The 57671-nt window shown below is 38.9% G+C and carries 43 protein-coding genes, 1 tRNA gene and 1 riboswitch (1 of these 45 running past the window's edge); of the genes, 8 read left to right on the forward strand and 36 right to left on the reverse strand.

Going from position 1 to position 57671, the window contains the following annotated elements; all coding sequences use genetic code 11:
* The 9 genes from JWP71_RS07380 to JWP71_RS07420 form a co-directional block, all read right to left on the reverse strand.
* A partial coding sequence (locus JWP71_RS07380) for an MFS transporter (protein WP_366143525.1) occupies positions 1–359 on the reverse strand: 359 nt, incomplete at its 3' end.
* A gap of 455 nt (positions 360–814) precedes the next feature.
* Entirely contained in the window at positions 815–3592 is a 2778-nt protein-coding gene (locus tag JWP71_RS07385) for a M14 metallopeptidase family protein (protein WP_299498262.1), read from the reverse strand.
* A 305-nt stretch (positions 3593–3897) separates the two neighbouring features.
* Positions 3898–5232, reverse strand: a complete 1335-nt coding sequence (locus JWP71_RS07390) for a M20/M25/M40 family metallo-hydrolase (protein ID WP_299498264.1) — start codon at positions 5230–5232, stop codon at positions 3898–3900.
* Between the two features lie 11 nt (positions 5233–5243).
* The gene (locus tag JWP71_RS07395) at positions 5244–5870 is read right to left on the reverse strand and encodes a hypothetical protein (protein ID WP_299498265.1); all 627 of its coding nucleotides are present in this window, start codon (positions 5868–5870) and stop codon (positions 5244–5246) included.
* A 63-nt stretch (positions 5871–5933) separates the two neighbouring features.
* Positions 5934–7526 (reverse strand): SusD/RagB family nutrient-binding outer membrane lipoprotein, encoded by a 1593-nt coding sequence (locus JWP71_RS07400; RefSeq protein ID WP_299498266.1) that lies wholly within the window; start codon positions 7524–7526, stop codon positions 5934–5936.
* Positions 7527–7563: 37 nt separating this feature from the next.
* Complete coding sequence (locus JWP71_RS07405) at positions 7564–11088, reverse strand: SusC/RagA family TonB-linked outer membrane protein (protein ID WP_299498267.1); 3525 nt, start codon at positions 11086–11088, stop codon at positions 7564–7566.
* 241 nt (positions 11089–11329) lie between these two features.
* Entirely contained in the window at positions 11330–12301 is a 972-nt protein-coding gene (locus JWP71_RS07410; RefSeq protein ID WP_299498268.1) for a FecR domain-containing protein, read from the reverse strand.
* A gap of 169 nt (positions 12302–12470) precedes the next feature.
* Positions 12471–13037: an RNA polymerase sigma-70 factor gene (locus JWP71_RS07415; RefSeq protein WP_366143526.1), complete on the reverse strand. Its 567-nt coding sequence runs from the start codon at positions 13035–13037 to the stop codon at positions 12471–12473.
* A 484-nt stretch (positions 13038–13521) separates the two neighbouring features.
* The gene (locus tag JWP71_RS07420; protein WP_299498269.1) at positions 13522–14094 is read right to left on the reverse strand and encodes a fasciclin domain-containing protein; all 573 of its coding nucleotides are present in this window, start codon (positions 14092–14094) and stop codon (positions 13522–13524) included.
* Positions 14095–14296: 202 nt separating this feature from the next.
* On the opposite strand from JWP71_RS07420, the gene JWP71_RS07425 reads away from it, so the two are divergent.
* A complete protein-coding gene (locus tag JWP71_RS07425; protein WP_299498271.1) occupies positions 14297–15436 on the forward strand; it encodes a hypothetical protein in 1140 nt (379 codons plus the stop codon).
* Positions 15437–15458: 22 nt separating this feature from the next.
* Here the strand turns inward: JWP71_RS07425 and JWP71_RS07430 are convergent, their stop codons facing one another.
* The 20 genes from JWP71_RS07430 to JWP71_RS07525 form a co-directional block, all read right to left on the reverse strand.
* Entirely contained in the window at positions 15459–18050 is a 2592-nt protein-coding gene (locus tag JWP71_RS07430; protein ID WP_299498273.1) for a BamA/TamA family outer membrane protein, read from the reverse strand.
* A 114-nt stretch (positions 18051–18164) separates the two neighbouring features.
* Positions 18165–20513, reverse strand: coding sequence for a GAF domain-containing protein (locus JWP71_RS07435; protein WP_299498274.1), 2349 nt, complete (start codon positions 20511–20513; stop codon positions 18165–18167).
* A gap of 2 nt (positions 20514–20515) precedes the next feature.
* A complete protein-coding gene (locus JWP71_RS07440; RefSeq protein WP_299498275.1) occupies positions 20516–24121 on the reverse strand; it encodes a BamA/TamA family outer membrane protein in 3606 nt (1201 codons plus the stop codon).
* Between the two features lie 8 nt (positions 24122–24129).
* Entirely contained in the window at positions 24130–24987 is an 858-nt protein-coding gene (locus JWP71_RS07445; RefSeq protein ID WP_299498277.1) for an SdiA-regulated domain-containing protein, read from the reverse strand.
* 71 nt (positions 24988–25058) lie between these two features.
* Positions 25059–26279 carry a Pycsar system effector family protein gene (locus tag JWP71_RS07450; protein WP_299498279.1) on the reverse strand — a complete coding sequence of 407 codons (1221 nt, stop codon included), beginning with the start codon at positions 26277–26279 and terminating at the stop codon, positions 25059–25061.
* Positions 26280–26500: 221 nt separating this feature from the next.
* Positions 26501–28285 (reverse strand): RICIN domain-containing protein, encoded by a 1785-nt coding sequence (locus JWP71_RS07455; protein WP_299498280.1) that lies wholly within the window; start codon positions 28283–28285, stop codon positions 26501–26503.
* 439 nt (positions 28286–28724) lie between these two features.
* Positions 28725–30491, reverse strand: coding sequence for an RICIN domain-containing protein (locus JWP71_RS07460; RefSeq protein WP_299498281.1), 1767 nt, complete (start codon positions 30489–30491; stop codon positions 28725–28727).
* Positions 30492–30633: 142 nt separating this feature from the next.
* Positions 30634–31980 (reverse strand): nucleotide pyrophosphatase/phosphodiesterase family protein, encoded by a 1347-nt coding sequence (locus JWP71_RS07465; protein WP_299498282.1) that lies wholly within the window; start codon positions 31978–31980, stop codon positions 30634–30636.
* Positions 31981–31989: 9 nt separating this feature from the next.
* Positions 31990–33195 (reverse strand): metabolite traffic protein EboE, encoded by a 1206-nt coding sequence (eboE, locus tag JWP71_RS07470; RefSeq protein WP_299498283.1) that lies wholly within the window; start codon positions 33193–33195, stop codon positions 31990–31992.
* A 53-nt stretch (positions 33196–33248) separates the two neighbouring features.
* Positions 33249–34415: a 3-dehydroquinate synthase gene (locus JWP71_RS07475; protein WP_299498284.1), complete on the reverse strand. Its 1167-nt coding sequence runs from the start codon at positions 34413–34415 to the stop codon at positions 33249–33251.
* Positions 34416–34811: 396 nt separating this feature from the next.
* Positions 34812–35702 carry a UbiA-like protein EboC gene (eboC, locus tag JWP71_RS07480; protein ID WP_299498286.1) on the reverse strand — a complete coding sequence of 297 codons (891 nt, stop codon included), beginning with the start codon at positions 35700–35702 and terminating at the stop codon, positions 34812–34814.
* Between the two features lies 1 nt (position 35703).
* The gene (locus JWP71_RS07485) at positions 35704–36690 is read right to left on the reverse strand and encodes a TatD family hydrolase (protein ID WP_299498287.1); all 987 of its coding nucleotides are present in this window, start codon (positions 36688–36690) and stop codon (positions 35704–35706) included.
* 13 nt (positions 36691–36703) lie between these two features.
* A complete protein-coding gene (locus JWP71_RS07490; protein WP_299498288.1) occupies positions 36704–37552 on the reverse strand; it encodes an EboA domain-containing protein in 849 nt (282 codons plus the stop codon).
* Positions 37545–37919, reverse strand: a complete 375-nt coding sequence (locus JWP71_RS07495) for a transmembrane 220 family protein (protein WP_299498290.1) — start codon at positions 37917–37919, stop codon at positions 37545–37547. Before JWP71_RS07495 ends, JWP71_RS07490 begins: the two co-directional genes overlap by 8 nt.
* Before the next feature lie 279 nt (positions 37920–38198).
* On the reverse strand, positions 38199–39314 hold the full coding sequence (gene cfa, locus JWP71_RS07500) for a cyclopropane fatty acyl phospholipid synthase (RefSeq protein WP_299498291.1): 1116 nt from the start codon (positions 39312–39314) through the stop codon (positions 38199–38201).
* Positions 39315–39386: 72 nt separating this feature from the next.
* Positions 39387–40760, reverse strand: a complete 1374-nt coding sequence (locus tag JWP71_RS07505) for a voltage-gated chloride channel family protein (protein WP_299498292.1) — start codon at positions 40758–40760, stop codon at positions 39387–39389.
* A 46-nt stretch (positions 40761–40806) separates the two neighbouring features.
* Positions 40807–40872, reverse strand: a riboswitch (Fluoride riboswitch).
* 56 nt (positions 40873–40928) lie between these two features.
* A complete protein-coding gene (locus tag JWP71_RS07510) occupies positions 40929–41129 on the reverse strand; it encodes a hypothetical protein (protein ID WP_299498293.1) in 201 nt (66 codons plus the stop codon).
* Positions 41130–41244: 115 nt separating this feature from the next.
* Positions 41245–42072 carry an N-acetylmuramoyl-L-alanine amidase gene (locus JWP71_RS07515; protein WP_299498294.1) on the reverse strand — a complete coding sequence of 276 codons (828 nt, stop codon included), beginning with the start codon at positions 42070–42072 and terminating at the stop codon, positions 41245–41247.
* Between the two features lie 19 nt (positions 42073–42091).
* On the reverse strand, positions 42092–42526 hold the full coding sequence (locus tag JWP71_RS07520) for a transcriptional repressor (RefSeq protein ID WP_299498295.1): 435 nt from the start codon (positions 42524–42526) through the stop codon (positions 42092–42094).
* 168 nt (positions 42527–42694) lie between these two features.
* Complete coding sequence (locus tag JWP71_RS07525) at positions 42695–43123, reverse strand: MerC domain-containing protein (RefSeq protein WP_299498296.1); 429 nt, start codon at positions 43121–43123, stop codon at positions 42695–42697.
* A gap of 233 nt (positions 43124–43356) precedes the next feature.
* Here JWP71_RS07525 and JWP71_RS07530 point away from each other — a divergent pair, with 233 nt between their 5' ends.
* Complete coding sequence (locus tag JWP71_RS07530) at positions 43357–43767, forward strand: response regulator (protein ID WP_299498297.1); 411 nt, start codon at positions 43357–43359, stop codon at positions 43765–43767.
* Positions 43768–43807: 40 nt separating this feature from the next.
* Here the strand turns inward: JWP71_RS07530 and JWP71_RS07535 are convergent, their stop codons facing one another.
* A complete protein-coding gene (locus JWP71_RS07535; RefSeq protein ID WP_299498298.1) occupies positions 43808–44386 on the reverse strand; it encodes a DUF4142 domain-containing protein in 579 nt (192 codons plus the stop codon).
* 101 nt (positions 44387–44487) lie between these two features.
* Here JWP71_RS07535 and gcvH point away from each other — a divergent pair, with 101 nt between their 5' ends.
* Together gcvH and JWP71_RS07545 are read left to right on the forward strand one after the other, a co-directional pair.
* Positions 44488–44868, forward strand: a complete 381-nt coding sequence (gene gcvH / locus JWP71_RS07540) for a glycine cleavage system protein GcvH (protein ID WP_299498299.1) — start codon at positions 44488–44490, stop codon at positions 44866–44868.
* A gap of 5 nt (positions 44869–44873) precedes the next feature.
* Positions 44874–45269, forward strand: a complete 396-nt coding sequence (locus tag JWP71_RS07545) for a VanZ family protein (RefSeq protein ID WP_299498300.1) — start codon at positions 44874–44876, stop codon at positions 45267–45269.
* A 253-nt stretch (positions 45270–45522) separates the two neighbouring features.
* Here JWP71_RS07545 and JWP71_RS07550 read toward each other — a convergent pair whose 3' ends face one another.
* From JWP71_RS07550 to JWP71_RS07570, 5 genes are read right to left on the reverse strand one after another with little or no spacing between them, the layout of a single operon-like run.
* The gene (locus JWP71_RS07550) at positions 45523–46515 is read right to left on the reverse strand and encodes an L-histidine N(alpha)-methyltransferase (protein ID WP_299498301.1); all 993 of its coding nucleotides are present in this window, start codon (positions 46513–46515) and stop codon (positions 45523–45525) included.
* 19 nt (positions 46516–46534) lie between these two features.
* A complete protein-coding gene (egtB, locus tag JWP71_RS07555) occupies positions 46535–47683 on the reverse strand; it encodes an ergothioneine biosynthesis protein EgtB (RefSeq protein WP_299498302.1) in 1149 nt (382 codons plus the stop codon).
* A gap of 5 nt (positions 47684–47688) precedes the next feature.
* Positions 47689–49257 carry an ABC transporter permease/substrate-binding protein gene (locus tag JWP71_RS07560; RefSeq protein WP_299498303.1) on the reverse strand — a complete coding sequence of 523 codons (1569 nt, stop codon included), beginning with the start codon at positions 49255–49257 and terminating at the stop codon, positions 47689–47691.
* Entirely contained in the window at positions 49250–50215 is a 966-nt protein-coding gene (locus JWP71_RS07565; protein ID WP_299498304.1) for an ATP-binding cassette domain-containing protein, read from the reverse strand. Before JWP71_RS07565 ends, JWP71_RS07560 begins: the two co-directional genes overlap by 8 nt.
* Positions 50216–50221: 6 nt before the next feature.
* On the reverse strand, positions 50222–51613 hold the full coding sequence (locus tag JWP71_RS07570) for a mercuric reductase (protein WP_299498305.1): 1392 nt from the start codon (positions 51611–51613) through the stop codon (positions 50222–50224).
* Between the two features lie 199 nt (positions 51614–51812).
* Here JWP71_RS07570 and JWP71_RS07575 point away from each other — a divergent pair.
* The 3 genes from JWP71_RS07575 (at position 51813) to JWP71_RS07585 (ending at position 55698) form a co-directional block, all read left to right on the forward strand.
* A tRNA-Glu gene (locus JWP71_RS07575) sits at positions 51813–51884 on the forward strand.
* A gap of 1590 nt (positions 51885–53474) precedes the next feature.
* Positions 53475–54302 (forward strand): WecB/TagA/CpsF family glycosyltransferase, encoded by an 828-nt coding sequence (locus tag JWP71_RS07580; protein WP_299498306.1) that lies wholly within the window; start codon positions 53475–53477, stop codon positions 54300–54302.
* A 7-nt stretch (positions 54303–54309) separates the two neighbouring features.
* Positions 54310–55698: an exopolysaccharide biosynthesis polyprenyl glycosylphosphotransferase gene (locus tag JWP71_RS07585; protein WP_299498307.1), complete on the forward strand. Its 1389-nt coding sequence runs from the start codon at positions 54310–54312 to the stop codon at positions 55696–55698.
* Between the two features lie 62 nt (positions 55699–55760).
* Here the strand turns inward: JWP71_RS07585 and JWP71_RS07590 are convergent, their stop codons facing one another.
* Entirely contained in the window at positions 55761–56111 is a 351-nt protein-coding gene (locus JWP71_RS07590) for a helix-turn-helix transcriptional regulator (RefSeq protein WP_299498308.1), read from the reverse strand.
* Between the two features lie 918 nt (positions 56112–57029).
* Here JWP71_RS07590 and JWP71_RS07595 point away from each other — a divergent pair.
* On the forward strand, positions 57030–57671 hold the 5' portion of the coding sequence (locus JWP71_RS07595; RefSeq protein ID WP_299498309.1) for a right-handed parallel beta-helix repeat-containing protein. Its footprint extends 453 nt past the window's final position; the window shows 642 of its 1095 coding nt (coding positions 1–642); its start codon is at positions 57030–57032; its stop codon lies beyond the right edge, outside the window.

A 57671-nucleotide genomic window follows, 5' to 3' on the forward strand; every position in this document is an offset into this window, starting at 1 on the left:
GAGATCGGTACGATGTATGACAATCCAAGCCCGGTTCCGCCAATAACGCCGTAGGTCATGTAAAGCCACCACAGCCCATGGTACGAATAGCTGGCTAAAAAAACCCCGCCGCCATACAGCAAGCCTCCGGTTAGCGCTACTACGCGGGGACCAACTTTTTTCAACCAGAGTCCCCCGAAGAATGACGCAAAGCCTAACGACATGATAGCAATAGTGAAAGTGAGCGTGACCTCGGAGATTGACCAGTGAAACTGCTTTGCAAGCGGAACGCGAAATACACTCCAGGCATATACAGCTCCCAATGCCATCTGTAACAGGACACCAGCAACGGCAATCCCCCAACGGTTAGACTTTTTCATTGTATTTTTTTAAATATTCTAAATAATTATTGGTGCCCCAGAGTGATTGGGTTATTCTTCACAAAACGCCGACATGGAAAACTCTTTCCGTTTTGATTCAACCCGAAATCGTTCTAAGCCAATACCTCCAACAAACCACACAGAGTCTCCATTAAAACGCATCTCAATGATTTTTGTGTTATATCGTATCCGTTTTTTTTCTCTTTCTGCTTAATTCAGGTAATCTTTCCTTTTGATAATTATTTTACTGACTTTCTCTTTGAACCAGCACAATTTGGAGTTTGCCCGATTCTTTTTATTACGGCCCTACAATTAGGGATTAGTTTTTAGCGGTTCTTGTTTTATTTGTTCTATTAGTTTGATGCTGTCAAAATTAAATTGACAGTTAACACAACATACAAAAAAGCCCCTTAAGCTAATGGCTTAAGGGGCTTTACTTTTTATTAAATTATTTATTAGTGAGCATACAGCTGATTAAAAAGCAACTTAAATGTGCCATGTGATTGACCCCTAAAAGTTATCTCTGGCCCGAAAGCATACAGTTTTCCTGAACCTACGGGTGCAGTAAATGCAGCAACGCCATCTTTTAAGTAAGCTTGTCCCCATGCCCAACCACTTCGTAATGGTTTATCATTTGGAAACCATGCGATAGGTACAACGCCCTTAGCTGCAGCATCGGCATCTAACTTAAATACCGGGCTATTTTCAAAGTTAATGTCGGCTTGTTTGTTCATACCCCAGGCAGCCGGTTGATCCGGATCAATATCCACACTCAGTATACTTCCAGGAATATAATATTTTGTTCCCGGCAATGGCACTTCTTCGTTTTTGTCATTTTTTTCAACCAGCGCATTATGAACAGGAAGCCCTAGTTGATAAGCCAAATTAGTACTTGTACCGATAGTAACTACAGATCCTCCTGCTTCTAAAAACGCTTTGATCTGCGGAACAGATTTATTGGCTGTAACTCTTCCAACCCATGGACGGAATTTTTCTGGTATAGAATCCAGCGACGTTGACTGGCGGCTAGCACTTGTGCCTCCTCTGCGGCCAGCACCTGAGGCTTTAGGAGGAATAGCTCCAGTAACAAAGATCAATACATCATATTTTTGCTTCAGATTGCCGGCATCAATATCCTGCGGATAAATTACACTACAGTCATAATGATATTGTTCCATTAACCAGCGTATCCAGCCCGAAGGAATTGATCCTCCATAAGTATCCCAAAGCCCAATACGCATTGATGAAATTTTTATCGCATCAGAAGGAAGCTGATCAGCAGCGGTTGCCTTAACACCAAAGGTTGCAGCATCTTTTTCTAATATTGATTTTGCTTTTTCTCCGGCCGAAACAAAAAAGGTACCGTTTTCTAATTTGCCTTTTGGCAAACGATAAACTTCAACCCCTGCCTTAAGCAAATCATTAACAATTATAAATGAGTTATTTACTTCTGAACTTAACAAATAGCCATTTTTAGCATTTGCAGCAATACCCTGCTTTGCAGGAGACTGAATTTCTCCATAAGGAATACGTTGAAATGGTCCGGTAAATGCATCCAGTATCCTATCAAATTGTACACCCATTTGATAAGCTAAGGTCCAGCCTGCCGAATCATAAGGTTTAATAGGGGGGCCACCCGGATAAAGAAAATCATTCGGGTAATCCTGCGGCTCAAACATATCTAACACATGGGGGCGAAATGCCTGATCTGTTTTAACAATATAAGAGCCCGCCGGATATTGTTTTCCTTCAACTGTAAAATCAGCAGTCGCTTTTTGTACTTGAATGCCTGATTTAATAAGCGCGTTCATAAATTTAACCGCAGTAGGAAAATCTGGTTGGCTTGCAGAAAGAATATAGCCTCTCGGATCGCGTAATTCAGGATTTTTTAATACCGCGTCAAAATATTTCACTGGGATATTAGGGATTCTTTCTCTGCCACCACCAGCGGCCTCGTCTGATACATCATCGCCCGCAGCGATGGTTTTTCCTTCGCCTTTTTGATAAGCTTGTGTAATCGCTTCAGAACGTTTAGGCGACAGTGTCCATGTATCTTTACTGCCACGTTGGATAGAGTTTTTACCCATGCGGTAAATATTGAAAAGAACCTCATCATGCTGACGGGCGGCGTAATCAAGCACCGAATAGTTAAGCGATACCGAATAATCTATAGATTGACGGAAATGCCATACGCCTTGTGGTAAAATTGGATTTGGTGTTGCACCATTCGGAATAAGACGCTGCGGAACAACCGGAATGCTTTGAGGTGTAGGCCCGCCAATAATTTCGGTTAATAAACCTATCATGTTGTGAAATTGGGTGGTGGTACGTAAACCGCCATTATACCAGGTAGAAAAAGTAGAACCGGTAAATCGAGTAAATCCCGGCTTATTTTCTAAATTAAGGCGGCTATACATGGCAGCACCAAGTGCATCAATTCCGGTAATCATTAACGGATCAAATACATAATTAAAAGGATCACGATATGGTGGCCCGGCAAGCACAGAACCGGCAGGACCCGCCTGGTGATGGTTATACATAATTTGCGGAAACCATTCCAGGAACAGTTGTTTGCTCATATTAGTACTTTCCTTAGTATTCGTCATATAAAAATCCCGGTTGTTATCATGCCCGATATATTTCTCATATAACCTAGGGATATTAAGGTTCCGTTTTTTAGGATCAGTTTCTCCCATGTACCAATTAGAAACAAGGTCCATTCCATCCGGATTGGCATAGGTCATTAAAATAACTACGTTATTTAATATGCGCATCGTTTCCGGATCGGTACGGCTTATCAGCTGATACATTGTTTCTGTTAATTGCTGTGCTCCAACAACCTCTGTTGCATGTAAACCACCGTCAATCCAAACAATGGCCTTACCTTTAGCAGCTAAAGCCAACGCTTGCTGATCTGTAAGACCCTCTGCATGTGCCAATTTTTGCGAAATAGTCTTATACTCCTCCAGGTTTTTAATATTCTCCGGAGAAGAAACGACAAGCGTATATTGATGCCGGCCCTCTTCAGTAAGGCCGATATCAATCAATTTAGCTCTATTTGATGTAGCAAGCTTTTTTTCGTATGCCAGGGCTTGAGTATAATTTGCAAGCTTATAATCATCACCTATATTAAAGCCAAAGAAACTTTTTGGCGAAGGCACTGTTTGTGCCACCGAAACAGAAACATATAGCCATAACACTATACTTAATGCGTAACAATTTTTAATTTTCATAAAATAAATTTTTTATAATAGTTTTCATAAAATATGTTTAATAATACAACTATGGTATTTTCACTTAATTACCTAGAGTATTTTGATAATTAACACCGTAAAACCTCCTTAATTACGGGCGAATTATGTATGTTCCGTTTCATAGTTTAATTTATTGGTTTATAGCTATTTATTTAGTAGTATATAACTGGTTAAACTCACTTTGCAGCAGTTGTCTATATCAAACCAGGCAAGGCTTTTCAGCTTAACTATTAATTTATCTAATATTTAAAGCAGAGCTATACCTAATTTATCTGTAGAAAAAATCAATTTGACATTCCTGCTTCTGTTACTAACAGCAATAACGCACGTTGGGTAGCCAGGTAGCCTTTATCATCTAACCACCATTCGCTTAAAGCATGAACACCACCCGATTTTCCTCCACTACCAAGCGTAACTGCCGGAACGCCTTTTGAAATTGGAATGTTTGAATTTGATGAACCTACACCTAACTGCGGTTCTGCATGTACAAAACTTGTAGCAGCAATTGCCCGCTGTACAAATGGCAAATTCGGATCTTCTAAACCGGATGGGCGATCTCCGATCAATTTTATATCAACCGTAAGAGGTGGGCCCAGGTGTTTCATTCGGTTCTCTTCCTGTAATCCTTTTTGAACGGCATCCTGAAGTAACTTGTCAATTCCGGCTAAGCGTTCGGGGCTTTCTGATCTCATGTCTACTTCCATCCATGATTCAAATGGAATTGAATTTACAGATGTACCACCGCCTACAACGCCTACGTTATAAGTAACACGCACACCTTTTTCAAACGCAAATTTATCAGCATCTAAAACCCAATAATGTATGGCACGAGCCATAGCATTATGTGGATTGGCCAAACCAAATGCGCCCCAAGAATGACCTCCCAGACCTTTAAAAGTAATCCGGTAGCGATGCGAACCCAAGCCACGGTGTGTAATCCGGTTTATATCAGTACCGTCAATAGCTATATAAGAATCAATTTTTCCCGGGCCTTTATCACTAAAAAGGTTTTTAACACCCCGCAAATCCCCCTGCCCTTCTTCGCCTACCGCCCCTACAAATAATATATCGGCATCAGTTTCTATGCCGCTTTTTTTAACCGCTTTAAGTACAGTAAGTACCATTGCCAGTCCCCGGGTATCGTCAGAGATTCCGGGTGCATATAAAGTGTCGCCTTTGCTTTTTACCGTAACATCTGTCCCTTCGGGAAAAACGGTATCCATGTGGCCCTCAAGTACAACTGTTCTTTTACCTAAACGGCCCTTTCGCTTAGCAATCACATTCCCTACATTATCAATCCATACAGAATCAGCGCCGGCAGCTTTCAACAATTCAGCATATTTTGTTGCACGAACCATTTCTTTATAAGGCGGAGCAGGTATTTGGGTAAGCAACAGATGATCCTGTAACGTTTGCGGCTGCAATTCAATAATGGCTTGAAATGCATTTTTTATACTTTCTTTATTCCCAATAATGCTAACCTCGCGGCTATATTTTTTATCTGCGATAACCAGTTTTTTCGTTTCCGGAGTATCTTCCTGGGCATATAGTTCCTGTTGCAAGCCTAGCATTAATAAAATCAAGACTAACTTTATCCACTTTTTTTCAAAAAATTTCATATCTATCATTTTTATTGACTCTTAAATCTTGCTCCTACCCTGCAATCACCCGGTTCGCCACGCGCTTCGTCACAAACATTATTATAATAGGAAACTATTCGCCTGCCGTCTGTTAAATTCAGTATAAACTTAAATTCAAAATAATCATTTACTGAAACTGAACCTAAAGCAATTCCGTTTATAGTTGCTAACTGTGCTGCTGTAAAGGTGTAAGTTTTAGGAAATTGAGTAACCGTATCATAAAGTTTATCTGCCGCCCCCACCAGACATGGAAGTGGAAACTGTGCGATATTTGGATACTGGTTTCCGGGGTAAGATATTACTATAGGGTAAGCCGGAACGCTTGATTCTGCTTTATTAAAGCTGGCGTAAACCTCTATTGATTTTACCGGCGCCGATAAGCCATTAAAATCAGTCCAGTTTAAAGTATAAGAAAACTGTTGATTAGCGACGGCGGGATCTTTTAAATTAAAGAAAACGACTTTACCTGATTGCCTTGTTGGCAATGCTGATTTTGTGGTGTCAATAGTAACAAGTGGAACAGCTGTATAAGTATAGTTCTCCCATTCGTAATGAACCTTTTTACAGCCCATCATCCCTAGTAAAGCAAATGATAAGACCAATATGTATTTTTTCATAACTAATTTTTTATGTTATAATATTTCATTTATAGCTAAATTATGTTGGTGTTAGTCATCCGGCTATTTATCCCAAAACACAGGAGTAGTCTGCTGTGCAGTTTGAAGCTGACTTCCATTTGTGGCAAAAAAGGTATTTGCAGACAACTCTGTTTGAGAATAAAAAAGCCGAAGCGGGAATACGTTAAGCGGTGATAAAAGTGCACGTAAAACCGGTAAACCTGTTCGTCTGTAATCATTGTATTGTTCCATACCATTGCCAAAACAAGCAATATACTTTTGTGTCATTACCAGGTTTAATTTGCCGGCAGCATCTGTCGCATCATATTGTGCAAGTAACCTGTTCACATAACCAGTTATTGTTGCGGCAGGCATTACAATACCTCCGTTTGCCGCTGCATAAACACTTATACTGCTTAAGTTGGCGGTAACTGCATCACTAAGGCTTTGCCTGGCATCATCTCCTGTATTTAATGCTAAAGCGGCTTCGGCTCTAATAAACTTAACCATGGCATAGGTAATTAATGGTGTAATGCCCGCACCTGTGCCATCTGTAATTGTCACTACCTTTGTTGAACCTGTAGCGCCGGTATTTGTAAGGTAAAGATTGGTTGGCGGTAAGTTATTTATCGGAGCATTGTCATACAAACCACCTGCCGGATAAATACCAAAAGTTGACCGAACGGCCTGATCAGCAGGTCCCCCTGTACCATCGCCAGGATTACGTCCATAATAACCATTACTATTGGTTGTATTATTTAAGCCTGATGTAGTATTTTGCCTGAAGATAAAATATCGCAAACGAGGATCATCAAGACCAAACATTAAATCCATGAACGACTGGCTTTGATAGAAATTTTTACCAGACGTGTACTCTGACACGTGCCATGGATGACGATTGACTGGATTTGTACCTGACCCATATTTAAAAGTAAAATCAGTTGAATTGCTATTAATTAACGGGCCTGCAATTAAAGTTTTAATGGCCGCCGTTGATCTTGCGGGGTCAACCAAACGGATCTGGTTATACATTTTTAACTTTAATGAATTAGCCATAGCAATCCATGAAGCTTTAGTACCTGCATAGAATACATCCGAGCTGCCTGGAACCAAAGTGGTTGCAGTAATTTTGTTTGCATCCGTAATACCATCATCTAATAAGGTAAGCAGCTTTTCATAAACTGCCGCGCCGCCTTCTAAAGCTGGGGCGTTATTCTGCTGCCCTAATTCAGCTTGCGAATAAGGTATATCCCCCCACATATCAACCATTAAACTATATATATAAACCTTCTCAAACTTAGCAATAGCTACATAGCCCCATTGCTGCTGCGCGGTTCCGGTGGTTATAATGGCTTCTATGTCATTCAAAGTTTGGCTATAAAGCCCATCCCACGAACTGCTAAAATCAGTTCCCGATTCTTGATAACGGGTTAAAGTAGTTGAAGCAATGGTGTGTTGCATAATGGTAGATGTACCATTTATTATTCCGGTAAGATTACCAGCCATTGATATTTCAGTGGAAGGTAATAATAATGCTAACTGTGCCGATGTGGGGTTGTTAGGATCTTTGTTTATGTCTACAAATTTATTGCATGAGCTGCCCGTCAACAATATAATTGTCAGCAGCAAAATGTAGTTTTTATATCTTAATTTCATAAGTATATCTGATTTAAATGCCATTGATTTCATATGTTTAAAAGCTTGCTCTTAAGTTAAACCCAAATCTTCTGGTTGTTGGAACAACAAGGTTATCATAACCTTGAGAATTGCCTACACCATTTGAACTCACCTCGGGATCAAAATTTGTGTATTTAGGAAAGTTTGGTGCATAATACCATAGATTTCTGCCGCTTATTGAAATAGAAACCGCTCCGAATGGAGTCTTTGTCAAAACGCTCTTTGGTACCTGGTAAGCAAGGGATACCTCACGCAAACGAAATACTGTAGCATCAAAAACAGAACCCTCAGCTACACCACCCGGGCCTAATCCACCTTGGTAGAAATAATCCTCATAAGACATGCCTACGTTATTAGGTATTTCTTTACCGTTTGCATCAAGCAATGGTTTTAAAGTATTCACATTACCTAATACACCAGGAGAAACTATTTGGTATTCTCTGTTTTGTGTGTCTTTAGTTACACCACGGGCCAGCATATTGCCAACAGTGCTGGAATATAGGGCTCCGCCCTTTTTCCAATCAAATAACACGCTTAATGAAAAACTCTTAAAGCTAAAATTATTTGTAATGCCCAATATAAAATCAGGATTAGGATTACCTATTGCTTTTTGAGCAGGTGAAGTAAGTGGTTTTCCGGTACTAGGATCTATCAATATATTACCGGCATCATCCCGCGCATAACCAGTGCCATATATTTGGCCGTAAGGTTGGCCAACAATGTGTACAGAACCCCCATAAACAAATTGCTGGTAACCCCCTAAATTATTAATGATGTTTCTGTTACGGGTAAAATTGGTTGATATATCCCAGTTAAAACCGCCGTTAGTACGTATAGGCACCAAATTAAGCCCTACCTCGATACCACTATTTGTAGATTTACCTAAATTAAGTATTTGCGAGGTATAGCCTGTTGAAGGAGCCGCAGTTACTTCAAATATTTGAGAAGTACTCTTTTTATTATAATAAGTAAAGTCTAAACCAATACGATTATCAAAAAATTGCATTTCTGTACCTAACTCCATTTCTGTAATAAATTCAGGCTTTAAATTATTGTTGGTAAGCAAATCGGTTTGAGTAACCGTGTTAAAAGTTTTACCGTTAGCTGTAAAAGGTGTGCCTATACCGCCTGTGGGTGAATTAATAAGATAAAATTCTGCTGTTTGGTAAGGTGTTGCTTCATTACCAACCCGGGTATACCCAGCCCTTATTTTACCAAAATTAAGTACGTTATCGGGTATTTTTAAGGCTTTAGAAAACACGAATGAACCATTTGCACCACCATAATAATAGGTCCTGTTGTTTACAGGCAATGTTGAAGATATATCATTACGGCCTACTAAGTTTATAGAAAGATAATTCTTGTAGTCAAAGGTCATATCTGTAAAAAACGCATAAAATCGTTGTTCAATAAAGTTTCTATTATTTGTTAATTGTATAGGTGTAATAGAGCTTGTATTGGTTATGGTATTTAAGTCGGCAACAATTATTCCGTCACCATAAAAAGCTGTCCGGCTTGTTAAACGCTGATTAATATTATTACCTAATATCCATTTTAAAGACCAATTTTGTGAGAGCGCTTTGGTGGCAGTAACCAACAAAGTATTGTCAAGTTCCTGGCGATAAATATTATCTACAGTGATACTTCCTGGAGCATAAGAAGCTGCACCTTTTCCTCTAACGTCTATCCGTCTGTCAGTATATCCATTAAAACCGGCACTGTTTTGAATATTTAACCATGGTAATGGGTCAAATCCTATCACTAAGTTTCCATAGTAACGATCTACATTACTTGTTGAAACACTATGCTTAACAGACCAGTATGGGTTATTAACACCGGTATAATCATACACGTTACTACCATCTATTGGATTTTCATAAGGATTGTGTGTAAGGTCATAACTTGTAGGGGTATACATTAAGGCCGACATGATAGAGCCGCTACCACCAATGGGAGGTGTTGTTTGATCTGTCTGAACATAATTGATAGAGCCGCTTACATAAAATTTATTTTCAAGCTTGGCGTTGCCACCCAAATTTATTGAGGTACGGCTAATATTATTATTTGGAACTACACCGGTATTGCTACTTCTGGATATACCAGCCGTAAAGTTGCCTTTTTCGCTACCTGAAGAAATGGAAAGGGCATTTTCAAATAAATTTCCTGTTTGAAAGAAGTCTTTTACGTTACTCTGAGCATAAGATTTATAGGGTATCTGGATAGGTGTTGTACCATCCGCCTGATAAAACTGCGGAAATACCGCCGAACTAAACGTACGGGTTAACTGTTGCGGAATAGTTGCACGTGTTGGAAGCATACTTGAAACACCCGGAAAAGGCTGTCCCCATGATGCATAAACACCCTGCCTGTAATCGTTATTAGTTCCTTGTCCGTAACTGGTTTGATAATCAGGCAAACCAGAAACGTTTTCAACAGCATAAGATGTGCTGTAAGTTATTTCTGTTCCTTTCCTGCTCTGCTTCTTTCCAGATTTTGTTGTAATTATAATAGCTCCGTTAGCGGCCCTTGAACCATATAGCGCCGCTGCTGCTGCACCTTTAAGAACAGTCATGCTTAAGATGTTGTTTGGGTCAATATCATAAGCGCGGTTAGTAACGGCAGCAGCGCCAACGCTGGTTGTACCAACATTTGCAAAGCTTGAGTTATCAAATGGTATACCGTCTACAACAAATAAGGGTTGGTTGTTTCCGTTAAGGGAAGAATTACCCCTGATAGTAATATTTGTAGCACCACCTGCGGTACCACCAGATGAAGCAACGTTAACGCCGGCAACTTTTCCTTCTAACGCCCTTAATGGATCAGCTTCAGATTTTTGAGCTAACTTATCGGCATTAACTGTTGTTACAGAATATCCTAATGAGCTTTTTTCCCGTTTTATACCGGCGGCAGTTACCACTACTTCACTAAGCGATTTTGAATCATCCACAAGTTGAGCATTAACCACAGAGGTATTACCTACTGCTATTTCCTGCGTTTTATAACCTATATATGTAAAAACTAAAACACTTCCATCACCCGGAACAATTAGTGAATATTTTCCATCTATATCTGTAGCTGTACCTTTATTGGTGCCTTTAATTAATACGTTAACTCCCGGCAAAGTAGATCCGTCTGTCTTTGATGTTACTTTTCCTGTAATCGCACGTTCTACAACATTTATTGATGTGATGGGTATTGCTTTATCTGAAGTTGGCTTTTCATCCTTTTTTAGAATAATATAGCCGCTATTATCATTTACGGTATATTTTATATTTAATTTTATAAACAATGCATTTAAGATAACACCCAGTTTCTCCTGGTTGGCACTAAGAGTAACTTTAGTATTAAGTGGTATCATACTAGAGCTGTAAACAAATTTTACATCCGCCTTATTCTTTATATTACTTAACGCCTCGTTTAGCGTAACATCTTTTACATTAATTGATAATCTTTTATCTAAAATCTGTGCATAATCAGGATTTGCGAAAGCTATACCCGATAGCATGGTCAGCGCAATAATTTGTAAAACTGATATTTGCATAAGCTTTATAAAAAAGTCCTTTTTCCTTTTCCTACATTTTTGCATATATTTGTTAAATTTTGTTGATTTTATGATTGAATGAGACAAAAAAATCCCTTACCCAACAATGGGTTATTCGTAAGAGAATTAAGGGGGCATTATACTGCAGAGATGGATTCAGCATCTCTGCTTTTTAATTTAGTGAGTTCTTGTTTAAATCATAGGCAATTATCTTAGTTAATTATTTTAGTTAGTTAGTTAGTTAGTTAGTTAGTATACTTTTATCCTTTAATAATATAACGCTTCCGTTTATTTCGCAATCAATATTAAGCGCCTCGCTTATCATTTTCATTGTATTTTTCAATGATTGATCTGTAAAATCAGCAGTAATTAGATTATTGTATATTTTAGAATCTTTTACAGTAATGGATATACCAAACTTCTTTTCAATTCGCTTTAAAACATTTCCTATCCTTACATCATTAAACAACATATCGTATTCTGTCCCTTTTGTAAGTGCCGTAACATCAAAAACAGGTTTTACTACTTTAGTAATAACATTTTTTAATGGTGAGTATACTGCCTTTTGATAAGGATGCAAAGTAATTGTAGTGTTTTTTGAACTTAAAAAAACGCGCCCTGTTAAAACATTCACCTCTATTTTATTATTTGCATGCCTGATATTAAAGCTTGTACCTAAAACGCGGGTAGTTAAGCTGCCGCAATGAATAATAAAGGGATGTGCTGCATCTTTAGCTACCTCAAAAAGCGCTTCACCTTCCAGGCTAACAGTTCTTACAGCCCCTTTAAACTTTACTGGGTAATCTAATTTACTATCCCCCTTTAACCAAATAATAGTTCCATCTGAAAGTATTTTTTTGGTAATATGGCCCGATGAATTTTTAATTGAAGCATATTGTTCAATATTGAACACATCCTTAAGCTTGGCCCGAAAAACAACTACAAAAACACCAAATAAAATAATACAGGAAGCAACCTTTAAAAAAGGATACATACGTATTATCAATGCAGGGCTTTTTTTTACAGGCTTTATATGTTCGATTAATCGCTTGTATGTTTCTCTTTTAGAGTTGTTCCGTTCTGACTTCGGAAGATTATCAAATGCTGTAGAATCAGTCAGATGGTCAAGCATCATCTCAACTTTGCTTTTTTCCTCAAAATCTAGTTGATCTTTTAGATACTGATCAATTAATTTATCAAACTTTTCCTGCATTTATTACAACAATATATATGGTTATATATGTAAGTCAATTAACAAGGTCGATACACCTAGTCATTTATCTGATTTTTTTAAAAAAAACTCATTAAATGATCTATAATTGCAAATAAAGCACCAATAAAATATTAGTATAGCACTAAAACAGCGAAAATAGTGTGACTAACTACAAAAAAAAACCACTTAAAGTTGACCTTAGTTGCTTTAATGCCTTGGTAAGATGATTTTCTACCGTTTTATGAGAGATATTTAACAGATCGGCTATGTTTTTTATAGATTGGTGCTCATTTCTGCTCAATCTATAAACTTGCTGGCATTTATCAGATAATTTTGAAACTTCACTTTCAATCAAATCTTCTAAATCTACCAGGTGCATATTTTCTTCGTTTGAATTATCATATAATGATCTTTCAAATAAAATATAACTCGCAGCATATTTTCTTTTTACTCCTTCGGACCGGATATAATTTAAAACTTGAAATTTAACAGCTGAAAGCAAATAAGCTTTTAGTGAATTTGTGATAGACAAGTCCTCACGTTTGTTCCATAATGAAAGAAATGTTTCCTGAACTATTTCTTCACAAATCATTTTATTTCTTAAAATATTGTAGGCATAACTATAAAGAATTGACCAATTGAGTTGATATATTTGCTCAAAAGCAGATATATCTCCCTCTTTTAAACAAGCGAGAACACTTTCTTCGTTATATTTAGAATATTTTTTAATATTAATATAATTTTAAGATCACCTAATCGTAAAATTAAAACTTTTATTTATAAAAAACGTATTATTATCTTAATAATAATGAAATATATTCACCAAAATGGCGTTTTTAGCATCAAAAAAATTAAATTAATTGCCTATATTGAAATTTAACCTAAAAAATTAAATAAAATCAGACCTTTTTTTCCAAAAAATCAATTAGTTTTTGAAAATAAAGCAATTTACTGCCTTTTGCTTTTTTTTCTGTAGAATTAATGTGCGGGTTGCTCCCACCATGGGGCTTAACAAAGAAAACAACGCTGATCCAACAAATACAGAGCTTCTAGATACGATAGTGCAGCATCAATTTAATTAGATTCTATTATAAAGAAACTAAACAAGAATGCAAGGTCAAATAAATAATTATCTGGCCTTGCATTCTTGTTAAAACCATCCAAAAAACATCAAAATGGCATCAGGAATTCGAATCGTATTCCTCTCTTTTCCGTTGGATCTATTTGCCCGTCATCAAAATGCTATTGATACCATTTATAATACCATTTGTGCCAACCAGATCATACAAAATCACTTCGGCAGTATTTCCGGCAGCATTGGTAACCTGTAACGTACTTTTAGGGCTTACGGCCAACGTTAATGTTTGGCCATTCAGCGTAGTTAGGGTTGCCTTCCCTTTACCTGCTGTGAGTGCTTTAATTATATCAGCTTTAGCATAACGCCCGGTAACTATATGGCTTTTTAACAACATAGTAAGCTTTGCTGTATCCTTGGTTAAACTATCTAAACGCCCAACCGGAAGGTTGCTGAATGCAATATTATTTGGTGCAAATATGGTATAAGGCCCACCTGCTTTTAAAACAGGTTCAAGATTGGCTGCCTTTATAAGCTGTGCTGCTGTTGAATAATTGGCATTACTTGATAAAGCATTAATTACATCGCCGGTAGGCTGTACAGGGGGAGTTATAGCAGGTGTTACTTTTTTTGAAGTGTCTGGTATTTGAGCAAATACATGATTTGCAGTTACACTTATCAGAGCTGATAAGCCTATCATTACAATTAACTTTTTCATGTTATTCATTATTTAGTTTAACTTATTATTTAGTAGCACTTTCCCTATATCGCTTACTTTTAAATGAATATCCATGAATATATATTTAAATAACTTAAACAAGTTTCAATTGTTTTTACATATTGGTTTTTACGTAACTATTTATAGTAAGCAACTTTAATTCATGCATTTACGTAAAAAAAATACATAACATTTTTGTTACATGAAGGCATATTTATTATTCTTTTTATTAGTAACATTAACGTACCGGGGTTATTCACAATCATGTGCGACCCCTATTGTTATTGATTTTTCAAAAACTGCTGACACCGCAGTAACTATCTCCGGGAACCGAAACGGAAATTGCTGTTCAGGATCAAACTGTATAAGTTTTACTGTTAAAGTTAATCCATCCACAAGCCTGATCAATTTTAATAGTAACCAACTAGCCGCGTCCGGCAATTATACCGTTAATTGCGGGCCATTAACTCCTATCGGAACGCCGGTTTGTATAAGCGGGTTAAGTACCATTCAAATATCATTTTGTAAACCCGGCAATAATTATATAGATTATACAATTACTGCTATAAAGGGGGCTTCAACATCGGGTAATATTAAATTAAGGCAGGGGTGTACCGGTACAATGAGCGTTGCGGGTTTATTGCCGCTTGCTGTTACATGGACATCCATCTATCCGGGTACAACCGGCACCTATAACTCCTATTTAAGCCAAACATCCGGGACCAGTGTCAATGTTACTCCCGCGGTAGGGGCTCCCGCGTATATAGATTATAAAGTGACCGGAAGTGTAAGTGCAAATTGCCCCGGAATGGAAAATGATACCGTCAGGGTTTATACTTTTTCGCCGCTTGCTATTAATATAATGCCATCTAACCCGCTAATTTGCCCGGGAACCGCGACCACATTAACGGCAACACCAAACGGCGGAAATTCACCCTATACTTATTCCTGGAGTACCGGTGAAACCACCCCATCAATAAATGTTAGTATAGCAGGCAACCACACCGTCTCTGTGAATGACCAAATAACCAATTGTGGGCCGGTTATTACACAAACGACGGTAAGTATAATTATGACGGTAGCGCCAACTGCATCTACGGCAGCCATTTGTTCAGGCAATACAACAACACTTACTGCAACAGCTCCCGGTGGCCCGTACCAGTGGTATAATGCCACTGCCGGTGGCATTATATTGTCTGCAAATTCAACTTATTTAACTCCTGTATTATCTACTACTACTACTTATTATTTACAAACAACCAATAGCGGTTGCATCAGCTCAAGAACACCCATAACAGTAACTGTTAATCCGAACCCATCAAAACCTAATATTACTCCTTAATAATCTTATTACTTAAGTAAGATTAAAATCTAAACCCGGCCGCTAAATAAAGCAAGTTACCATCGGGTGATGGGGCGTGGCCCAAAACCGCAGACAATATAAATTTACTATAAGGCGTAATAAACAAACCGCCACCATAAGCATCATGTATGGTACTTGATGTTTCGCCGGGAAGCCAGACACGGCCGGCATCATTATAACCAATCAGTCCCAGCGTTCCCGGGAACAAGTAAGCATTAAATTTAAATAGTTTTAACCTAAACTCAAGGTCATTAAATACCATTTGCCTGCCAATAAAACGGCTTGTATGGTATCCTTGTAAACTAAACGGACCACCCAGGTTCATCATTTGAAAAAATTCGCCATTGCCAGTAAACGCACCGGCACCCATACGATCAGCAATTACAAATACAGAATCTTTGCCGGGATTTAAATAAAAACTAAATGTAGAAAGTATCTGTTCGTTGGTGTGCCCACTTAAATTAATACCGGTTAAACCGGTAATTTTGGTATTCCAATACACACCCTTTGTGGGATATGTTTTGCTGTCGCGGGTATCATATTCAGCGCCAAAAACCATACCGCCATATGTTTTAGTTGCAAATAAATTATCGCCGGGGTGAAGCTGGTTGTACTCATTAAAAAAATGATCGGTATTATTATCAGCTTTACTGGTGTAATACTGACCAATTAATCCTTCACTTATGCGCCATTTTTCGCTTTGCTGGTAAAGCCGTACATCTGCTATAATATAATCATACCTGTTACGGTAATAATTAAATGTTTTTGCTCCCTGGTTTACAAAAACAGATTCATTACCAAAACCAAAAAAGCTATTAACATTACGTGGCCCCCGGGATAGTATATTTATAGCCAGACCATTTTTATTGATAATGTTTTTAAAATCGCCTAAATAAGTAAATATGAATGATTTTTTAGATAAAGTATATCCTACAGAAAAATCCTGCTTGTAAATGTAAGGATCATCTCGAAAACTATGTTTTTCAATAACATAGCCCACTTGTAGCCTTACCCCGTCTTCTGTATTATAACCTAAGCCGGCTTTGGGCGATGACCGGTTGTATTTAAAACTCTCTTTATCATATTTATTAACGTTGGTATCTTTGGATGTAGCTATCCTGGCATATTTATCAGAAGGCAAAGTGTTTTTCTCATCAGACCGGTCATAGATGAATAGTTTATTTCGATCATTCAGCGAACTATCCACTACAAATTTATCCTCATCATTACCACCAATCATTCTTACGGTTATTGGCGATGCTATATTACCTGTTACCTGAAATACATCTTTCCCGCCCATCCCATACAGCCTTATTTCTTTAGTAACCTCCGGATCAAATGTACGCTGATAAAAGACCTTTCCTAAGCTATCATCCTTTTTGATTTTATAAATGGTTACATTAATCTTTCCATCCTTTTGTTGATCAACCGCAAACTGTTCTCTTTTATCAGAACCAGGAACGTCAACATTTTTGGCTAAGAACCGATAATATTCCAAGGCGTTCTCTTTAATATTATTGCGCCGTGCTATAAGTTTTTCTGTGGTTTTTTTACCTACAAGCGTATATATGCCTGCAGGCATTAATTTTACAGCGCTCGCAAGCAATTCATCAGTCAATTTACTTTGCACATATGCGATTTGCTCTTCCCAATCCTGCTCATTTAACTCATTCAGAAAGTACAAATCGAAAAAACGCGCATTGTGATTCCATTTACCAATATGTTTAATTTTATCGCCAAAGGGTTGCAGCTGCGGATTACTGCCGGCTGCAAACCAGGGCAAAATTCCTGATGTGGTATAAAAAACCTTATCCCTGTCCTGCGGAATTGGTTTGTACAAATTCCCCTTAACGGTATCATCTTCTTTTTCCCAGCGCCATTGTTCGCCGTGCCTGTCCCAATCGCCAATTATCATATCCAGCAACCGGGCGCGCAGCAATAGTTTTTGGTCGGTTTTGTTATCATTATCCTCCAGTAATTTATCCTGTATCTTATCAGTTTTAGATGCTTTTTTACCATCCATTGGCTCCATATCTTCAAACAGGTAAACCTGGTTGGCAAATCCTTTACGGTATTCTCCTAACGCCGGATCATCGGGTACATAAACTATTTGCGGGTTGGCATGCGGTATTCCCAAAGCTTCGGCCAATGGCGGTACAATTAATGCCGAATATGGATTTGACGTAGAAACTTCATCCTGTACAACGTCTTTTTTTATGGTATGTCTTTCGTCTTTAGGTAACGCTTTTTCAGGATATTTTTGAACAGAGCGCAAAGCATATTTATGACCCGAAGTATCTTGTAAATGCAAAGAGCGCGTTTGGTTACCCCCGCCTAACTCAGTTATAGTTAAGCCGCCCTTTTCTTTTCCCAGGTAAAACACTTTCATGTTAACCGGCAATGCCCAAAGCTTACGGTAATTTTCGCCAAAAAATAACCTGCGCTGCGGGGTTACATGATCATATTTGGCATGGGGGGCCGCTTTAATGCTGTCGTTACTATTTTGTTGTGCTAAAACAGTTGTGAAGGTTACAGTTAAAAATCCTGAAAGAATAAAAGGAATACAGTTTTTATAAGGTATGTTTAAAAGCATGGGCTATGTATAAAGGCTATGTATAAGTATCTTAAACATAACACCATTGTACATAAATTGTTAGCAATGCTATATTAATAAAGGGTTTAGCAATTGAAATTCTTAACCGGAAAGCTAATCGCTAAATACATTAGTTAAGTTAATGCTTACTCTTAACGCTTTTAAGCCGGTAACGCCCTGCAGATTCTCAAGCTCAATAAATTCAATATCCTTTTTAAGGCTTTTATCTTTTTGGAATTGTTTTATTAAAGCAATGTATTCATCGGCTTCGACATTATTAAAATACACCAAGGCAATTTTGCCGGGCTGGGTTAATCTTTCTTTGGTGTTTTTTATGTGTACTTTATCAATGCGCTTTTTTATAACCTCATACCTAATGTTATAATAGCCTTCTACATCAAAACGCCTTTCATCATTTCTAAAACAAATATCTATCTGGTTGGAGTGTACAAATATCAGCGACGCGGTTTGTAATGGCACCGGCATCTTCTCCATTAACGCGTTGGTAAGCCGGGCAACATCAATCATGGCTTTTAATTGCCAATACCTAAAATCTTTTAAATGTTTATCACCAAAAGGTATTTCGGGTGTTATATCCTGGCCGGTATAAATATCGTACTCTATGCCATCCGATCTGAACTTTTCGAAATAACATGGATATATTTTTTGAAGCTTCCCTTGTGCCTGGTCAAAATAGTTGCTTAACGTTTTATTAATATGCTTAATTGAGGTTTCAAGCTCGCGCCGATTCTTAAAGGTTTCGCCGGTTTCATCAATTGATTTGGTATAAGTATTTATCAGCTTTTCACCTGATGGATATTTCTCTATCAAATTAAACAGATAAGGAGTTACAACACACTGAAGAAAATCTTTAAGCATGGTCTCATCATTTGCCTTTTCAAACTCCTTTATCTTTTTAATCCATAATGTTTGCTTGCTTAATAAAGCGGAAACTATACGTTTATTACTGATTTGAATTTTCAGCTCCTTAACCAGTGTATTTAATACATTTATTAATGTACCGATATCATTTTTTAATGCCCTGTTATGATATATTGTCGAGTCTCTTATATCAATGGCACCATACAAAGGATACAAATTACGAAAAGAAACAATCTCTATTTCAGGCCTTTCGTTTTTCTGTCCCTCAAAAAGATAGTGCCATGCAGCCTCATTAAATTTCCATTGTACCGATGGTTGAAGCGTGGTGAATTTGGTTTTTATCACCTCTTCCAGCTTTTCATTTAATTGCTCGGCAGTATTATGTAATAGTTGTGATACTAAGGGTATAGCAGCTTGTATTTGCGATAGCAGTTTTTCATAAAACAAAACCCGTTGTGCAGCATATATTTCTAAGATGCCTGCCAGGTGCTTATTATAAAAAACCGGCAGTATAGCATACGAAGTAATACCTGCTTCTTTGAGCGCTTTTAAAAAAGGATATTTTGAAATTTTTTGAGCCGATAATGTATTAAAAAACATAGCTTCCGGTTTTTTAATATAGCTACTGATAAAATTATTAAAAGCGTCTCCCTCGTCCTGCTGATTTTTCCTGGTTTGTATTAATATGCTGTTACAGCATTCCTGAGTATCAAAAATCAGCCGACCGTTTATCCTTAAAAAGGGCAGCAACCCAAAATTGATAACAGCATTACCTGCAAGTGTTTGTAATGAATTGATAACTTCTTTATACAAATCATTCTGACCCGTATTATTTATTAATGCAAGGCGGATAGTTTCAATAGAATGTTCTGCGGTAATATCTTCTATCGTAATTACCGAAAAGCCTTCCATGCTAAACATATTTAACGGGATGATATTTTTTAACAGCATAGTATCGGCCCCCTCATAAATGAAAGGTTCTATTACTTCGGGATTTAACTCGGGCAATGGTTTGTTGTGGGTAACATCAATAAACCTGGTATCAATATGTACACGATAGTATTTGGTAAGGTTTGTTTTAACATCCGGCAATGCATAAACACTATCATTAATCAAATCATCAGGAAAGTTATAAAGACGTTGTAATATCAGCCTGTAAATAAAATTTAACTGATTTTGCTTAAACTCCTTATCACTTAAGCGCGCTTTTTTATCCTGCTTATTTTGTTCTTTAACCAGCCCGGAAAAAGCGTCTGTACTAAAAACTATTTTAGCCCCTGCCGGTGTGCCCAGTGCCCAAAAAAGCGTTTTTTCATCATCAATAGTGGGTGAAAGTATAGTGTATACCAGCTCTAATATTTCGACATACTTTGCTGCATCCTGCGGCTCAATAAAATCTGTTTTTAAATTGGGGTAATTTTTAAATTTATTTAAAACCAACTGGTAAAATTGAGATTTAATAGTTTTTTCAACCCCGATACGATTTTTCAGGTATTTGATAAAGGGCTTAAAAGACAAATGCTCTTCGACAAAGTTTTTAATATGCAATTGCTCCCTAATATTTATTACCCTGGTATGCATGATTAAAAAGTTAAACTAAAATTAATATACGGATAAAATCCTTCTTTAGAATAGCCTCCTTTAAACTGAAAGAGCGCCATATCCGATGGCGAAAAATACATCCCGCCGCCAAAACCGTTATGCCATTCGTTAGAGGGTTCGTTCTTTACCCATACGCGCCCAATATCATAAGCTGCAGTAAAACCAAATTGGCCGGGTGTAATGTATGGAAAAAAGTCGCTGAGCTTTATCCTTGCTTCTAAGTTATTATACATCATTTGCTGTCCTGCAAACCTGTTTTGCTTAAAACCGACAAGGTTATTATCCCCTCCTAAAAACATCGATTGGTAGAAAGTTGTTTGCCCAAATGTTATGCCACCACCAAGCCTTTCAGAAATCACAAAGTTTGATTTGGTATCTACACTTTTATACAAAATTGCCTCGGGTATGGCCTGGAAAAAAGTATGGGTAGAATTACCCAAGCCGGCATAAGCCTGCATCCTTACATTAACATATACGCCCCAATCAGTAAGTACCTTGTTGTTGCGTTTATCATTTGTATAAGTTACTACCAAACCCACATGCATTTTATTTTTATTAATGCTGGTGCTATCATAGCTATGAACCAATGAGGTATTATCAGTAAGATGCGGGTCATTGTTTGTAATAGAATGATAGTATTGTATTGATGGACCAATTCTTAAACTGGTAGTACCTGCCAGGTTTTGAAACCGCAATGTTGCATCGGCTGTATAAAAACCAAAACGGGCACGGTAGTAATCCTGGTATTCGCCGGCTTTATTAAATGCCGTTTGATTACCCAAACCAAAAAAATTAATAACCTCCGGAAATGCCGCTTTAACAGCTATTTCAGCATCGGCTTTACCAATAGCATTCACCCAATCGCCGGTGTAGCTAAAGTGTGTTGATCTTGTACCAAACGTACGGCCCAGCATTACCTTTTGCGAGCTGCCGGGATCTTTTCGAAATCCCTGGTGAATATATTTAAAGCCCGCGTTGACATACAAACCCTCATCAAAATTATATCCTAAATTAAATAATGGCAATAAGGTATTATATAAATTGGTAGGAACGTAAGCTATATTAGAAGTATCGTTTGATATATGTTTATCAACCATACCTTGCGCAGCGCCAATAAAAGTGGCAGTATTTACTTTTTCATAAATATTCACTTTGGGGCTGGCGTTTACAATATTATACTGTTTATGGCCATTACCCCCAATTATCCTCACTTTTATTGGTGATGTTTTTTTGTCGATAAAAACACTATCGTCGCCTTTGGATATATATAGCCTCACTTCTTTAGTGATCTTTGGATCAAATACCCTTGAGAATAAAATGTTTTTTCTGCTTTTTTCTGCGGATACAGTGGTTTGTACAATCAGGCTACCATTAAGCGTATCCCGGATAGAGAATTTTTCGCTCAGGTCCGTTGCCTTAATATCTACCCGCTTGTTAAAAAAACGATAGTATATTTCGGCGGCATTAATTAAGCTATTACGCCTTTTTTTCATTTGCGCTAAAAGCTCTTTATGTCTTATACGATAAATAGCCAGCGGCATTTTTCGTAAGGCATTTTCTAAAACGTCATCGGTAAGTGCCGCTGCAAAGCTGCGGGTTACCTGCATCCATTGCTCATGGCCTATCTGGGTCATGAAACGGGTGTTCAGCGTATGATCATTATAATAAAAATCATTTATAGATTTAGACCCTGCATTATACCCCTTTAAATACCGGGCAACCCATTCTCTCGATGCAATTTTAGGTACTATACCCTGATTGGTAAAAAACACTTCAGACCGATCATGCGGAACGGCGGTAAAATATCTTACACCATTACGTATTTTAGCCTGCCAGCGCCACTGATCCTCGTGCTCATCCCAATCGCCCAGGAACCAATCAAGCAACCGTGCCTTAAAAAACTCGACGCTGTCAATACGGTTATTAAAGTTAGCATTTAAAAGCTTTATCATATTACCTGTATTTATCGAGGTGTCGCTTCCTGGTTCACGCTCATCTATCAGGCAAATTTTGCCGGCAAATTCTTTTTCATAATAACCCAGGTGTGTATCAGGAGCTACCCAGCCTATGGTGGGGTTGGTATGGCTCACTTTAACCGCAGCAGCCAGCTCGGCAGCTATAACGGCGCCAAAAGGATATTGTGCCGACATGGCATCTTGTAACCATGCTTTGGCAAAGGTTTGCCTTAAAGCCTGAGGAAGTAAAATAAGCGGATACTTCTCAATACTGCTCATGATATAACTTTTACCGGCGGCATTTTTTAACAATAATGATTTAGTTTGGTGCGTACCACCAAATCCTACCGGTTTAAGGCCACCCTGGTATTCGTCTATTTTTATAATGGGTAAAGTTGCCTTTACAGACCATTCTTTACGGTAATTCTCGCCATATATGATTCTGTGCAGTTTACCCACTTTATCAAACGATGGGTGAGCCGCAATGGTAATGCTATCTTCTTTTATTTTTTGGTCGCTTTTCTCAACCGGGATATGCACCTTAATAAATGGCCGGTTGTGGGTAAATACTTTTTTAAATACGCTATCCTTAGCTGTGTTGGCATAATAAGTAAACTTCATGCTTTTATCTATCATCAGGTCAACCGTTACATAACCGGCTTCTTTTAAAGCGAATAAAGAATGTTTGCCTTTTTTTACAACCGCCCGCTTTGCACCGGCCCCGCTTACAACCTGCATTACTCCACCATCATTTATAAATTGCAACCCATGCTCATGGCCCGAAACGCGTACAACGTTCGAGTCCACATTAAAAACACGGTTAATTTCTTTGATCATGATCTTATATAGTGGGTGACCGTTATCTTCGGGGTTATCAAAAGTGCCGCGCAAAAGAGGGTAAAGTGCGCCCAGCCCAGGTAACGGTATGTACAAGCTTTCTTTAACAGATGTTAGCGGGAACAAATAATCCTGCCATATATAGCTGCCGCCATGGTGCCCATAAGATTCAAAGGGATGATGATCTGCCAGGATAATGATCTTGTTGCGGTTTTTATAAAGCAACTCTCTAAACCGATCTATAACTTCCTCATTGGTTTTACACTCGCAGTCGGCATCAGGATTATCTTTATTATAAATGTACAGCCACCATTCCGAATCAAACGCAATAATTACCATGTCATCATTAATATTTATCTCTGTAGGGTCGGGACAACCCTTGGCAGGAACCATTTTTAACAATGAATCTTTTTGCTCCAATAAATATTCGCCCTCGCGTTTTATTTTTGATAAACCTTTGGGGCCCATCCTATCCCAATCATGATTGCCGGGTAAAAAATATACAGGAGCCCCTGCCGCACGCATGGGCTGGTATTGCATCTGCAGTATTTTTTTTGTACTCTCTTCTTCTCTACTTCCCGGCAGACCCATACCTATGGGATAAATATTATCGCCCAGGTATAATACAGAAGTTTTATTTTTTAAAATATTACTTACAGCACTTTGAAGCACCCCGTTTTGCTGTTTACCCATCTCGCCTGCATCACCTATTAAAATAATACGATAACGAACGGAATCCTGGGCATATGTTATAAATGCGGCTAATAATAAGGGTAATAATAAAAGTCTCTTCATCAAAAAAATCATTGCTTTTTATACAGAAATTTCAAAATATTTCCCGGTTGGGGCACATGGCCCTCATTAGATATATACAGGTTGTTTTGATCATCAAAAGTTATACCCTCGGGCTGTGTAAACAGGTTTTGATCTAATTTATATACGTGCCTTATTTTCCATTTAGCATCAGCCACAACCAGTATTTTATTTACTGATGAAAGTATATACCAATCATTACTAAGCGGGTTCCTGGTTAATGCCGATGGATGAAAACTTATCTTATCTACTCCAAGCAATTCTTCAATATGTTTTACATTCACACTGAAGTCTCCGGTTTTTTTCACTGTTCCATCCGCTGCCAGCTGAAATATGAAGCCACTGCTTTTCTTGCTTGTTTTATCCATAGTACAATGTTTACATAATACATATACTTCGCCGGCATCATTAGCATACATACTTTCATATTCGCCTTCGGGCAATATATCTTTATTTTTTTGCAGGTTTGTAGTTTGTGGTTTACCAATCTCTGCTAAAGGGATAGTAAACAGTACGCCCTTGCTTTGCAGCATAATTACCTGGCTGCCACTTATCGCAATATCTTCAAAGTCGCCATTCTCTTTAAATTCGGTGTATTTAACTGTTTTATCACCCGGGCTGAAATAAAAAACCTTGCCAATTCCGTCACTCTCGGCATATATCCTATCGCTTTTACCCTTATTGAATGTGATACCTGAAATTTCATTCAGTTCTGCAGGCATATTATATTTTACAGGCTTAGTAAAATCATAGCCGATAGGGCTGCTGTAGGTTGTTTTTTGTATGCACGATAATAAAATGGATCCGCCAATTATTATTACTATACTGTTTATGATTATTGCTTTCATATTGATAGGGGGTTAATTTTTAATATTTACCTAAATGATAAAATGTTAAATGGGCAGGCGCCGTTGCCCTGTCATTTAATTAATGAAGAAATAACAAATGCTATAACCGAAACTACCAGCCCATACATAAATACATTATAAGACACTCTTAGCAACCGGTATTTACGCCCTAATACTATCCCCTGGGCATATACATCTTTTATTAAACTACCGTACAAAAATTCATTATCATTAATCAGGGTTACCATACCTTGTTTATAAACGTCAAAATCCATTTTATAAAAGTTGCCAAAAAAAAGAAGGTTTACACTTCTATCATCAATATCCTTTTCTGTAAAAGTACCCCGCGAGATGTTGGGACGGGTAGCTAATATTGAAAACACTATAGTTACAAGGTTTACTGTAAGCAACATAATAGCCGGAATAATCTGGTTATGGTGTGTAGTTATGTTTCTTAACAACAGGCTTAACAATAGTGAAATAATAATGGCATTAACAGATATCATAATATGAGCCTTACTATCGGCCATATTACTTAAACGCTGATGGTTGCTTGAGGTTAACCTGAACATGGTTTCAACCCCTTTACTTAGCTCCTGCTTAGTCGTGCCGTTTTTAAAAACATGCATATCATCCTGTGGCGAAGCTATGGTTGTATCTTCAAGTTGTGCGGATTTATCTTCTTGTATATGCAGCTTCTCTTTTAGTTCCCTGAGGTTTCTTTCCTTTTTTTCATTTAACAATAACCTGCAGTAATCTGTATGGTATTCATGCTCTTCCATTAGCTGAATACTTTTTTTGTGCCAATCTGCCTTGCTCGTATCCGTATCATATACAGCATTAAACTCTTTTCGCAGCAGCTTGCTTTTCTGTTGAAAATCATCAGTACCAAAATGAAAAAGGTCGGCATCGCAAAGAATGCTTTGTAATATATCGGCAGGAGTTTGCGGCAGCTTGGTGGCTAATATGCAATCCATAATGTTTTTCTGCAGATCATCATGAAGATTAAAACCGTTCAAAAAGTCCATAGCAATAATGACGCTTTTCGCTTCATGATCTGTGGGCCCGGTTGAATAAGCAATATCATGAAACCAGGCCGCGGTTAAAACAGCGAAGCAATCTTCGTCATTTAATTGATAGTGACCGGCTATTTTTTTTGCCGCGGCTACTACATCATTTGTATGATCGGCGTTGTGATAGGTAAATTTTGGATCAAAATGCGTTTTGTAATAAGATAAAACAAACTTTTTAACCTGCTGCAATAACTTTGTATAATTTACACTTGTGGACATCGGCTTAATATTTATCTATATACAGACAGATACTAAGAATGTTTACATTTTTGCCGTTTCCTGCTTGCCATAGCTGCGGATATGCCTTTATTTCCAGTCCGTTTACGCTAAATTAAACCTCTATTCGGGCCAATACTTTATTCGGTTTATCTCAGGCCGTAAATAAATAAAGCCCGCCTCAATATTATCGGGGCGGGCTTTATTTTATTATATACGGTTTACTATTCTTCTATTATTTTCCAGCGAAGATCGTCCCGCGATTTCAGGTCAGCCGGTTTGGTTGGATCTTTAACTTGTATAACCGGAGCGCTCGTGGTAGTAAGGTTATCATTGCTTAACGCCTTCCCGCTTACTTTATTTATGATGCGGCAATAGCCTGTGCCGTCCCACTCGAAGTGCCATTTTGAGTAATCAGATTTAATGTCTGCAGTTTGTATTATAGAATCATCAGCCGCGCGGCTTAGCACTTTGCCTGATAACCTGCTTTTTATTTTATAATAGCTGTTACCATCATCGGCTACATATACTAACTGCCACTCGCCACCGATGCTTTTTGCATCATCAGTTTGCACTAATGGTGTTTTTGCTGTTTTGCTTTGATTGGTAAGCATTAAGCTGCTGGCTTTATTTTGTATCCTATACCATTTTTTCGTATCAAAAAGAGATATAGGTATAACCGGTGTAATAGAGATATGCTTTTTCAGCATCATGGAGGCAGTACCTACCAAACGCAGATAGAAATCGCTGGTTGCTCCGTCAAATGTTAAAAACGGATACTGTGTAGGCGGATGATTGGTGGTTTTCATGATCTGTGTACCTTCATTTATCTCATCAAACATGCAAATGAACGCGCTGTTAATAACGCCGGTTTTTTGAGCTGCTACAAACTGTGCCCACAAATAATTGCCGCTACGACGTGGCACAGATGGTAATTTCCCCGGCGGAGGCGGAGGCCCCGCTATGTTTGTACCCGAATTGATGGTCGGTTGAAATACTACACCATGAGCCTTACACATGGCTATATCGGCGGCCCATGAATTAATGCTATTGGGCACCTTGTATCCGGTGGCGGCATCAACAGTGGCACGCCCTACGCTCCAGGGTTGTAAGCCGGGCATTCTCATCAGCATATTTACAAATTCAGGGGTTCCCTTTGTTCTCCATTTATCATCAACACCGGCTAATATAACCGCCTGGTATTTTCCGGGAGCCTGTAAAAAGTCTATAACCGCGTTCATGTAATCAGGCTGTGATGCCGGGCGATCAGGAAAGAATCCCCATAATTGCAGTACCGGCTTACCATTTTGGTGCATATAGCGCCCACGGGTGCTGGTAACGCCTTCGTCAACCATTTTTTTCCAGTTGGTTATTATGATCTTGTATACATCCTCTTTACTTATCAATGTTTGCGGTGTGCGGCTGGTGAAGCCGCTCATATCCCACATAAATGCCCAGGTGCGGCCGGTAGCCTTGGCACCGGCTTCTACATTATGCATAATGGTATATACCGTGGTGCTATCGCTCTGCTGCCTGCCATAAGGGAAGTGGTCGCAAAACTCAGACACCCATACGCCATCAATGCCATATTTTTTCATCCATTGAAAATGGCGCATTACCGCTTTAGCGTTTTGCGCGCTGTACAGGTAAGCCTGGCTTCCGTCCGGATTGGTATATCCCGGTACCGCGGTTTTTTCGTTTGCGGCATATTCACTCATATCGGGCCACATATCAAAACCGGGACGCATAACCGCACCTCCGGCACCATTGCCATTGAACAAATGCGACCATCCCTGGTTAATATTCTTTGGGTTATCACCCGGGTTACGGAACCATCCCTGGTAACCGGCCATTATTTTGTTGTCCCAGGTAGTAGCATCAACTTTTTGTATGTTGACATGGCTCTTTTGCGCCCTAAGCTGAATGCCTGCAGCCATAAGAGCCACCAGCATAACTGATGCACGCTTTAAAAGCCGAAAACGGTTTTTTTGTAAAACTTTAATTGTCATAATGGTTTGTTTATTAATTGGTTTAAATATCCTGGCGGAGATTAAGCAAATTAAGAAATTCATTACGACAGTTTAATGCAATCGATTGAATGTAGCAAAAGAATTACGAATGCTACGCGGTTGGTTTTGTTACACGCGAGAGTGAAACAAAATGTAACAAGTGAAACAAGATTTCGACTTAACTTATTGAAAATAAACAAACTACGAAAAAGTGATGTAACAAAATGTAACAACTTATTCGTCAGTATTTTTATGGATAATTTTTAATTATATTACTGACTATCAAGAAATTGCAAATCAGTAGATTTGAAAGTAGTGAAACAAAAATTTACTCTCTTAAGGCATCCCGGCGGAGGGCTTTAATTATAGTTTGACAACTTTTAAAAAGTTGTCAAACTATAATAACTAATTTCTAATCAACTAATCTCCAATCACTAACTTACTGCTCAATCACCTGCCACCGCAAATCATCGCGGGTTTTCAGATCTTCCACTTTGGTTGGGTCGGCTACTTCCACAACGGGCGAATTTGCTGTGGTTGTACTATTGCTGCTTAATGCCTTGCCGCTTACTTTATTAATAATGCGGCAGTTGGCGGTAGCATCAAATTCCAGGTGCCACTTGGCGTAATCAGCCGGCACATCGGCGGCCTGACTTACAGCGCCATCGGCTGTACTGTACAATACCTTACCCGATAATTTGTTCTTTATTTTAAAATAACCGTTGCTGCCGTCGTATAAATACACCAACTGCCATTCACTGTTTTTATCAGTACCGTCTGCCGCCTGCATTATCGATGTCTTTGCTGTTTTGCTTTGGTTACTCAACATCAACCCGCTGGCCAAATTTTTTAGTTTGTACCATTTTTTGGCATCAAAAGGCGAGATAGGTATAGTTGGAGGAACGGCTTTCCCGGTTCTCATATATTTGGCACCCTCGCCCACCAGGCGCAGGTAATAATCATTAGTGGCGCCGTTATAGGTTAAAAATGGTGCCTGTACAGGCGGTTTACTGGTTATTTTATTTATTTGTGTGCCTTCGTTCACCTCGTCAAACATGGCAACAAACGCGCTGTTAATAACGCCTGTTTTGTCGGCATCACGAAACTGCTGCCATAGGTACTGGCCCATACGACGGGGTACAGACTGTATCGTTCCGGGCGGGGGCGGCGGGCCCGCTTTATGTGTACCACTGTTAATTACCGGCTGAAACACTACCCCATGCGCTTTACACATGGCAATATCGGCAGCCCATTCGCTGGTATTAGGCACTGAGTATCCTGTTGCGGGGTCGGTAGTCCTGCGGCCAACGCTCCAGGGCTGTAAACCCTGCATGCGCATTAACATGGCCTGGAACTCGGGTGTACCTTTACTACGCCAGGTATTGGTGGCCCCGGCTATTAAAGCGCATTGGTATTTTCCTGGTGCTTCCAAAAAATCAATAACCGCGTTCATATAATCGGGTTGCGATGCAGGGCGTTCAGGAAAAAATCCCCATATCAGCAGCACAGGCTTACCGTGGTCATGCATATAACGCGGGTCGGTAGCAATGCCGTCATCAACCATTTTTTTCCAATAGTTTATTAACGTATTTTGAACCATTTCTTTGGATGTGGTGGGGCCGAATGAACTCATATCCCACATAAATGCCCAGGTGCGCCCGGTGGCTTTAGCCGCGGCTTGCACATTTTTCATAATTGTGTACATAGTCGGATCGGGCACGCCGTTACGGAAACTGCCGCAAAACTCCGACAGCCATACCCCGTCAATACCATATTGTTTCATCCACTGAAAATGGCGCAATACCGTTTTGGGATTTTGAGCGCTGTACATGGTAGCCGGACTGCCGTCGGGGAAGGTCCATCCCGGCACAACTGTTTGTTCATCTTTATCATACTGGCTCATATCCGGCCAGGTATCCAGGGCCAGCCTTGCAGGCAATAGTTTTCCGGTATCACCGCGTGAATTAAACACATGGGCCCAGTTGGTGCTTCCCGGCCTGTCGCCGGGGGTACGGAACCATCCCTGGTAACCTGCTAATATTTTACCACTCATGGTGGTGGCATCTACCACATGCTGCGCATGTAGCTGTTGGCCTATAGCTGTAAAAATTAGCAGGACAGTTAAGGCCCGCTTTAAAAAAGAGGATTTATTTTTTGCTGCCGATACTTGTATAAAGCAGCTTTGCTGTGAAACTTGAACTAACATGATGGTTTATAATTTGGTTTATTGTTTATAGAGATAACCAAATTAAGAAATTCATCAGGTAGTTAAGTGTTATGTATGGATTGTAGCAAAAGAATTACGATAGAATAGAAACAAGATAAAGCGTTGAAAAACCCGAAAACAATCAATCCTTCAAACTCTTCCAGATAACACCAAACACATCTGTAGGTAAAACATCCTTTTGTACCTCGTCAGTTATTAAAACCGCCTTATATTCATCAGCAATATTTGTTCGCCCGTGCGAGCCTTTAATTAAAGTAGCATCTAAAGGAATTACGTCCATTACATACCTGAAGCCTGCCAGTTTACGCAACAGTTTATAAGCTGCTCTGCCTTTCGAGGTCATAAACATTTCAACCGGGTCATAACCGGGTTTTTTGTGGATATCTACACAGCGGGCATAATCGGGCGCTACGGCATCATCCAGCCAGAAATAGTAGGTGAACCAGCTTTTTTCATCCGCAACAACTACAATATCGCCGGCACGTTCATGGTTAATATGGTATTCTTTTTGTGCTTCGCGATCTAAGATCAGCTCAATGCCTTTTACGCCTTTCAGTAAGGCTTTTACCTTTTCGGTAACAGCCAAATTATTAATATAAATGTGCGCTATCTGATGATCGGCAACTACAAATGCTTTTGATGCTCCTGCGTCCAGCAATTCTAAGCCCCGTTCAACCCGTATCTGCAGTAAATCATTCTCGCGGAACAAACGGTTCAAATGTATGGGGTTGCTTACCGGCGCAATGCCATATTCGGATAGGATAATGATCTCGGCGCCCTTCTTTTTATAAAAGGTTACCAGTTGTTCTACAACCTGGTCTATTTCCTTAAGCTCCTTGCTGATCTTTGAAAAATCGGGACCAAACTTTTGCAGGCAATAATCAAGGTGAGGTAAGTAGATAGTAGTTAGTATGGGGTTATGCAGGTCATCGTTTATCATGGATGCATCTGCAATCCATTGAGTCGATTTAATGTTGGCTCCCGGTCCCCAAAACTGAAACAAAGGGAACTGGCCCAGTTTTTCCTGCAAAGTATCACGTAATCCGGCAGGTTGCGAATAGCAATCGGGCATTTTGCGGCCATCAGCCAAATATTGCGGACGAGGGGTTACCGAATAATCGGCAGTTGAATACATATTGTACCACCAAAACATATTGGCGCTGGTAAAAGAAGGGTCTTCTTTTTTAGCCTTGTCCCATATTTTTTCGCCGTTAACCAGTTTGTTTGATTGTTTCCAGAACTTAACTTCAGCATCGGCATGGTCATACCACCCATTACCAACTATGCCCGTTTCCGCGGGCCATTTACCGGTTAAATAGGTTGATTGTACCGAGGTTGTCACCGCAGGCAGCACCGGCTCAATTGTAGTAATATTTTTATCGGCTATATATTTTTGAAGAAACGGGGTATGTTCGCCTATTATGGATTTGGATAATCCAACCACATCTATTACAACCGTTTTTTTCATCGTCATAAATTATAATTGCTCTTTAACCCAATTCAATTCGCGTATTATCGAATCGTTTAAAGGCAGCTTCTTTTCATCAGGCAATACACCCCAGGTATAGGTTTCTACTTCTAAATGATTAGTAAATAACGAGTTTTTATGGATATCCAGCACCTTAACAATATCTGCCTGTGTTGATTGTACCAGGCCAAACTCCTCTGTAAATATCGGAACGTGAAAGTGCGCGCGCCATTGTTTAACCGTAACATTTTCTATATCAGCCAATGCTTCCGGCAGATCGGGGTAGCGCAGTAATTTGCCATCAATTTTTTTAGCGACAACCTGGTGTAAATAGGTCGACTCATCAAACTTTGCAAAAGCGTCTCTAATTGGCTCCCTTAGTTCTGCATCCTCGGGCAATGTTGCCTTTAATGCAGCGCTGATTTGTATCTTACCAACTTTTAAACCCTTCGCGGCCAATTCATTTATAACTTCCTGGTGCGGCTCGTAACCAATAGCGAAATGGCAAACATCATAACATAAAGTTATATGATCTTTAATCAATTGCTCCGCTTCTTCAGCAGAAATATTAAACCTTTTTGCAATACTTTCTCTTCCCAACGGAAGCAATACATCTTCGTACCAAGTGATATATTCTTTGCCGGTTTCTAATACCCCATCAGGCTCGGGCTCAATATCAAGGTGCATTATTATACCCGTTGCCCGGCGCAATCTTATTAACTCCCCTGCAATCAATAAGATGTTTGAGGTGGCTTCATTTTTTACCTGCTGCAATTCCTGCTCGGTTTTATGCCAGTATTTATAGCTTAATGGCGAGGTAGAAATGCCGCCTTCCATACCTTTTGGCAGCAGGGCAGCCAGGATATGAAACATCCTGATGGTATAATCAACACGCAATTTGGTTGTCCAATCCGGCGCGTGTACCTGGTCTTTTACTACGGTATGATGAAATTCGCCGTACGGGAACCCGTTCATGGTAAAAACATAGGCATCATTTTCTTTGAGCCATTGTGTAAACAGTACCAGGTTTTCTGCTTTTTGCAAATCAACACTGGCTTTGTTTGACAGGCGCAGGCCTATCCCCATTGGCTTATCCGGCGATACCCGGCTTTTTATAGCAGGAAAATTTTCTTTTAATGCAGCGAAATGCTTGGACCAGGTTTCGCCGGCATGAATATTTGTACAATAAGTTAAATGGCCAGACGCTAATTGCATTATACTAAGTTTTATAGGTTAACAATTATAGACTCCTGGTTTGGTAAGGCTAATTATGCCGGATCAAGCACAGAGTATTCGTTCCGTAATGCTTCACTCGCTTTTTTTATCAGCGTGGTATTCATATTATGCACTTCCACACCATTGCCAATACGGTCAAGCAGCATAATAGTTAGCTCTCCTCCCAAATGTTCCCTAAACTCTTGCAGGCCAACCAAAATCGGGCTATCATCAGCTGTCACTTCTAATAACGGATGAGTAATTTCAAACCCTATCTTCTTTATTAAATTAATAACCCGGTGTGTTTCATCTGCCGGTAAATGGCCGGATAGATTAGAATAAACTGTATCTAAAGCTATACCCAACGCTACGGCCTCGCCATGTAAAACTGCAAAATTGGTTAATTGTTCCAGTTTATGCGCGCTCCAATGCCCAAAATCCAACGGTCGCGATGAGCCCTTTTCAAACGGATCAAGGCTGGCAATATGGTTAAGGTGTAGTTCGGCGCAACGTTTTATTAAATATTTCATGGTGCCCATATCGCGGGCCACCAATGCGGCCGCGTTGTTTTCAAGCCATTCAAAAAATGCAGCATCTTTTATTAAGGCAACTTTTATTGCTTCGGATATACCGGAGCGATAATCGCGGTCGGTCAGAGTCAGTAAAAACTGATCATCATTAAAAACAGCTACGGGCGGCGCAAACGTGCCCAGGAAATTCTTTTTACCAAAGTAATTGATGCTGTTTTTAACACCCACACCCGAATCATTTTGAGACAAAACCGTAGTAGGTATACGGATATGTTTAACCCCACGATGCGCAACCGCAGCAGCATAACCTGCCATGTCCAGCAAAGACCCTCCGCCAATGGCAGCAATATAACTATGGCGGTCAATACTATAATGATTTATGGTATCTAATAGTTTACTAAAATGAGATTCGTTGTTCTTTACGGTTTCGCCGCCGGGCATTAATATAATTTCGGGGATGAGTTGCGCGGCTTTATGGATAGCAAAATATTTGCTTATTTTATCAGCCAGTTCCGGGTTTGCATTTAGTACATCCTGGTCTACTACGAACAATATTTTTTTTACTGATGCTGATGTCGCGTCTGCCGCCAAAAAATCATCAAAACCGGTATTGGTCAGATCAAAAAGGCCAGTGGTAAAAAAGACCTTATACTCAAACTTCACACTAAACGACTGCTGTAAATATTCCATATCAAAAAGCTAATATCTAAAACATAAAATTAATATCGCTTATATATCAAAAATTTGACGGAAAAATTGAGGTTAGGGTTAGCAGATAGGCAATTGTGCTTCGGTACCATAAATATAATATTGGATACCATGCCGTAGGTCAATGTCATTAAGTTAAGAGATTTGTCATCTACCATAGTGAGAGATCTATACACGGGTAAGTCGCTGAACCTGTCTTGTATAGATTTCTCTCTCGTACCTCGTTCGAAATGACATTTTTTATTGGTAAATTTCTTTAACTTAATGACATTGACCGTAGGTACGGAACTTAGTGGCATACCTACGGCATGCAGCAGTATGCTTTATTTTGTTTCTACCGACCTGTAGCTCCTACGGAGCATTTTAAATATATGTTACTTATGTTACCGCAAACATCTTTGCAAACCGCATGGATACAGGCAGCAAGCAGGCAATAAATATAGCCGCCCATATAGAGCCAAATGCAGCGGCCCAGGCAGCGTCCATTAAAATAAGCGAGATAACGCCTGCCTTAACAGCCATACCTATATTTTTGCCAATAGGGTGATGTATAGCCGTTATTAACGGTTTAAATATCATCCAGGCAAACGGCAGGATAAACAGGATGGTTATAAACTGATTTTGAATAATGGAATAATAAAGAATAGCGATAATAACAACTGCATATAAACTGCCGCCGATATACAAATTGCGTTTATTGCCGCCATGCACCTCGCCCTGGCTTATCATGGTGATAGAGAATATATACAGTATAGGCACTATGGCTAAATACCAATATTGGTTAATAGATGATACTACTATACTTATACCTAACAGCAAGTTCAATCCCCTGCACAGCCCCATATTAAGCGGACCAAAAAAGGCATAATGCTTACTTATCTTATTATAAAGCAAAGCAAAAAACGCGATAGCTACAGCAATAGCCCCGGCATGATTACTGTAGGAGAATGCAAATCCAATTCCCCATAGCAATAAAAATGCGCCTAAATAGGATGCCTCTTTTTTACTGACCAACCCGCTGGGGATGGCACGTTCGGGGCGCTCAATCTTATCCAGTTCTGCATCAAAAACATCATTAAAAACAATGCCGCCACCATATAAGCCAATGGTTGACAGGCATAATAAAGCAACCGGATACAAACCGCCTGTAGTAAGCGTGAGGTGATAAAAATAACCGGATATGGCTACACCCGCCAAAACATCAGCAACCGAGGTTACAATGTTGGCCGGGCGCATCAGCCTTAAATAAACGGTTATTTTTTTTCTCATGTTAACTAATAATTATGGATGATTTATCTATCCGTGGTTGCTGTCCGCCGCGTAAAATGGTATTACCTTCAAATTTCTGGCTTTGGTCTATTACATTAGTGATTGATGCAAAATCAGCCTCATCAATCTGGCCGCTTTGCGCGAACGCTGTTATGGCGTTGCGATAGGTTATCAATTCAATATCCGCATCACTAATACCGCGAATCTTCATCAGGGCAGCCGTTTTCGGTACAGCCAGCGGGTCGCTTATGCCCCAATCGGCAGCCGAGTTTACCATGATACGTTCTGAGCCGTATTGTTTGGCAATCTCTACCATACGCTCATTACCCATTTTAGTAAAGGGATAAATAGTAAATGCCGCCCAAAAGCCACGGTCCAATACATCCTTAACCGTTTCTTCATTGTTATGATCTACAATAACTTTATACGGGTCAAGGCCGTGCTCAATAGCAATATCCATACTGCGTTTAGTGCCGCCTTTTTTATCGCGGTGCGGGGTATGTATCTGTACCGGCAGACCAGATTCTTTTGCCAATTCCAGTTGCAGGCGGTAATATTTTTCTTCGGCAGGGGTTTGGTCGTCAAAGCCAATTTCGCCAATACCTACCACGCCTTCTTTATAAACAAACAGGGGCAGTATTTCCATCACTTGTTCGGCTAAGGCTTCATTATTTGCTTCGCGCGAGTTTAGGCCGATGGTGCAATAATGCTTAATGCCAAATTGTGATGAACGGAACCTTTCCCAACCAATCAAGCTGCTGTAATAATCTCTAAAACTATCAATGCCGGTACGTGGCTGACCCAGCCAAAAAGCCGGCTCTATTAAGGCAACAACGCCCGCGTCGGCCATGGCCTGGTAATCATCCGTAGTACGCGAGGTCATGTGAACGTGCGGATCAAAAAATTTCATGCCTTTTATGCCGTCCAGGCTCACAGGCGGTGATAAGGGCTCGGATTTTACTTCTTCAAACGAATGGGTGCAACACATATCTTTCTATATTTTATTTGCCAGTTAAAGTATCCCAGCTTAAGTTCTTGTTTTCAATTGCTGTTGTCAGCTCAGGGTATTTATTTAATAGCTCTTTTGCAGGCTGGTAGTTTGATGCGGATATAGCCAATGCCCCGGCTTTCCTGTCAACCAAATTCCCGTCATCAAACAGGCGTTTTATATCTTCAAAAAGTTTATCATCAATAAATTTACCAACTAATCTCCACAAATTCGGATTTACTTCGCGTTTGGCGGCCCAGCGCTCGTGAGCGTAATCACTTAATACGTAGGCCAGATCTTTATTTGCGCGGCTATCAATACCTATTATTTTGCCAATTTCCTTATCGGTAAAAAATGCTTTCAGCACCAACTGATTCCAGGCGCTTTGGTCGAGGTTTTGGGCGGGATAAGGGTTTTGATACATAATGGCTTCCAGTACAGACCCAATATTGCTGCGTATGCCTTCCGAACATCGTTTAACCCATATCTCGGGATAAGCCAACAATGGTAAGGTTGAGTACAGCGCGACTAATTCGCCCATCTCGGCGGCTAAAAACAAGCTTTCTATTTTGCGGAAATATTCATTTTTATTGGCAGCATCTAAATTCAACAGCAAGTAAGCGCGCCCCAACCTATCTATGCTCCATCCATCTACAGCAAAACCGGGAAGGATGGCATTTAGCTGTTCCGTTTGCTCTTTGCTGATATTAATAATTGCCTTACCCGTTTTTCGCGGCAGCAATACAAACGATGTATTTAACGCGCGTTCCTCTTCCAGCCAATTCAAAACATCGGGCGCAACATTGGCCCGTATAATATCCTTTATTATTAGTCTGATCTCTTCCACTTTATAATTATACATGCATCACCACCAAATAATCAATAATCAGCGCTGCGGATATGATGAGCAGGCCAAAAAACTCGCGGGTGTTTTCAATAAATGGTTTTTCGGCCTGCATGGTTTCTACCAGGCTTGGCTGTTTGTATTTAACTATCCAATCGCGCACTCCGTCTTTGGCAAAAAACAGGATGATGGCATAAATAAGGTAAAAAACAATCAACCCTAAATAAACCGATGGATAATATTTACCAAAAACAGCTAACCCGCAGCACGCGGCTACAGCAACGTAAATAGGCACCCAAAGATACCAGTCAATATCATTGAGGTTCAGGTACGCAAATACCAAAAACGACAGGCAAAAAATAACGTTAATAATTATGAAGATCATAGCACTGATTTTTTCAACAAGGTTATTTAAAAAAAAGCGATATCCAATAATTTATGGGTACGCAGGTTTATCAGGATGTAAAATTAATGTACAAATGCCTAACTATACTATATTAATGCAAGGATTCTGTAAAAATATTGAGGTGAGGGGGGAAGTGAAGGGTAAAAAGTAGAAGGTAAAAGGCGAAAGGTAAAAGGTTTATGTGGATAAAACTGGCTGTCCCAGACTGTCCCAACTGTATTCACGTGTCCCTGGGACAGTCAATTGCTTCTAAAAGCTTTACCTAACCGATTGATATCCTTTTAAACTACTCTGTTTAGTTAAAACTATTTGCCAAAGCTGATTTTTGCGTACCCTGAATGATACGGCGCTTACGGTCAGGTAATACCGCCACATACGATGAAAGGTTTCATTGTAATCTTTACTAATGGCTGGCCAGCTCTGCTCGAAATTCTTTAACCATTCTACCAATGTGCGGTCATAGTATAAACCAAAGTTATGCCAGTCTTCCAAAACAAATACAGGCTCAATAGCGGTTGCTATTTGTTTGGCCGACGGCCGCATGCCGTTAGGAAAAATGTATTTGTTTATCCATGGGTCGGTACTGGTTTCCGTAGTATTGCCGCCGATGGTATGCAGGAGAAAAATACCGTCGGTTGTTAAACTCGCTGAAATTTTTTCCATGTACGCGCTGTAGTTTTTATAACCAACATGCTCAAACATACCTACCGAAACTATCCTGTCAAACTGTTCATTTAAATCGCGGTAATCCTGCACCCTTATGTCAACCGGTAATCCCTTGTTAATTTCACGGGCAATTGTCGCCTGTGGTTCTGATAGGGTTACACCAACTACTGATACGCCATACTTTTCGGCGGCGTACTTAGCCAGGCCACCCCAGCCGCAGCCAACATCCAACAGGCGCATACCGCTTTCTAACTTTAGTTTACGGCATATCAGGTCAAGCTTTGCTTCCTGGGCCTCATCTAAAGTTTGCGCGTTTTCCCAGTACCCGCAGGAGTATATCATTCGCTTATCCAGCATTTTTTTATAAAGGTCATTACCAATATCATAATGCTTATAGGCTACTTCTTTTGCTTTTTCCTTGGTTTGCTGGTTAAATAAACGTGCTTTTAATACGGTTAATATCGTACCCAAATCAATAGGGATCCTCCCATCCATTTGATTTACCAGTATCCTGAAAAAAAGCCCGTCCAGATCATCGCAGTCCCACCAGCCTTCCATGTAACCCTCGCCCATTCCCAAAGAGTTTTTATTTAGGATACGGTCATATATTTTTTCATTATTCACCCTTATATCCCAGGGATCATTGCCATTTATTTTGATCCCGGCTACATTGAATAAGTGTTCAATAATTTGTTTTGGAGAGCCCATGCTGTCAATCTGTTAGTAACAAAGTAACAAAAATAAATTTGGCATGATGAAAGAGATCAATGTGATCACTTCTTACTTAGTTATCTTATACTTTACCAATTTTCCGCTCAGATAATTTGGTCTTTTACTGCTTGTGTCGGAAATAATTTTGTCCGGCGATTTCTCCTCGAAAATTTTAGGGACAGCAATTCGTTGCGCACTGTATATACCCGAGTTACCGCTAAAAAAATAGGCCGTAAAACAAGCAACTGCAAAAAACAAAGCATACTCACCACCAAAAAGCTCAATACCCATAATGGTACAAGCCAATGGTGTGTTGGTTGCCCCGGCAAAAACAGCAATGAAGCCCAACGCGGCAAACAAACTAACGGGTGCATTCATTAATACAGATAAGGTATTGCCCAGCGTTGCGCCAATATAAAATAGCGGGGTTACCTCGCCGCCTTTAAAGCCGGTGCCCAGGGTTATGGTAGTATAAATGGTTTTCCATAGCCAGCTCCAGGTATCGGCACCGCCGGCATTAAAAGCCGATGGTATGGTAACCGCCCCCGCGTGTTCTGCATCTACCCCTAAACTTAAATAATCAGGCTTGCCAATAATAAATGTTAGTGAGATAATTATTAATCCGCCCAATGCCGGTATGGCCCACTTTGGGAAGATGAATTTATTGAACAGGTTTTTAACGCCATGAACAGACTCTGCAAATAGCAAGCTGGTTAACCCAAAAGCTATGGAGGCAATAATAACTTTAGCCAGCAGCAACAAATCAAACGGCAAATAATCAGCAAACAAATGCTGACCAGCCGGTACAATTTCAATATGATAGGCGGTGTGATGAATACCCCATGCCGCAACGGTTATATCGCCCACTATGCCTGCAACCAGGCAGGGGATCAAAGCATTGTATTGAATGCGGCCCAGCGTTAATACCTCCATAGCAAATATTGCCCCGGTTAGGGGTGTGCCAAATACCGCCCCAAACCCGGCTGCTATGCCTGCGGTAAGTATAATACGGGTATCGGCAGCATTTAATTTAAACCAGTTGCTAAATAATTGCGCAATGCTGCCCCCCATTTGTACAGCCGTACCCTCGCGCCCTGCCGAGCCGCCAAACAGGTGCGTTACAACGGTAGCTAATAATACCAGTGGTGCCATACGCTTGGGTACGCCGCCACCGGGCTCATGTATCTCGTCCATGATAAGGTTGTTTCCCTTATCAGATGATTTACCATAATATTTATAGGTGAAGTAAATGGCTATACCGGCCAAAGGCAGCGCATATAAAATTTCGGGATGAGCAAAGCGGAAATGTATGGACCAGCTAAGCAGCCATAAAAACAGGGCCACCATACTGCCTATAGCAATTGCTATGGGTAGCGTAATCAACGTCCAGCGGATTAAATGTTTTAGGATAGCTAAGTGTGTGGTGGTAAATATTTTTTTCATGGTTATATCCTACAAAAATAAGCACGGCTATGCCGCGGGTTAATAAATTTTTGTAGGCGCCATCAGCTTTTTTAGGGCGGTTGAGTAGGAAGACACCATTTCCGTTTGTTAAAACCAAAGTTAGGGATTAAATTTAAATAAGAAACATTTTATAAATCCCGCCCAACTTTATAAAACCTCCGGCACATAATACTTCTTAACCAAAGCCGCTACTTTATGGCGTATATGTGTAGAAATGTCTTTTTCCCATTTTAAATTATAGGTGCCGTTATCTTTTTTTATAACAGTGAAATAATCCTTCAGATCGCCGTTTATTTCGCTGGAGTTATTTATACCTATTTGTACAATTGCTTTATCAAATTCATCCATGGTTAGTTGTTTTATTAATTGATTAATCTATTCATATACTTTATCGCTTTGTTAAGCTTGCGGCGATTACTCACACTGACATCGCTATGCTCGTCGACCCTGGTCCAACAAAGTGCTACTGCACCGCCGTCTTAACCTTATACTCTTTAAGCGCACTCATTATTACCTGTACAATTTCATCCTGTCCGGCGTCTGATGTAAGGTAATCTTCATCAACAGGGTTATTAATAAAGCCGGTTTCTATCATTACAGCAGGCATGGCGCTGTGGGCCAAAACAAGTATCCCTTGTTCTTTTACACCAATGGTTTGCCTGCCCTGGGTCTTAAATTCTTTATTAAGCAAATCGCCAAACATAATGCTTTGCTTACGATATTTCTGCATATAAGCGTTTAGCAAAATGCGGTTTACCGGGTCATTCTCGTCATAGCTTTTATACTTAGTCTGGTAATCTTTTTCAATCAGGATAGAGGAGTTTTCGCGAATGGCTTCCAGTTGCTCTTTAACGCGGTGATAACCATATACCAGCATCATAGTACCTTTTTGTTTATGGCCGCTATAGCCCGTACCTTCTGGTGATGAATTACAATGGATAGAAATAAATAAATTGCCATTGTTCGCATTTGCAATCTCTGATCTTCTATCCAGCGCTATAAAAGTATCATCGGCGCGCGTCATTACCACATTAACGCTACTCATTTGTTCCTGCATGGCCCTGCGTAGTTTTTTGGCGATAGCTAACGCCACGGTTTTTTCGGTAACATGCAGGCCATGCGTGCCGGGGTCCTTACCGCCGTGACCGGCGTCTATCACCACTGTTTTAAAACGAAACGTGCTCTTTTTTGAAGAATCTGGTGGGTTGGTAAATGAGTTTAATAAGATAAATAATACCAGCAATGCGCTGTTTAGTAGTAGTACCTGTAAACTTCTGGTGGTTTTATTCATTTAGCCGATAAGGTATGATTCATGCTTCTTTATTATTGTTGCATTTTGGGCATAGACCGGTAGCACTCCAACTAAATCCTTCTACTTTAAATCCGGCAGGGAGCTTTACGGGTTGTACATCCAGATCATCAAGGCAATATACTTTTTTGCAAGATGTGCAATTAAAATGCAAATGCTCGTCATGATGATCATGCTCGGCACAATCTGATGAGCAAAGGGCATAATTAGCGGTCCCATTCAAATCAAATACTTTATGAATAATGCCCTTTTCTTCGAATGCGCTTAGTATACGGTATAGCGTAACCCGGTCAACATCGCCAATAACACTTTCCAGGTCGGGCTGTGAGATAGCAACACTTTTGGCAGACAGTAATGACAATACCCTTAGCCTGGGCTCTGTCCGTTTTAACTGGTGCCTTTTTAATAAATATTCAAACTGTTGATTATTGTTCATTGGTTATCCCTACAAAATTACTAAGAATTAGCGGAATTGTTTGCTTTGCAATCAGTAATCAATTACAAACAGCGCGCCGTTTACTCACCCTGACACCGCTACGCTTGCCGACCCTCTCTTCCGCAAGCGGGAAAGAGGGTTGTTTTTAGTAAGTAATCGCGGCTTTGCTCAATGCTCCTCGTTATGTGTATGTTTTAAATGAAAAAACTGGTTGCTATTATTGCATATACCCACATATTTAAAATTTACAAAATGTGCAAAAGCTATGGTTAAACCTCCGGAAGGGACAACAATAGCCTCTATCAAGCCTCTTAAATATATATGACCGGTTATTACCAATGTAAAACCTGCAAACAGTAATAATAATGGCAATGCCTTGCGATGGGTACTGAAGTATGACATAAAAATTGATGACACGCCTAATAGTAAAGCTAATATAATCATGCCCCACTCAAACCACGGGTTAGCCAAAAAACTTAACCCAACCAAAGGCAAAAAGGTAATTAGCATAGGCACAATAGCGCAATGTATAGCGCATAGTGTAGAAGCAGTCATACCTATGCTATCCAGTTTAGATCTCAGTTTTTTTGCTGTCATGTTGCAAATATAACGCAAATGCAACTTTATTGCATTTTATTTATTAATATTATATTTGCTTGACAGTATAATTACTTAAAAGTTAAAGCCTTACGCTATAGCTTTTTAAAATTAAGTTTATGTATTATTGTTTTTTGTTAATTTATTATCAAGCAAAATAAAATTGTTTTTTTTATATTTACAACATATAGGAGTACTAACCTTTTAAACCCCAGTCCGTATAAACCCAATATATGAACGCCGATAGCAAACCAGTAAGTATTTTATTAGTGGACGATGATGAAATAAACAATTTCATTTCAATTAAATTAATAAAAAAAGCTGTGGAAAATACGGCTATATCTGCATGTTTAAACGGTAGGTTTGCTATTGAAGAGCTTGTTGAAATACAAAGAAAAGACCCTTCCTTATTACCCGATTTTATTTTGCTGGATATAAACATGCCCATTATGAACGGATGGGAGTTTTTAGATGAATACAAACGCCTGAATCTTGACCCGTTAGGTAAAAGCAAGATCTATATTATATCATCATCTGTTTTTAGCAATGATATAAATAAGGCAAGATCTTATCCACTGGTAAAAAACTTTATCTCTAAACCCCTAAGCGTTGATAAGATAAAAGAAATGTTCAACGCAAATTAAGCTGATTACTTTATTAGTGTCTTTTAATAATACAGACTAACTACCTCATACTCCCATGCACCGCGTCAATCAAATCCAAATGCCGCTGTATGGTCAATACATTTTTTGCGGCAAAGCCTTTTATTTCCGGGTCAAAAGCATGTTTGGATGTGTTTTGAAACTGCTCGAGCGCTTTTTTATAATCGATTTGTATTTTATCCAGATAAGCGTGATCAAATTCCTTACCCGATTTTTTGGCTAATTCAGCAATAGCCTTTTGCTCATCGGCACTAATTGAATCGGGCAGGGTTATTTTCTTGGCTTTGGCAAGGGCAATTAATCGGCCTTTACCTTTTGTAATGTCCTTAACCATCATAGCGCCGAGATTTTTTATCCGTTTATCCTGTCCTTTTTGTTTGCCTAACTCGCCTATTTTAATTTCGGCCAGGCAGCCCTGGGCAATATCAGTAACAAATTTAGCATCGTCTTTGCCAACTATAATAGTTACTTTATTCGAGGTGTTAATAACTGTATTGGTTGTACCATAGTCCAAATCATCTTCGTTATTTTTATTACTGTGGCATGCTTGCAGCAGGCATGCGGAAAATACCGTACAAATTAATAGTGCTATCCTTTTCATCAAGTTAGGGATTTGATATTTATTAAAAATACGGTTTAATAAGGTTAATTTATTGGGTTGATTAAAGTTTTCTTATTTTTGGCCAAATAAAATCAAGCAACATGAATTTTCCTGCTGAATTAAAATATACTAAAGACCACGAATGGGTTAAATTAGAAGGCAACGTAGCTACTATAGGCATAACCGAATTTGCCCAAGGCGAATTAGGTGATATTGTTTATATAGATATTAACTCGGTAGGCAAGGAAGTTAGCAAAGAAGACATTTTTGGAACAGTGGAAGCTGTTAAAACAGTGTCTGATCTGTTTATGCCGGTTACCGGTACGGTAACAGAGGTTAATAAGGCCCTTGACAGCCAGCCCGAACTGGTAAACTCTGATCCATACGGCGAAGGCTGGATGGTAAAAATTACAGTTGCTAACGCGGCCGATGTTGAATCGCTATTATCTGCCGATGCCTATAAAGGCCTTGTAGGTGCATAACCTTAATGAAAGAATTTATTAAATATCAAAGGCTCACAATTTTGTGGGCCTTGTTTGTTTTAATAATGTGCAATGCTGATTTTAGCAGCGTAGGGAAATCGCATTTGTTTTTTGCCGGCTTTGATAAATTGGTGCATTGCGGATTCTTCTTTGTGTTTGTTGTATTTTGCTGTAATGGTTTTATAAGGCAACAAAATAGTGGCATGCTATCGTATAAAACTGCGTTTGTAATAACTATGATGGCTATTTTATTTGGCGGCCTGATAGAATTATTGCAATTATTGGTTTTTACCTGGCGCAGTGGGGACTGGAACGACCTTTTTGCCGACGCAGTTGGCGCTTGCATGGGCACATTTAGTATATTAGTAACAATTGGAGCAATTAAATATGTTAAAAAGTAAATTTATAATACTTGGTTTGTTAGGCATATTAAGTCTTTCGGCATGCAGTATTTTTAAGAAAGATTGCGGCTGCCCCCATTTTAGCAAAGTAAAAACCCCGCCAAAGGCAAGCGAACCAACAGTTGTTTACGCATCGAGGTAATTGGTATACAGATTATATTTAGGTGTCATTTCGACCATAGGGAGAAATCTATACACCTGCATCGTCAACCTCTAATCAGGTAGGTTCAGGTAGGACCAGGCAGGGGCTGTTCTACCCGGCCATCCAAATCACATCAACAAACCATTTTTTATTATCGAAAAAACGATCGACCGGGTGAAAGTCCGTGTTTGCCGCCATTTGATCGGTTTGCATAATGGTAAACTTTTGAGATATCTCCATATAAATATATTCATCCTTAATAAACCGCACATTTTCTTTCCCCCCGATATTTACAACCTGGTCTTTCAGGCTTATTAAATAGCTTTTACAGGCCCCACTTTCGGGGTCGTACATGGCGTAATGATCAAACTGGGTTAAATCAAAATCGGCGTTCAATTCGCGATTTATTCGTTCCAGTAAATTCAGGTTAAATCTTTTTGTAATGCCTCCTTTGTCATTATAAGCAGCAAGTATAGTTTTTGGCGATTTTTTTAAATCGAACCCAATCAATACCATATCGCCGGGATTTAAATGTTCACGCAGCCCTTTGCAAAACTCTGTAGCCTCCTTTACGGGCATGTTACCAATGTTTGACCCCAGGAATAATACAACTTTTCTCCTGTTGGATAGTGATGCAGCTTTTGTAAGCATCTCAAAATACTCACCGTTTAATCCGGTAATTTGCAGGCCCGGCAACGTAAGCGGAAGCTTTACGGTAAGGTAATTAACTACATTGCTTGAAATATCAATAGGCAAATACCTAAAATCTGCCTGCTGCTCCAATAAATATTTTAGCAGGTAGCTCGATTTCATGGCATCGCCGGCACCCAGTTCTATTAGGTCAAACCCATCGCCATCAGCAATTATAGATTGTGCCAGTGCGCCGGTTTTATTAGAAAATATCTCCAGTTCGCATTTAGTTGGATAATATTCGGGGCAATTCATCAGTTCCTGGAAAAGCTTATCACCATTAGCATCATAAAAATACTTGGAGTTTAGGCGTTTGGGGCATGACTGCAGCCCTTTAATAACATCCTCGTAAAATATAGCTGTTGTATTCTTTGATACGCCCATCATTTCGGGTTTTGCGGCAGGTTGGTTCATCGTTTAATGGTTAATGTATTTATTTAGCAAGCCTTATGCCAGTAAATTGCCATCGTAAATGTGTTTGAAAAAAATTGCGGTAAGTAATACGGCTATGCCCCGGTGATGTAACTTCTGACGCCCCCCTCAGCACTTTTTGATTTACCATAAACTTGCCATTATATTCGCCAATTGCGCCGGCAGCTTTTGTAAAACCGGGGTAAGGCAAATAAGCACTCTCTGTCCACTCCCAGCTTTTGCCCCATTCAAATTGTAGTGCCGCGGCCTCCCATTCAAATTCGGTTGGCAGCCGTAAGCCTTTCCATGCCGCATAAGCATAAGCCTCGAAATAGCTGATATGGCAAACCGGATCATTTAATTTAAGCGGTTCTAACCCATGGAAAGTATAATGATACCATTCGTCGTCAATCATGTGCCAGTAAAGCGGTGCTGCTATGTGATTGGTTTTTACCCAATCCCAACCTTCGGCATGCCAGTGGCGGAAATCGTAGTAACCATCCGCATTTATAAATTCTAAATATTCGGCATTGGTTACCAAATTCGGGCTAATTTCGAAACTGTTTAAATATACTTTATGGCGATTTAATTCATTGTCAAAACAAAAGCCTTCGCCTTCAAAGCCAATTTCATAAACACCTTCATTTAATTTAATAAAACCTGCATCGCTTTGCGCCACTTTTGGCGAACCATAACTTCTATCGTAAGCCGGGAATAAGGGGTTATGTCCCAATATGTATTTAATATCGGTGTATAGAAGCTCCTGGTGCTGTTCTTCGTGATTTAAGCCGAGGATTAATAGTTCCTTTACCTCTGCTGCTGGCTCATGGCACAAAAACTTAGCCATTGCCTCATCTACATATTCGCGGTAGCGGTATATATCATTAACCGTTGGGCGACTTAAATTACCCCTGTCTGTGCGTATTACCCGGTTGCCTACGGTTTCGTAGTAACTGTTAAATACATAATTATAATCCGGATTATATTCCTGGTAGGCGGCAAAATAGGGCTTTAATATAAAAGTCTCAAAAAACCAGGTGGTATGGCCAATATGCCATTTAGGCGGACTAACATCAGCCACGGGCTGCACAACGTAATCCTCAATCTGCAAATGGCTGCAAATCTTTTCGGTACGTTTTCTAACTTTTATATAACAATCGGTTAAGTCCATCAGATTTAATTACGCTCTAAATATTCTTTCAGGTCTGAAATAGTTTTAACACCTAATTCGTCTGCTTGTTTTTTACGCATCATTAAAGCATATGCGTTGTTAAAACCTATAGGTTGCAGCCATTTAATTTGGTATTGTTTTTCAAACTCATTTTTAACATAAATATACGTTTTATCCCTGTCGCCCGCTAACACGTCAATTGTTTTTTGCGGAGGGTGTAATATTGCCAGCAAACCTGTGCCGGTATATTCGGGGTAAAGGTCTATCTGGTTATTGGTAAGCGCATCAAAACAAATTTTTGTGCCCCCTAAACCGGTTTTTGTGGCTACATCATAGTTGGTATAGCCTTTAATAAGCATCGTGTACATACTGGCTAATATATATTGCTCGCCAAATATTTTTGAGCCTATCCGTACAATCCCTCCATTTCCTCCGCGTTGGGGTTGCCATAAATTATGTGCAATTAAAAAGTCTTTAGCCACACGTTCCGGGCTTTGGTGAAGATAATCAGTTCGGTAGTTTAAATCTGTCATTAGGCTATCATTTATTTTGCCCGATAGCATATTTAATGTTTTTTCAAGGTCTGGGAATTTTTTCAAGGCATCCTCCCGCACAATTGGTGCGGCATAATAAGGCGGGAATATTTTTTTGTCATCATCCAAAACCACCAGTCCGTAGGCCTTTAACCTGCCATCTGTCGAGTAGCCGCTTATTACATCCAGCTCTTTTTCAAAAGCGGCTTTATACATAATCGCATCACTGATAACGATGGTATGGATCTTTAATCCGTACTTGCTTTGCAGGCCCAGATTACCGTCTTGCCGACCCATAAACTCGGGTGTAAAACCGGCAGTTAACTTGTCGCCATAAGCTGATGGAATAAAATAGAACGATGCCATTACAAGAAGCAACACCGGCAACACAATAGCGGCACGTTTTAATTTTTTTAAATTCAGATGCTGTAATAACGACAACAAAAAATCAAACAAAATGGCTAACAACGCTGCAGGGATAGCACCTGCTAATATCATGTTGGTATTATTAAGCGATATACCGCCGAATATAAACTCGCCTAAGCCACCCGCAGCTATATATGACGCCAGCGTAGCCACACCTACATTGATTACCGTAGCGGTACGGATACCTGCCAGTATCACCGGCATAGCCAAAGGTAGCTCTACTTTAAAAAGTACCTGCCATTTACTCATGCCCATAGCAATTGCAGCCTCTTTAACCGCTGCATCAACCCCGGTAATACCGGTATAGGTATTGCGGATGATGGGAAGCAGCGCATATAACAACAAAGCAACAATAGCCGGCTTAACACCAATACCTAACAATGGTATCATAAAACCAAGCAATGCAATGCTGGGAATAGTTTGTAATATCCCTGCAATTCCCAATACTGAGCCGGATAAGTTTTTTTTGCGGGCGATGAGAATACCCAATGGCAAGCCAACCAGCACGGCAATTATAAGCGAGATAAAAGTAAGCCCGATATGCTGCAACGTTTGTGTAAGCAACTTATCGCTTTGCTGGGCCATAAAACCCCATAAAGTTTGCTGCTCATTCATGCGGCTGATGTTTTTTATACTGATAAAATGCCGCCATTAACTCCTCAAAACCGGCAGACCGGTACTCATCTTTTTGATGATGTTTGATATGTAAATGTTCTGTATTAACAAACTTAAAACTTTCAATGGCCGACCAAAAACTGGCGTCGCCATGCAAGTCAACAGATCCCTGTTTAGGTGTTTGAGGTGCCAGGTATCTCCAGATATCATTTAATCTTATAGCCTTAAACTCAAGCAGCAAACGCTGTTCTTTTAAAAAATCCTTCACAAAACTATTAGCCGGGTTAAAAAGTAATTCGGTTGGCGTGCCGTTTTGAATGATTTTACCTTTATCCATCAGGCAGATCCTGTCTCCTAATTCAAAAGCTTCCTGCACATCATGAGTTACCATGATAATGGTTTTGCGCTTTAACTCATCCAATGCTTTAAACTCGGCATGGATTTTTGAGCGGGTAACATTATCCAGCGCGCCAAAGGGTTCGTCCATCAATAAAACCGGCGGATCAGCAACTAACGCTCTCGCCAATCCAACACGTTGTTGTTGGCCTCCACTCAATTCATCAGGGTAAACATTAAGGAAGGTTTTATCCATGCGTAGCTTTTCCAGTAATTCGCTAACGCGATGGTTAATTCGTTTTTTATCCCATTTAAGCAATTGGGGAACAATGGCAATATTTGCGGCAACTGTATAGTGAGGAAACAGTCCGTTGTTTTGTAATACATAACCAATGCCTCTGCGCAAAACCTCGGGCGATTGATCTAAAATATTTTCGCCGTTAATAAACACCTTGCCGCCGGTTGGCTCAATAAGCCTGTTGATCATTCTAAGCGTAGTGGTTTTGCCGCTGCCGCTGGTGCCTAAAAGAATAAGGTTCTCCTGTTCCATTACCTCGAACGAGATATGATCCACAGCTTTAACCTTCCCGAATGATTTGCTTAAATGATCAACCTTTATCATAAGCAGCTAATTGTCAATGCGCATAAAAAGGTTATTTAATGACTCCGAATACAGCGGGTGAGCGAAAACACAATAGCGTATCCGGTCATAAGTAATACCACCCTCCATAGCCATTTGCAGCACAGACATAATCTCGCCGCCCTCGGCACCTAAAATGGCTGCGCCCAATATCTTTTTGGTTTTTGCATCAATAACAGCTTTCATAAATCCGCGGGTATCACCGGTTTCAACAGCACGGGCCACACGGGTCATAGGTAGTTTGGCTATTATTACATCCAAACCCTGTTCTTTAGCTTCTTTTTCACTTATGCCTACCCGGCCTAATTGCGGATCGGTAAACATGCAATACGGTATAGGGCGGTCCTTAGTATTGTAATTCGTTTTTTCTATCAGGTTACGGTACACAATGGTGTAATCGTTGTACGATATATGCGTAAATGCCGGTCCGCCTTTAACATCGCCCAATGCATAAATACCTTTTACGTTGGTTTCCAGTTTGTCATTTACTATGATATATCCTTTCTCATCAACTTTTACACCGGTTTTATCAAGTCTCAATGTCTCTGTATTGGGTCTACGGCCAACGGCTACCAAAACATGACTAAATTTTATTGTTCTTTCAATTCTGGCATTTTTGATAGTAGCAACAACTTTACCTTTCTGAGATTTTTCAAACTTTACAGCCTGCGAACCGGTCTGTATATCAATACCTTCCAACTCTAATATCTTCTGCATTTCGTTAGAAATATCCTCATCCTCGCGCCAAATTAATCTTGGCGATTTTTCCAGTATTGTAACCTTACTACCAAATCTGCGGAACATCTGCCCAAACTCCAGCCCTATATAATTGCCGCCAAGCACCAGTAGGTTTTTAGGCACTTTATCCAATTCTAAAATTGAGGTTGAAGTGAGATAATCAATATGCGTCAAACCCTCAATATCGGGTATAAATGTTTTTGTGCCGGTATTTAAAAACATCAAATCAGCCTTAAAAAACGCGGTCCCACCATTATTTAGTTTTACTTCTATAGTTTTAATGCCTGTAAAAATAGCTTCGCCAAATACCAGGTCGAGGTTAGTGGTTTCTTCTATAGCCTTTTGGCTGCCTGTGCGCGCGTGCATTACAATATCATCCTTGCGCTTTTTTATTTGGGCCATATTTACCTTGTAGCCCTTAACTTTAACACCAAGCGGGCCGCTATTTGCCGCCATATATGCAGCTTTAGCTGATGCTACCCAGGTTTTTGTAGGTGTACAGCCATCATTTATACAAGTGCCGCCAACCCATCGTTTTTCAATCAGCACTACCTTTTTGCCTGCTTTTGCCAGTTTTTTTGACAGGGGTAATCCCGCCTGCCCTGCACCAATTATTATTACGTCATATTGCTTTGGCTTCATGGGTTTGCGGTTTTATTTAATAAAGATAAGTTTATACTTTGATAGATTTACAATGCGCAAAAGCAGTTTTTGTTTGCCCGATTTAGTTCAGTTTTGCCGTTTGAAAGTAATAAGCACATTTTTTTGAAAGAATATTTTTAATTTATCATTAAAGGTATATCTTTGCAATCCCAAAATAAGGGAATAAACGCCCTAAAATGGCCCGTTCGTCTAGGGGTTAGGACGTTAGATTTTCATTCTAGAAACAGGGGTTCGATTCCCCTACGGGCTACAAAAATCGATGTCAAATCATTCAGAAAGCTGTAAATCCTTGATTTGCAGCTTTCTTTTTTTCGATAATCGCCATTTTATTCACCAAATGGTGTATAGTAATTCGGCAAGTCGGTGAAAGCCAATTTTATCAATGACTTTAATCATTACCTCAAACTGGATTGTGGCATTCAAAGTGTTTGAAACACCTGAAAAAGGTCGTTAATAACTACATCTTTAAACCAAAGCTTTTAAGGGATAAACCCTTCTTTGAATTTAAGTCAAAGGCAAGATTACTATTTATTTGTATATTTCTGTGGATGGTGAAAGGAACCAAGCAACTATTCAGCGCTTGCTTATAGAAGGGTGAAAACCTTTTCTTTGGTATTTTCTTTTAGTTCTACCGATGTATGCTTAAGCAGACAGTGATCTATCTGTTGTTTAAGCTCCAAGGTTGTTTTTGAGATTAATTCGGAATTACACTCTTTACAATGTATTGACTCTGATAATATACGAGATAGAGGTATGCGAACAGCAATATTCTCTTTTGATCCAAAAATAGTGCTTTTACACAAAGGGTTAAAGCAATAGCAATTTACAATTTGAGTGTTTTTCATTTCAAGATATTTTAAAATCTTAACAAATTATTTATTTTCTGTATTGGCCTGGATTGATGTAAAACCGGTACAACATGCTCATCAAACCCGCCACATTAGCATTATTTTTTGAATATGGTTGAGATAACAAAAAGCTTGCCGAACAGTGAAAAAAAGAAATGCCCAATAAAATTATTGTCGGCTGATTTGTGAAATATTAATTATATTTAACCTATTGTTATTGTATCTCGATATGTTAAAAGCATTATTCAGGGCGGGACTATTAACCCTAATACTTATAATTACAGGGTTGGCTCTATGGTTTTATACTACTATAACCATTATAATATTAATTGTTTTTGGAGTTTTTTCCTGGATTACATTTATGCTTTATACTGATCCGCCCGATGAATGGGAATAAATCAGGTTTCCGCTACTTTGCAAGAAATTACCCCTGCATTAGCAGTAAGTATAGAATTTTGTCAAATCCTCGCCTTATCCGGCTTAAATAACAGTACACCAGCTATTTTGTACTTCTCATAGTATATAGTGCAGTATTACCAACAGTCTTGTATTGTGGCAGGATACAGTATTAAATTTTAAAGGTTATATTCTTACACCTCACTTCTCTTTTAATTCGTGCAACATCATTGTTTGATTGTTAATAATAATATTTTGTGAAAACATTTTAATCAAAAACATATCAAATAAACTTTAAACAGTAATTCACTACACAATGTCTACTTAGGATAAATTTTTTTCTATTGTCTGTACCTTTGGATTATTTTACATTAAAATTTATTATTTTGATTATCAACAAGTTGTATAAAAATCATATCACTAATCTGTGCTTGGCTTATTTTTTGCATTTGCCATTGCGAAGAAATTATTTAAAGTTGAAGTTTAATTAATTATTCTTTAAAAGTATTTTATAGTATAAAGAACCGAAATTAAATTTTAAAAAATAAAATATTATTCTGCAGTTAAAAAAATACAACTCACAAAAAATTACAATAATGTTTAACACTACTTGCAACTGTTTGGGATACGAAGTATTTGCAGACAACCTTGAAAAACTAACCACAAATCATAAAACAGTTATAAATACAATCAATCAATACTCTTATTGCATGGCCGAGCAGGACGACGATTTTAAAAGTGCCTTAAAAAATTCGGACATACTGCTACCTGATGGCATAGGCATTGTTGCTGCAGCTAAATTTTTAAACGGATCTTTGCTCAGAAGAGTTACCGGCGCCGATTTACATAATTATCTATTAAAAGAATTAAATGAAAAAAAAGGGTCCTGCTTTTACCTGGGCTCATCAGTCGGCACGCTTGAAAAGATAGAAAAAAGATTAAAAAAGGAATATCCTCATATTAAAGGGCATTTTTACTCACCTCCATTTGTCAAGAGATTTACCTATGAGCAAAATCAGGAAATGATTGCCAGGGTTAATGAAGTAAATCCTGATGTGTTATTTATCGGAATGACTGCGCCAAAGCAAGAGAAATGGGCCATTACCAACAAAAAGGAATTAAATGCTAAATATATATGCTCAATAGGTGCCGTATTTAATTTTTATGCCGGCACGGTGAAAAGGCCAAATAAAGTATGGATAAGTCTTGGCCTTGAGTGGATGGGCCGTATGGTAGCCGAACCAAGAAGACTATATAAAAGATATCTGATCTATGGGCCTGTTTTCGCTTACAGACTAATTCAGGAAAAACTTAAGACAAACCACAGTTTAATACACTATTCGCCTCATGCTGCACGGAGTATAACCATGCGGCCGTTAACTTCTGATGCAAAATGTATATCATCCCATACAACCTTAGATTAATTACGATATGAAACCCAAACATGCCCCAGCCAAGTTCTCCTTTTTGTTTGTTGACCTTTTTGTTTTTAATGTTATCCATTTAATTTTAATAGCGCATATGGATAATATGATGAATATCCAGGCTCATTATTATACATTGCTAATTGTGTTTAATAATATGGGATGGCTTATTTGCTCTCACGTTGCTGGCATCTATACCCATAACAAAATATACATGTTAAAAGAATTGCTTAATCATACATTTATAACTTATCTATTTTTCGCACTCACTACCTGGTTGTTTTTTGACCTGAATTTTTTGGTAGATACAATAAACTTTGTTCTGCTTGATGTAATATGGTTCGGGCTGTTTTTACTTATAAGCCGGATGGCCATGATGTGTATTGTTAAATTTATTGAAAAGACGGGCATCTTCAGAAAACGGGTCGTTATAATTGGTAATGCAATGCATGCGTCGCCTTTGATTGAACAGCTTGAAAAAAAGCAAATTTTTTATGAGATCAAAGGTTTTTTTGGCGATAACGAGAATAACTTTAACAGTAAATATTCGTGGCTTGGTAAGATCAATGATTGTTTAACCTACGCAAAGAATAATAATATTTCAGAGATATATTCGGTTATCTCGCCTGATAAAATGCATGAGCTTTACTCGCTGGCCGATGATGCTCAGAATAATTTTATAAAATTTAAGTTCGCGCCTCATTTTAGTACACATTCAAAATATAAGTATAGTTTTGAATTTGACAATAATGACAATAATATACCTATTATTTCGCTTAACCCTGAACCTCTGGCAGAAATTTCGGGCCAACTGCAAAAACGTTCTTTTGATATTATCTTTAGTTCTTTAGTGATCGTGTTTATCCTATCCTGGCTTATACCGATTATCGCCGTACTGATCAAAATGGAATCGGAAGGGCCGGTATTTTTTAAGCAATATCGTACAGGTAAAAACAACCGGCCATTTCTATGCCTCAAATTCAGGAGCCTAAAAGTTAGTGACGATGCTGATATTAAGCAGGTAACTGAAAACGATGGGCGTTATACACGCGTCGGTAAATTTTTAAGGCGTACTAATCTTGATGAGTTCCCACAGTTTTTTAATGTGCTTGCAGGTGATATGTCGGTAGTGGGGTCAAGACCGCACATGTTAAAGCATACAGAGGATTATTCTCGTTTACATGGCAGTTATATGCAACGTCATTCTATTAAGCCGGGCCTAACAGGCTGGGCGCAGATAAATGGGTACAGGGGGGAAATTAAAGTTGATGAACAGTTGATACAAAGGGTTGAACATGACCTTTGGTATATTAAAAACTGGAATTTTTGGCTCGATATGCGGATTGTATTGCAGACGCTTTCATCTACCTTTAAAGGTGATAAAAATGCGTATTGAGACCAATCAATAAGATAAGAACATGCAGCCGGGCGGATACCAATGACACACGCAAGATATAATTAACCAGTTATTATGTCTTGCGCTTGTTTTTTTTGCAACTGTTCGTAAAGTGTTATTATATATTCCTGTAAGTGATTAATCTTTGCGCTTTGTGCGACTATTGTATCTTTAGCTTCTTTTAACTCATCCAGCAATGATTGACTTGGCTCAACCTGGGTTGAAATTAAATCAATCACACGAACGCCAAACGTTTCGGCGATTTGATTTAGCCTGGAAATATTTACATCTGTAACATCCGATTCAATTTTAGAAAATGCGGGTACCGAAATATTCAATAATTCGGCAATATCACCTTGTGACCAACCTCTTTGCTGACGCAGGGTTTTTATTCTTTTACCAATTTCAAACATCTTTGATTATCGCTCTATGCAGGAATGCATTGTTTAAATCACTAATAATTACTAAATTAAAAAACCATTAACTTAAATTTGAAACTATAGTGCTACTCTGGAAATTTCCTGAAGTAACCTTTGGTTTCTTAAATTAATCAATAGTATTTAATATATTTATCATATGGATTTTTTATATAAAATTTAACAAATGTAATAAATAATTTCCAATCCCTCCCTATTTGGACGGCTCATTATTTTCTATTATGGGTTTAATTTCTCCTTGATTTATAAAGGCATGCACAAACTTATATCCTCTAATAAATAACAAATATACGATAGAATATTTAACTAATATAAGATATATTATAATTTAAAGAAATTTATTATAATATTTTGAAGCTTTATAATGGAAATTTTAAATAAAGGCTTAATAGCTATACATCCTTATTGACGCCAATCCTCACTACATTTCCCAGCCTTACCTTATTAACACCTATCCATATCCTCCTTAATCTTTCACCAATATCCTCAAATAAACGATTCTTTTTATCTATAACGCTTAACAATGAGAATGTTATATAAAAAAGCCCTGCATAAAAATCATACCAAATTTCATTTTAAGCAAAATAAAAAAATGGCATGGCTGAATAAAAATCGTACCAAAATTTATTTTTCGAATGTGATTTTTTAAAGATAGAGTTACTTTTTTTATTTATAAATTAATATCCCTGTAACTTTTTTCTATTTTCGTCGTAAACAGCGTTAAAACTTTTAAATAATTAATAATAACTGACGAGAAAATAATAAATATAAATTTTATTTAATAGAAAAATATTTGCATTCAACAATAAATATTCTTTTTAAGCGTCTCTTAAACTATACAAAATTTCCTAATTAATATACAAGAATACAAAACCATTAAATTAATTTATTAAAATGAAGTTAAGAAATACTCTTACAAAGAAAGCCCAGGGTTTATTCAGTTCAGTGTTTATATTATCTGTTTTAGCATTTTCATCTTGCCAGAAAGATACAGGAGCCAAGCCGGCAAGCGTCCTTCAAAAAAGCCAACAAGATGCAACAGCAATAACGCCGGTAAGTACTAGCACTCAAACAACATTGCCCCAAACCACTGTTAATGCTATATCAGGTGCGGCGGCTACCTACAAAACCTCTGAGCCCATTTCTTATACAGGTGTTAATAATATCACCATCAGCGGCCTTTCAATTACTGCAGGTTCAGGGCCGGCAATATCGCTTAAAAACTGCGTTAATGTACATATTACAGCCTCTCGCTTTGTTAACGGTACAAATGTTAGCGCTGTAGGTGTATATCTATATAACTGTACAAATGTTACTATCGACAACTGTTATTTTAATAACGTGGCGAGCGGCATTTTTGCTTCAACAAGTACAGGGATATATATAACCAATAATCAAATGTTAAATATGCAGGGGCCATATCCACGCGGACAATTTGTTCAATTTGTTTCATGCTATGGAGCAGGGAACAAAATAATGTCAAATAAGTTCGAGAACATATTAGGGTCAAGTAATCCAGAAGATGCCATAAATATT

Origin of the sequence: Mucilaginibacter sp. (assembly GCF_028287845.1) — a bacterium.
Classification (GTDB): Bacteria; Bacteroidota; Bacteroidia; order Sphingobacteriales; family Sphingobacteriaceae; genus Mucilaginibacter.

What these genes read in the sequence shown, in the direction of transcription:
- JWP71_RS07385 (WP_299498262.1), bottom strand. Translation starts at nt 3,592, where the DNA reads ATGAAAATTAAAAATTGTTACGCATTAAGTATAGTGTTATGGCTATAT.
- JWP71_RS07390 (WP_299498264.1), bottom strand. Translation starts at nt 5,232, where the DNA reads ATGAAATTTTTTGAAAAAAAGTGGATAAAGTTAGTCTTGATTTTATTA.
- JWP71_RS07395 (WP_299498265.1), bottom strand. Translation starts at nt 5,870, where the DNA reads ATGAAAAAATACATATTGGTCTTATCATTTGCTTTACTAGGGATGATG.
- JWP71_RS07400 (WP_299498266.1), bottom strand. Translation starts at nt 7,526, where the DNA reads ATGAAATTAAGATATAAAAACTACATTTTGCTGCTGACAATTATATTG.
- JWP71_RS07405 (WP_299498267.1), bottom strand. Translation starts at nt 11,088, where the DNA reads ATGCAAATATCAGTTTTACAAATTATTGCGCTGACCATGCTATCGGGT.
- JWP71_RS07410 (WP_299498268.1), bottom strand. Translation starts at nt 12,301, where the DNA reads ATGCAGGAAAAGTTTGATAAATTAATTGATCAGTATCTAAAAGATCAA.
- JWP71_RS07420 (WP_299498269.1), bottom strand. Translation starts at nt 14,094, where the DNA reads ATGAAAAAGTTAATTGTAATGATAGGCTTATCAGCTCTGATAAGTGTA.
- JWP71_RS07425 (WP_299498271.1), top strand. Translation starts at nt 14,297, where the DNA reads ATGAAGGCATATTTATTATTCTTTTTATTAGTAACATTAACGTACCGG.
- JWP71_RS07430 (WP_299498273.1), bottom strand. Translation starts at nt 18,050, where the DNA reads ATGCTTTTAAACATACCTTATAAAAACTGTATTCCTTTTATTCTTTCA.
- JWP71_RS07435 (WP_299498274.1), bottom strand. Translation starts at nt 20,513, where the DNA reads ATGCATACCAGGGTAATAAATATTAGGGAGCAATTGCATATTAAAAAC.
- JWP71_RS07440 (WP_299498275.1), bottom strand. Translation starts at nt 24,121, where the DNA reads ATGAAGAGACTTTTATTATTACCCTTATTATTAGCCGCATTTATAACA.
- JWP71_RS07445 (WP_299498277.1), bottom strand. Translation starts at nt 24,987, where the DNA reads ATGAAAGCAATAATCATAAACAGTATAGTAATAATAATTGGCGGATCC.
- JWP71_RS07450 (WP_299498279.1), bottom strand. Translation starts at nt 26,279, where the DNA reads ATGTCCACAAGTGTAAATTATACAAAGTTATTGCAGCAGGTTAAAAAG.
- JWP71_RS07455 (WP_299498280.1), bottom strand. Translation starts at nt 28,285, where the DNA reads ATGACAATTAAAGTTTTACAAAAAAACCGTTTTCGGCTTTTAAAGCGT.
- JWP71_RS07460 (WP_299498281.1), bottom strand. Translation starts at nt 30,491, where the DNA reads ATGTTAGTTCAAGTTTCACAGCAAAGCTGCTTTATACAAGTATCGGCA.
- JWP71_RS07465 (WP_299498282.1), bottom strand. Translation starts at nt 31,980, where the DNA reads ATGAAAAAAACGGTTGTAATAGATGTGGTTGGATTATCCAAATCCATA.
- eboE (WP_299498283.1), bottom strand. Translation starts at nt 33,195, where the DNA reads ATGCAATTAGCGTCTGGCCATTTAACTTATTGTACAAATATTCATGCC.
- JWP71_RS07475 (WP_299498284.1), bottom strand. Translation starts at nt 34,415, where the DNA reads ATGGAATATTTACAGCAGTCGTTTAGTGTGAAGTTTGAGTATAAGGTC.
- eboC (WP_299498286.1), bottom strand. Translation starts at nt 35,702, where the DNA reads ATGAGAAAAAAAATAACCGTTTATTTAAGGCTGATGCGCCCGGCCAAC.
- JWP71_RS07485 (WP_299498287.1), bottom strand. Translation starts at nt 36,690, where the DNA reads ATGTGTTGCACCCATTCGTTTGAAGAAGTAAAATCCGAGCCCTTATCA.
- JWP71_RS07490 (WP_299498288.1), bottom strand. Translation starts at nt 37,552, where the DNA reads ATGTATAATTATAAAGTGGAAGAGATCAGACTAATAATAAAGGATATT.
- JWP71_RS07495 (WP_299498290.1), bottom strand. Translation starts at nt 37,919, where the DNA reads ATGATCTTCATAATTATTAACGTTATTTTTTGCCTGTCGTTTTTGGTA.
- cfa (WP_299498291.1), bottom strand. Translation starts at nt 39,314, where the DNA reads ATGGGCTCTCCAAAACAAATTATTGAACACTTATTCAATGTAGCCGGG.
- JWP71_RS07505 (WP_299498292.1), bottom strand. Translation starts at nt 40,760, where the DNA reads ATGAAAAAAATATTTACCACCACACACTTAGCTATCCTAAAACATTTA.
- JWP71_RS07510 (WP_299498293.1), bottom strand. Translation starts at nt 41,129, where the DNA reads ATGGATGAATTTGATAAAGCAATTGTACAAATAGGTATAAATAACTCC.
- JWP71_RS07515 (WP_299498294.1), bottom strand. Translation starts at nt 42,072, where the DNA reads ATGAATAAAACCACCAGAAGTTTACAGGTACTACTACTAAACAGCGCA.
- JWP71_RS07520 (WP_299498295.1), bottom strand. Translation starts at nt 42,526, where the DNA reads ATGAACAATAATCAACAGTTTGAATATTTATTAAAAAGGCACCAGTTA.
- JWP71_RS07525 (WP_299498296.1), bottom strand. Translation starts at nt 43,123, where the DNA reads ATGACAGCAAAAAAACTGAGATCTAAACTGGATAGCATAGGTATGACT.
- JWP71_RS07530 (WP_299498297.1), top strand. Translation starts at nt 43,357, where the DNA reads ATGAACGCCGATAGCAAACCAGTAAGTATTTTATTAGTGGACGATGAT.
- JWP71_RS07535 (WP_299498298.1), bottom strand. Translation starts at nt 44,386, where the DNA reads ATGAAAAGGATAGCACTATTAATTTGTACGGTATTTTCCGCATGCCTG.
- gcvH (WP_299498299.1), top strand. Translation starts at nt 44,488, where the DNA reads ATGAATTTTCCTGCTGAATTAAAATATACTAAAGACCACGAATGGGTT.
- JWP71_RS07545 (WP_299498300.1), top strand. Translation starts at nt 44,874, where the DNA reads ATGAAAGAATTTATTAAATATCAAAGGCTCACAATTTTGTGGGCCTTG.
- JWP71_RS07550 (WP_299498301.1), bottom strand. Translation starts at nt 46,515, where the DNA reads ATGAACCAACCTGCCGCAAAACCCGAAATGATGGGCGTATCAAAGAAT.
- egtB (WP_299498302.1), bottom strand. Translation starts at nt 47,683, where the DNA reads ATGGACTTAACCGATTGTTATATAAAAGTTAGAAAACGTACCGAAAAG.
- JWP71_RS07560 (WP_299498303.1), bottom strand. Translation starts at nt 49,257, where the DNA reads ATGAATGAGCAGCAAACTTTATGGGGTTTTATGGCCCAGCAAAGCGAT.
- JWP71_RS07565 (WP_299498304.1), bottom strand. Translation starts at nt 50,215, where the DNA reads ATGATAAAGGTTGATCATTTAAGCAAATCATTCGGGAAGGTTAAAGCT.
- JWP71_RS07570 (WP_299498305.1), bottom strand. Translation starts at nt 51,613, where the DNA reads ATGAAGCCAAAGCAATATGACGTAATAATAATTGGTGCAGGGCAGGCG.
- JWP71_RS07580 (WP_299498306.1), top strand. Translation starts at nt 53,475, where the DNA reads ATGTTTAACACTACTTGCAACTGTTTGGGATACGAAGTATTTGCAGAC.
- JWP71_RS07585 (WP_299498307.1), top strand. Translation starts at nt 54,310, where the DNA reads ATGAAACCCAAACATGCCCCAGCCAAGTTCTCCTTTTTGTTTGTTGAC.
- JWP71_RS07590 (WP_299498308.1), bottom strand. Translation starts at nt 56,111, where the DNA reads ATGTTTGAAATTGGTAAAAGAATAAAAACCCTGCGTCAGCAAAGAGGT.